The organism is Methanofervidicoccus sp. A16, from assembly GCF_003351865.1.
GTDB lineage: Archaea > AGJL01 > Methanococci > Methanococcales > Methanococcaceae > Methanofervidicoccus.
Genome location: NZ_CP022242.1, coordinates 806,561 through 864,231, shown reverse-complemented (window position 1 = coordinate 864,231; position 57,671 = coordinate 806,561). Strand labels below are relative to the sequence as shown.

The 57,671-nt window shown below is 34.5% G+C and carries 50 protein-coding genes, 1 other RNA gene and 1 pseudogene (1 of these 52 cut by a window edge); 27 read left to right on the top strand and 25 right to left on the bottom strand.

All coding sequences use genetic code 11. The features are described 5' to 3' along the window. From hisG to CFE53_RS04070, 4 genes are all read right to left on the bottom strand, one after another. Window positions 1-666 carry the 5' portion of an ATP phosphoribosyltransferase gene (hisG, locus tag CFE53_RS04085; RefSeq protein ID WP_148120607.1) on the bottom strand. The gene continues 201 nt to the left of window position 1, outside the view, so only the first 666 of its 867 coding nucleotides appear in the window; its start codon is at window positions 664-666; the stop codon falls past the left edge of the window. A 174-nt stretch (window positions 667-840) separates the two neighbouring features. Then, window positions 841-1,479, bottom strand: coding sequence for a DDE-type integrase/transposase/recombinase (locus tag CFE53_RS04080; RefSeq protein WP_148119920.1), 639 nt, complete (start codon window positions 1,477-1,479; stop codon window positions 841-843). A 296-nt stretch (window positions 1,480-1,775) separates the two neighbouring features. Further along, a complete protein-coding gene (locus CFE53_RS04075; RefSeq protein WP_148120606.1) occupies window positions 1,776-2,387 on the bottom strand; it encodes a fumarylacetoacetate hydrolase family protein in 612 nt (203 codons plus the stop codon). 11 nt (window positions 2,388-2,398) lie between these two features. Then, a complete protein-coding gene (locus tag CFE53_RS04070; RefSeq protein ID WP_148120605.1) occupies window positions 2,399-3,622 on the bottom strand; it encodes a DUF2226 domain-containing protein in 1,224 nt (407 codons plus the stop codon). Window positions 3,623-5,742: 2,120 nt separating this feature from the next. On the opposite strand from CFE53_RS04070, the gene CFE53_RS04065 reads away from it, so the two are divergent. The 3 genes from CFE53_RS04065 (at window position 5,743) to engB (ending at window position 8,877) form a co-directional block, all read left to right on the top strand. Then, on the top strand, window positions 5,743-6,912 hold the full coding sequence (locus CFE53_RS04065) for an RNA ligase (RefSeq protein WP_148120604.1): 1,170 nt from the start codon (window positions 5,743-5,745) through the stop codon (window positions 6,910-6,912). A 199-nt stretch (window positions 6,913-7,111) separates the two neighbouring features. After that, the gene (locus tag CFE53_RS04060; protein WP_148120603.1) at window positions 7,112-7,948 is read left to right on the top strand and encodes a UbiA family prenyltransferase; all 837 of its coding nucleotides are present in this window, start codon (window positions 7,112-7,114) and stop codon (window positions 7,946-7,948) included. A 278-nt stretch (window positions 7,949-8,226) separates the two neighbouring features. Next, window positions 8,227-8,877, top strand: coding sequence for a GTP-binding protein EngB (gene engB, locus CFE53_RS04055; protein ID WP_148120602.1), 651 nt, complete (start codon window positions 8,227-8,229; stop codon window positions 8,875-8,877). Between the two features lie 595 nt (window positions 8,878-9,472). On the opposite strand, the gene CFE53_RS04050 is transcribed toward engB, so the two are convergent. The 4 genes from CFE53_RS04050 to CFE53_RS04035 all read right to left on the bottom strand — a co-directional run bounded on the left by CFE53_RS04050 (window position 9,473) and on the right by CFE53_RS04035 (window position 16,152). Continuing rightward, window positions 9,473-12,145, bottom strand: coding sequence for a DNA-directed RNA polymerase subunit A' (locus tag CFE53_RS04050; protein ID WP_148120601.1), 2,673 nt, complete (start codon window positions 12,143-12,145; stop codon window positions 9,473-9,475). Between the two features lie 262 nt (window positions 12,146-12,407). Next, window positions 12,408-14,243: a DNA-directed RNA polymerase subunit B gene (gene rpoB, locus CFE53_RS04045; protein WP_148120600.1), complete on the bottom strand. Its 1,836-nt coding sequence runs from the start codon at window positions 14,241-14,243 to the stop codon at window positions 12,408-12,410. A gap of 50 nt (window positions 14,244-14,293) precedes the next feature. Continuing rightward, window positions 14,294-15,826 carry a DNA-directed RNA polymerase subunit B'' gene (locus CFE53_RS04040; RefSeq protein ID WP_148120599.1) on the bottom strand — a complete coding sequence of 511 codons (1,533 nt, stop codon included), beginning with the start codon at window positions 15,824-15,826 and terminating at the stop codon, window positions 14,294-14,296. 89 nt (window positions 15,827-15,915) lie between these two features. Then, entirely contained in the window at window positions 15,916-16,152 is a 237-nt protein-coding gene (locus CFE53_RS04035; RefSeq protein ID WP_148120598.1) for a DNA-directed RNA polymerase subunit H, read from the bottom strand. A 184-nt stretch (window positions 16,153-16,336) separates the two neighbouring features. Between CFE53_RS04035 and CFE53_RS04030 the strand changes: the two genes are divergently transcribed. Further along, window positions 16,337-16,885 (top strand): methanogenesis marker 17 protein, encoded by a 549-nt coding sequence (locus CFE53_RS04030; protein WP_148120597.1) that lies wholly within the window; start codon window positions 16,337-16,339, stop codon window positions 16,883-16,885. 135 nt (window positions 16,886-17,020) lie between these two features. Here the strand turns inward: CFE53_RS04030 and comC are convergent, their stop codons facing one another. Genes comC through CFE53_RS04010 form a run of 4 tightly spaced genes read right to left on the bottom strand, consistent with a single transcriptional unit; the run spans window position 17,021 to window position 19,830 of the window. Next, window positions 17,021-18,061, bottom strand: a complete 1,041-nt coding sequence (comC, locus tag CFE53_RS04025; protein WP_148120596.1) for an L-sulfolactate dehydrogenase — start codon at window positions 18,059-18,061, stop codon at window positions 17,021-17,023. A 9-nt stretch (window positions 18,062-18,070) separates the two neighbouring features. After that, window positions 18,071-18,592: a tRNA-intron lyase gene (gene endA, locus CFE53_RS04020; protein ID WP_148120595.1), complete on the bottom strand. Its 522-nt coding sequence runs from the start codon at window positions 18,590-18,592 to the stop codon at window positions 18,071-18,073. Between the two features lie 10 nt (window positions 18,593-18,602). Further along, the gene (locus tag CFE53_RS04015; protein ID WP_371678284.1) at window positions 18,603-19,199 is read right to left on the bottom strand and encodes an EMC3/TMCO1 family protein; all 597 of its coding nucleotides are present in this window, start codon (window positions 19,197-19,199) and stop codon (window positions 18,603-18,605) included. Window positions 19,200-19,251: 52 nt separating this feature from the next. After that, on the bottom strand, window positions 19,252-19,830 hold the full coding sequence (locus CFE53_RS04010; protein ID WP_148120593.1) for an adenylate kinase: 579 nt from the start codon (window positions 19,828-19,830) through the stop codon (window positions 19,252-19,254). 243 nt (window positions 19,831-20,073) lie between these two features. Between CFE53_RS04010 and CFE53_RS04005 the strand changes: the two genes are divergently transcribed. Further along, window positions 20,074-20,544: a deoxyuridine 5'-triphosphate nucleotidohydrolase gene (locus CFE53_RS04005; protein ID WP_148120592.1), complete on the top strand. Its 471-nt coding sequence runs from the start codon at window positions 20,074-20,076 to the stop codon at window positions 20,542-20,544. Between the two features lie 235 nt (window positions 20,545-20,779). Here the strand turns inward: CFE53_RS04005 and CFE53_RS04000 are convergent, their stop codons facing one another. From CFE53_RS04000 to CFE53_RS03980, 5 genes are all read right to left on the bottom strand, one after another. Next, window positions 20,780-22,255 (bottom strand): 2-isopropylmalate synthase, encoded by a 1,476-nt coding sequence (locus CFE53_RS04000; RefSeq protein ID WP_148120591.1) that lies wholly within the window; start codon window positions 22,253-22,255, stop codon window positions 20,780-20,782. Between the two features lie 286 nt (window positions 22,256-22,541). After that, window positions 22,542-22,856: signal recognition particle sRNA (ffs, locus tag CFE53_RS03995), an RNA gene on the bottom strand. 412 nt (window positions 22,857-23,268) lie between these two features. Further along, on the bottom strand, window positions 23,269-24,126 hold the full coding sequence (gene speE, locus CFE53_RS03990; RefSeq protein WP_148120590.1) for a spermidine synthase: 858 nt from the start codon (window positions 24,124-24,126) through the stop codon (window positions 23,269-23,271). Between the two features lie 37 nt (window positions 24,127-24,163). Next, window positions 24,164-24,517, bottom strand: coding sequence for an adenosylmethionine decarboxylase (gene speD, locus CFE53_RS03985; protein ID WP_148120589.1), 354 nt, complete (start codon window positions 24,515-24,517; stop codon window positions 24,164-24,166). Window positions 24,518-24,624: 107 nt separating this feature from the next. Beyond that, on the bottom strand, window positions 24,625-25,095 hold the full coding sequence (locus CFE53_RS03980; protein WP_148121154.1) for a pyruvoyl-dependent arginine decarboxylase: 471 nt from the start codon (window positions 25,093-25,095) through the stop codon (window positions 24,625-24,627). Between the two features lie 198 nt (window positions 25,096-25,293). Here CFE53_RS03980 and CFE53_RS03975 point away from each other — a divergent pair, with 198 nt between their 5' ends. The 3 genes from CFE53_RS03975 to tmk all read left to right on the top strand — a co-directional run bounded on the left by CFE53_RS03975 (window position 25,294) and on the right by tmk (window position 29,220). Continuing rightward, the gene (locus CFE53_RS03975; RefSeq protein WP_148120588.1) at window positions 25,294-26,865 is read left to right on the top strand and encodes a dihydropteroate synthase-like protein; all 1,572 of its coding nucleotides are present in this window, start codon (window positions 25,294-25,296) and stop codon (window positions 26,863-26,865) included. Between the two features lie 613 nt (window positions 26,866-27,478). Beyond that, entirely contained in the window at window positions 27,479-28,612 is a 1,134-nt protein-coding gene (gene aroC / locus CFE53_RS03970) for a chorismate synthase (protein WP_148120587.1), read from the top strand. Window positions 28,613-28,620: 8 nt separating this feature from the next. Continuing rightward, window positions 28,621-29,220, top strand: coding sequence for a dTMP kinase (gene tmk / locus CFE53_RS03965; RefSeq protein ID WP_148120586.1), 600 nt, complete (start codon window positions 28,621-28,623; stop codon window positions 29,218-29,220). 571 nt (window positions 29,221-29,791) lie between these two features. Here the strand turns inward: tmk and CFE53_RS03960 are convergent. Next, window positions 29,792-31,183: an aspartate kinase gene (locus CFE53_RS03960; RefSeq protein WP_148120585.1), complete on the bottom strand. Its 1,392-nt coding sequence runs from the start codon at window positions 31,181-31,183 to the stop codon at window positions 29,792-29,794. A gap of 97 nt (window positions 31,184-31,280) precedes the next feature. Between CFE53_RS03960 and cutA the strand changes: the two genes are divergently transcribed. The 4 genes from cutA to CFE53_RS03935 all read left to right on the top strand — a co-directional run bounded on the left by cutA (window position 31,281) and on the right by CFE53_RS03935 (window position 35,249). Beyond that, window positions 31,281-31,598 carry a divalent-cation tolerance protein CutA gene (gene cutA, locus CFE53_RS03955; RefSeq protein WP_148120584.1) on the top strand — a complete coding sequence of 106 codons (318 nt, stop codon included), beginning with the start codon at window positions 31,281-31,283 and terminating at the stop codon, window positions 31,596-31,598. Between the two features lie 1,107 nt (window positions 31,599-32,705). Beyond that, window positions 32,706-33,203, top strand: a complete 498-nt coding sequence (locus CFE53_RS03945; RefSeq protein WP_148120582.1) for a YfcE family phosphodiesterase — start codon at window positions 32,706-32,708, stop codon at window positions 33,201-33,203. Between the two features lie 15 nt (window positions 33,204-33,218). Beyond that, a complete protein-coding gene (locus CFE53_RS03940; RefSeq protein WP_148120581.1) occupies window positions 33,219-34,220 on the top strand; it encodes a sn-glycerol-1-phosphate dehydrogenase in 1,002 nt (333 codons plus the stop codon). Window positions 34,221-34,856: 636 nt separating this feature from the next. After that, the gene (locus tag CFE53_RS03935; RefSeq protein ID WP_148121153.1) at window positions 34,857-35,249 is read left to right on the top strand and encodes a DUF126 domain-containing protein; all 393 of its coding nucleotides are present in this window, start codon (window positions 34,857-34,859) and stop codon (window positions 35,247-35,249) included. On the opposite strand, the gene CFE53_RS03930 is transcribed toward CFE53_RS03935, so the two are convergent. Both CFE53_RS03930 and hisA read right to left on the bottom strand, forming a co-directional pair. Continuing rightward, window positions 35,246-36,178 (bottom strand): carbohydrate kinase family protein, encoded by a 933-nt coding sequence (locus CFE53_RS03930; protein ID WP_148120580.1) that lies wholly within the window; start codon window positions 36,176-36,178, stop codon window positions 35,246-35,248. The genes CFE53_RS03935 and CFE53_RS03930 overlap by 4 nt on opposite strands. Next, complete coding sequence (gene hisA, locus CFE53_RS03925) at window positions 36,179-36,901, bottom strand: 1-(5-phosphoribosyl)-5-[(5-phosphoribosylamino)methylideneamino]imidazole-4-carboxamide isomerase (RefSeq protein ID WP_148120579.1); 723 nt, start codon at window positions 36,899-36,901, stop codon at window positions 36,179-36,181. Between the two features lie 1,386 nt (window positions 36,902-38,287). On the opposite strand from hisA, the gene ilvD reads away from it, so the two are divergent. Next, window positions 38,288-39,943 carry a dihydroxy-acid dehydratase gene (gene ilvD, locus CFE53_RS03920; RefSeq protein ID WP_148120578.1) on the top strand — a complete coding sequence of 552 codons (1,656 nt, stop codon included), beginning with the start codon at window positions 38,288-38,290 and terminating at the stop codon, window positions 39,941-39,943. 555 nt (window positions 39,944-40,498) lie between these two features. Here ilvD and CFE53_RS03915 read toward each other — a convergent pair. Both CFE53_RS03915 and CFE53_RS03910 read right to left on the bottom strand, forming a co-directional pair. Continuing rightward, window positions 40,499-40,987: a MogA/MoaB family molybdenum cofactor biosynthesis protein gene (locus CFE53_RS03915; protein WP_148120577.1), complete on the bottom strand. Its 489-nt coding sequence runs from the start codon at window positions 40,985-40,987 to the stop codon at window positions 40,499-40,501. Window positions 40,988-40,989: 2 nt separating this feature from the next. Beyond that, a complete protein-coding gene (locus tag CFE53_RS03910) occupies window positions 40,990-42,639 on the bottom strand; it encodes a HEAT repeat domain-containing protein (protein WP_148120576.1) in 1,650 nt (549 codons plus the stop codon). Window positions 42,640-42,872: 233 nt separating this feature from the next. On the opposite strand from CFE53_RS03910, the pseudogene CFE53_RS06905 reads away from it, so the two are divergent. The 14 genes and pseudogenes from CFE53_RS06905 to CFE53_RS03845 form a co-directional block, all read left to right on the top strand. Continuing rightward, window positions 42,873-43,247, top strand: a pseudogene (locus CFE53_RS06905) (archaellin/type IV pilin N-terminal domain-containing protein); the annotation flags it as partial. Between the two features lie 132 nt (window positions 43,248-43,379). Then, a complete protein-coding gene (locus CFE53_RS06900; RefSeq protein ID WP_253254787.1) occupies window positions 43,380-43,847 on the top strand; it encodes a hypothetical protein in 468 nt (155 codons plus the stop codon). Between the two features lie 62 nt (window positions 43,848-43,909). Next, window positions 43,910-44,560: a flagellin gene (locus tag CFE53_RS03900; protein WP_148120574.1), complete on the top strand. Its 651-nt coding sequence runs from the start codon at window positions 43,910-43,912 to the stop codon at window positions 44,558-44,560. 57 nt (window positions 44,561-44,617) lie between these two features. After that, window positions 44,618-45,256 carry a flagellin gene (locus CFE53_RS03895; RefSeq protein ID WP_148120573.1) on the top strand — a complete coding sequence of 213 codons (639 nt, stop codon included), beginning with the start codon at window positions 44,618-44,620 and terminating at the stop codon, window positions 45,254-45,256. A 56-nt stretch (window positions 45,257-45,312) separates the two neighbouring features. Next, window positions 45,313-45,984, top strand: a complete 672-nt coding sequence (locus CFE53_RS03890; protein ID WP_148120572.1) for a flagellin — start codon at window positions 45,313-45,315, stop codon at window positions 45,982-45,984. A 122-nt stretch (window positions 45,985-46,106) separates the two neighbouring features. Further along, the gene (locus CFE53_RS03885; RefSeq protein WP_253254737.1) at window positions 46,107-46,550 is read left to right on the top strand and encodes a flagella accessory protein C; all 444 of its coding nucleotides are present in this window, start codon (window positions 46,107-46,109) and stop codon (window positions 46,548-46,550) included. Continuing rightward, window positions 46,543-47,541, top strand: a complete 999-nt coding sequence (locus CFE53_RS03880; RefSeq protein WP_148120571.1) for a FlaD/FlaE family flagellar protein — start codon at window positions 46,543-46,545, stop codon at window positions 47,539-47,541. The genes CFE53_RS03885 and CFE53_RS03880 overlap by 8 nt, the downstream gene beginning before the upstream one ends. A gap of 22 nt (window positions 47,542-47,563) precedes the next feature. After that, window positions 47,564-47,971, top strand: coding sequence for a FlaD/FlaE family flagellar protein (locus CFE53_RS03875; RefSeq protein ID WP_148120570.1), 408 nt, complete (start codon window positions 47,564-47,566; stop codon window positions 47,969-47,971). Next, the gene (locus tag CFE53_RS03870; RefSeq protein ID WP_148120569.1) at window positions 47,961-48,368 is read left to right on the top strand and encodes a flagellar protein F; all 408 of its coding nucleotides are present in this window, start codon (window positions 47,961-47,963) and stop codon (window positions 48,366-48,368) included. The genes CFE53_RS03875 and CFE53_RS03870 overlap by 11 nt, the downstream gene beginning before the upstream one ends. Window positions 48,369-48,479: 111 nt before the next feature. Continuing rightward, window positions 48,480-48,935 carry a flagellar protein G gene (locus tag CFE53_RS03865; RefSeq protein WP_148120568.1) on the top strand — a complete coding sequence of 152 codons (456 nt, stop codon included), beginning with the start codon at window positions 48,480-48,482 and terminating at the stop codon, window positions 48,933-48,935. A gap of 9 nt (window positions 48,936-48,944) precedes the next feature. Then, a complete protein-coding gene (locus CFE53_RS03860; protein WP_148120567.1) occupies window positions 48,945-49,637 on the top strand; it encodes an ATPase domain-containing protein in 693 nt (230 codons plus the stop codon). Window positions 49,638-49,654: 17 nt separating this feature from the next. Continuing rightward, window positions 49,655-51,289 carry a type II/IV secretion system ATPase subunit gene (locus CFE53_RS03855; protein ID WP_148120566.1) on the top strand — a complete coding sequence of 545 codons (1,635 nt, stop codon included), beginning with the start codon at window positions 49,655-49,657 and terminating at the stop codon, window positions 51,287-51,289. 9 nt (window positions 51,290-51,298) lie between these two features. After that, a complete protein-coding gene (gene flaJ / locus CFE53_RS03850; protein ID WP_148120565.1) occupies window positions 51,299-52,978 on the top strand; it encodes an archaellar assembly protein FlaJ in 1,680 nt (559 codons plus the stop codon). An 893-nt stretch (window positions 52,979-53,871) separates the two neighbouring features. Next, window positions 53,872-55,089: an aspartate aminotransferase family protein gene (locus CFE53_RS03845; RefSeq protein ID WP_148120564.1), complete on the top strand. Its 1,218-nt coding sequence runs from the start codon at window positions 53,872-53,874 to the stop codon at window positions 55,087-55,089. Between the two features lie 3 nt (window positions 55,090-55,092). On the opposite strand, the gene CFE53_RS03840 is transcribed toward CFE53_RS03845, so the two are convergent. The 3 genes from CFE53_RS03840 to CFE53_RS03830 form a co-directional block, all read right to left on the bottom strand. Next, complete coding sequence (locus tag CFE53_RS03840) at window positions 55,093-55,674, bottom strand: DUF655 domain-containing protein (RefSeq protein ID WP_148120563.1); 582 nt, start codon at window positions 55,672-55,674, stop codon at window positions 55,093-55,095. Window positions 55,675-55,753: 79 nt separating this feature from the next. After that, window positions 55,754-56,083 (bottom strand): RNA polymerase Rpb4 family protein, encoded by a 330-nt coding sequence (locus CFE53_RS03835; RefSeq protein ID WP_148120562.1) that lies wholly within the window; start codon window positions 56,081-56,083, stop codon window positions 55,754-55,756. 25 nt (window positions 56,084-56,108) lie between these two features. Then, the gene (locus CFE53_RS03830; RefSeq protein ID WP_148120561.1) at window positions 56,109-56,405 is read right to left on the bottom strand and encodes a 50S ribosomal protein L21e; all 297 of its coding nucleotides are present in this window, start codon (window positions 56,403-56,405) and stop codon (window positions 56,109-56,111) included. Window positions 56,406-57,671 lie beyond the last annotated feature (1,266 nt).

Here is a 57,671-nt window from a genome sequence, read left to right as displayed (position 1 = left end):
GTTCATCATAATAAGTCTCTTTGTCTGGGCATGGAGAACACTTTTTATTCCAGTAACTATCTGATTTATTTTTGTTAGTTTCTTAGGATCTTTTATACTCTCTTTATTTCCTATCAACCTTGTGGTAGAGGATACTATCGTTGCAATAGGCCTCAATCTATTTAATCGTAAAGTGGTACCTGTAGAGGTTAGATCGCTTATAAGATCTGCAACCCCTATGAAGGGCGCTATCTCAGTGGCTCCACTAAGTTCCACAATCTCCAACTTTAAATTTCTGCTCTCTAGGAACTTCCTTGTAATATTTGGAAACTCTGTAGCTATCCTCATGCCATCCTTTAAGTCCTCGATAGAGGAGATATTAGAGTCCTCTGGAGCAGCAATTACTAAATCTGCCTTTCCAAGATTAAGATCTAGGAGGAACTCTACCTTATCCTCCACTTCCCTTTCAAGTACTAAGTCGTACCCTGTAATACCTAAATCTGCCACACCATCAGCAACAAATTCTGGAATATCCCTAGCCCTGGCAAACATTACATTTATCTCCTCATCTACAGTTTTTGCAAATAGACTCCTTCCCTTGACAGACATCTTTAACCCAGCCTTTTCCAGTATCTTAATAACAGGCTCAGAGATCCTCCCTTTATTAGGCACTGCTAAAAGTATCAAAATACATCACCTTTTTTATGACAGTTATTTATCTTACTTCTTTTCTTTAGAGGTAGTGTTAATTATTCTTTATATTTATGATATTTATAATAATGATTAGATTAAAAATTAATAAAGAGAAAAAGATTACAGTCGAGATTTTACTTTTTATAATAAAAAATGGGACCTGTCCACTTAACATAAACACCACCTCAGTTTATTATAATACAGAACAAATAACCTACAAAAGAAGTTCCAGTTTCTAACAGGATTTTTAGCATTAATAGAGCAGAAAAAGATCTTTACCCTCTGCTTCAGAGAAGAAAACACCGATTCTATCAAACTCCCCCGCCCAAAAGTCTGATGTTCAAAGTTTAAATTAAGACTTTTTAGAGCACTAATTAGCCATGGGGCTTTATCTATAAGGAATTTAGGCTCACCCCTACAGTACTTCAGTACTTTCTTTACAAAGGACCTCGTAATTAGATGATTCCTTATTGTATAGACTCTCATTAAAATTAATTCATTCCTCTCAACATCTACAGCTGAATAAACGTAATAGTGCTTCCCGCCACCTTTAACAACAGTTTCATCCACCGCTATTAGATCTCTTTCTCTTTCCTCTGTTGTAATGGATAATTCTTCTTTAAACTTATTTATCCAGTTCCAAACTGATGTTTTTGAGACTGGATAAATCTCTGAAAGAATTCTGGCAGTTCTTCTTACTGAAGATGTCTGAATGTAGGTTGCAATGGCGAGTGTTTTAATTTCTATAGGTATTTTGTTCCTCTTAAAGATTTTTAATTCCTTTATAATATCTTTTACTCTTAGCATAATAGTATCTTATGTACATTGTTATATATGATGTTTGTTTTATGTGGACAGGACCAAATTGTTATGTCCATAATTATATAAAGGATTATATTGAATAAAAAAGTCTTCTCTCCCTATTATCTTAAGGTCTAGGAAAAAGAAAAAACTCTAATCATTGATAGGACCCATACCTTTAATAAAAAGTTTATAAACTTCATTCTGCTCCCCTAATGCCCACAAATATTCCGAGAGGGAAAATAACTTATATTCCTACACTCTTTTTTACTATACTATATTAAAATAAACCAAATGAAAAATTATACTACATAGTTCCTCAGGATCCCTATTCCCTCGATCTCACACTCTACAACATCTCCTCTCCTTAACATGCCCACTCCTGGCGGAGTTCCAGTAGATATAATATCATGAGGATATAGAGTCATAACCTCTGATATAAACTCTATCAACTCCTCTACACTGAATATCATATTCTTGGTATTGGACTTCTGTCTAACTTCTCCGTTAACCCTCAACTGAATATCTAAATTCCCTGGATCTATATCCTTTACTATCCTTGGACCTATGGGACAGAAGGTATCGAAGGATTTAGCCCTTGTCCACTGGCCGTCCTTCTTTTGAATATCTCGAGCGGTAACGTCGTTTAGTATAGTGTATCCCATGATGTAGTCCAGAGCATCCTCTTTTTTTACATCTTTACATTTCCTACCTATTACAACAGCCAACTCAACCTCATGATCTACCCTTTTAGACTGCTTAGGTAGTACTATTTTATCTTCGTGGTAGATAATGGAGGATGTAGGTTTTAGGAATATTATAGGCTCCTCTGGTATTTCCATGTTAAGTTCCTCTGCATGATCCCTGTAGTTTAGACCTACACAGACAACCTTCGTTGGATTTATATTCAACATGTTTTTCCCTTTTATAGAATATTTATAGATATATTCAAAGAGTAATCTGTGGGAATACGTCTCTTTATAACGTTGTCTATTTCTCTCCTTATAGATCTAGGGTTTATGCCTCCAATTATACCTAATACCTTTTTCGTTACCACTATTACATCCCCTTCTATAATATAAGTTTCATCTTTCCAAGATACCTCCAGCGATACGTTGATCTTTTTAATCCCCTTTATCTTACTACATATTTTAACGATCTCATTCTCTAATTCCTTTTTTAGAATAAGTAATTCATCAAAGGATGGAGCATAATATTCTTTCAATATACTCTCAACCCATTCTTCATCTGGATCCTTTAATCCAAATTTTTTCAATAATTCCTCTCTAGAGAGTGCAAGATCATCTTCTGATAATGTCTCTTCTATTTTTACATCCTCTATGCTAATATCGTAGTTAATATCGAATATATTTCCTCCATCTTCTTCTATTTCAATAGAGATATCTTCACTCTCATTATATGCCCTTTTCTCTTCACAGATGACCCTCATTCCTGGACAACTATCTAATAATGATTTTACAAAGTCCTCCCTATACTCATAAATATCAATGATAGAGATATTCTTTTCTAGCAGTCTTTTTATCTTTCTATATGCTATATCACCATATAGAATACCGTAATTGTCCTCATAGGCAGCTGCCACAGGTTTCTTACCTCTATATACCAAGTATCCGTTTCTATGGACATTTAGAACAGAGAGATTGATATGCACAAGATAGTATTTATTCTCTTTTAAATAACTTTCAAAATCCCTTACTTTGTTTTTATCTACACGTTGAATATATTTAATATAAGGTGTGTTGAAATAGATATCGCTACAACACCTTATTAGTATATTTCTATTTTTATTCAGAACCTCTCCAATTTCTTTCGAATCTCCCTTTACCCTTATAGTCTCCCTACTTATGAACAACTGTCCTATAACATTTTCATCCTCTACAATATATAGGAGTACCTTCTTGTTAATATCATGAAGTATTTCATAGGCTAACTCAGTATTTCCATAGACGTTCCACAGTTCTCCGTTTGTATATACGTTACTTACAATCTCTCCATCATTAACAGTGAATATATGGACGTCATCGATTCCTTCCTTATTTTTGAAGATAAAATAGATACATCCCCTATTTAACTCTTTTAAAGCATTTTTTAAATTAATATCGGAGATATCACTAATAATTTTTGACATGTTAACACCAAATTTAAAGAGGAGGGTTGTTCTCTTTAATCAATAATTATTTCATATTTAGATAATAATATTTAATTACTATTTATACATTTTTGGACTTTTATTTTAATAGAATTTACAGAAGAAGAATGATATAAATATGTATTCAAGGAACACTATCTTTTTAGAAGATCTAAGCACTTAGAAAATAATATAGGACTCCTTAATACCTCCTTAAAGGTGGTTGAAATTGGAATCTCATTTTTTACAGGATCTTAGGGACATTTTTAGGGAGAATACTATAGGTAGGTGGATTTTTACCACTCTATTTATTATTTTATTATATCTTTTTTATTATATTTTTTAAACCTTAGTTCCCATCAGTAGTGATTAAAAGAATAATAAATCAATATAAAAATCATTAAATATATCCTTAGGATCTTTTTGAACACTTAGGTAAGATTAAGGAATCATATTCTGAATTCCTGTATTAAAAGATATACAGGAGATCATTCCCCTCCAATCTTCATTTTAAAATTTTGTATCTAGGATAATAGAAGTTTTTATTTTAAATTCTTTTTATTATTTTTATAATATATTTACCCCAATTTCCATCAAAAAATTCTGATAAGAATAATAATTATAATAAAAGTATAAAAAGATGGTATTAAAATCAAAATAAGAGATAAATAATCACCTCCTGGGACGCTCTAAGACACTATGGAGAAGTGGAGCAGATCCTTCTTAGCAGGTTGCTATTATTAATTTTGTTAAAAGTATTATATTTTAATAATATTTTAATACCTTAATTCCCACTAAAGTAACGATTTAAATAATAAAAATAATAAAAAAGACTATAAAAAACTTAGTTCCCACTAAGTAGTGATTAAAAGAAGAATGAAAATAACCAATATAAAAATATTAGATATCCTTAGGATCTTTCTGAACCCTTGGATAATATAGGAGATCTTATTCTGAATCCCTGTATTAAAAGGTATTCAGAGGATCATTCTCCTCCAATCTTTTTTTTTAAAATTTTCTGTTTTTTAAACATTTTCTTTATTTTTATTATTTTTATAATTATTTTTATTATTCTCTAAATTATCCTTTTGATGAGAACTAGGGTATAAAATTATAACTTAATCAATCTTAAGGAATTTTTTGGTTTTAATAAATTTTATCATATAGTTCCTTCTAATGTTCTCTAACTGAGTAGAATAATAAGATTTTTAAAATATAACATATATCAACTTAGTTCCTATTAAAAAGATAACTAAAAAAATCATTAAAATACTAATAAAATTATTACAAAAATAAAAATCTCAATAAAATAAACTAATTTATAAATGAGAAGTGAAACCATTTAAACTTCTGTATTTTTCTATTTCTGGGTATTTCTATACATTAAAAGAAAATGAGAAATTTGTAGTTATAATTATTAAAACTCCAATTCCCATCAAAAAATTCTGATAAAAACAATAATAATTATAAAAAATAAACGTATAAAAAGAAGGTATTAAAATCCAGAACAAAAGATAATTTCCTGGAATGCTCTAAGATGCTATGGAAGTGAAATAGATTCTTCTTAATAGATAGCATTAATTTTAATCATTTTTTTCAGTCTTTTTTATTATTTAAATCGTTACTTTGATGGATTTAAGGTTATTTAACTTTTTTATTCTTATCCCTTCAGAATTATTTTATTGTTATTCCTCTTAAGATTTTTATTATTTTTATCATAATAATTATTTTTATTATTATTCTTCTAATTACAATCTTGATGGGAACTAAGGTTTATTAAAATAAATGAAAAAACCTTAGATCAGCGTAATTATTGATATACCTCTTATGAATTTTCTTCTTATCCAGCCAGTAGTAGATGGATCTAGATGTCTATATTTTTTCAGTGTTTTAAGTTTTGAAGATATATATTCCAGGAAGAGATAGTTTTTTATTATCATGTTTTCCAGTTATTATTTTTTTATGGGAACTAAGATCTATCAATAAATAATTTAAATTACTAAAAGAGCCTTATCATATCTTCATGATAGATTGTCAGTTTCAGTTTAGTACTTTAATTGGCGTTAAAATGACCCTCTAAAATTCCAACAATAACAAAATTTATCCAGTTGGTGATCTATATGGATATAGATATCTCTAAAGTGTCTGAAAAACTGAATTTAGATGAAGAAGTTGTAAAGAATGCTATTGAGAGGAGAGTAATTTCCTTCTGTAAATATAGGGATAAGAGATACATTATATTTAAAAAGAAAGTTAGACATATTGAAAGGGGGACTATTCTATTTTTAAATGAGGAGATGGATGTTGTAATGGGATATCCAAAAATAAGGAGGGCCCTAGTATTGGATCCAACAGTTAAAAAACACTTCATCGATAAAGTGATAGTTGAGGAGAAGTTAAATGGATACAATGTAAGGATTGTAAATATAGATGGAGAAGTACTGGGAATTACTAGAGGAGGTAGGATCTGTCCCTTTACTACCAAGAAGATATCAAAGTTGTTAAATACTGATATTTTAGAGGATCACCCAGAGATAACACTATGTGGGGAGGTAATAGGATTGAATAACCCTTACGTTCCTCACTACTACCCTGAAGTGGATAGAGAGATCTACAAGGATGGGGATATGGTTATTAAAGAAAATTTAGGTCTCTATGTATTTGATATAAGGGAAGGAAATATATCCTTACCTGTAGAGAAAAGAAATAAACTGTTAGAGGAATACAATGTTCCCTATGTAAAACCCTTAGGTGTATTTAAGAAAGAGGATATAGAGGAGATAAAGAATATTGTATTGAAGTTAAACAGTGAAGGTAGAGAAGGGATAATACTAAAGGACCCTGATATGATGGTAGGCCCTATAAAGTACACTACCCATTATACCCATTGCGAGGATCTCTCTGTAGCCTTCAGATACACATTCGACTTAGGTATCCACTTTATGTTCAGTAGATTGATAAGGGAAGGGTACCAGTCCTACGAGTTCAACGAAGGAGAGGAGGAGTTGGAGAGAAGGGCTGTATCTATAGGAAAATCTATAATCTACCCTATGGTAGAGTCTATAAGAAAAGTCTCTAAAGGAGAGTTGATTACAGAGGATTTTGAGTTATACTTCGAGAGTGAGGAGGATATTGAGGAGTTCCTTAGGTATCTAAGGGAGGTCCATATATCCTACGTTGTAAAGGAGAGGGAGGTATTGAAAGACAATATCTACAGAATAGTTATAGGTAAGGTGTATCCATCTACTAAAGATAAGATTAAGAGTTATTTAGAAGGTAGTTTATGGTAAAAAACAGAAAAAAATTTCTATTATTATATCGGGATTTTATCAAATCAGAGATTAAGGAGTCTCATCTCAAGTACTAAGATGCTTTTTTATCATTTTTTAAACTATTGCCTTTTAATAGAAACAAGATTTATTAATACTCTTCCCTATTTAGTTAATACAGAGGAATAACAAATAGGTAAGATTAATCTATGGGATATCTATGGGTATAAAGGACTACATGGATCTTATAAGGGTGAAGAACTGTTTAATTGCTTCTTTTGGGACAGTTATCGCTGGATTAATAGCCTCTAATTTCAACATCCATCTGTTAGATAGGGTACTTCTCGCCGCCCTTGTTGTCTTCCTCATCTGTGGTTTTGGAAATGTTATAAATGATATATACGACATAGACATAGATAGGATAAACAAACCTCACCGTCCTCTTCCCTCTGGCAGAATATCTTTAAAAAGTGCCAAAATACTAGTTTGGATAATGGCTATATCTGGGCTACTTATTTCTCTCTTCAACTGGATATGTTTTATTATAGCCTTGGTGAATACTCTTATTCTATATCTCTACGCCAAAAGATTCAAAAGGGATAAAAGAATAGGTAATCTCCTAGTTGCATACCTTACAGGTTCTGTGTTTCTCTTCGGTGGTGCTTCAGTTGGTAATATTTTTATCACATTTATACTCTTCCTCTGTGCCATGCTAACAACTTGGGCAAGGGAAATAGTAAAAGACTTTGAAGATATAGAAGGAGATAGGAGCAGAGGTGTTCTATCACTTCCAATAAAATACGGTAAGAGGTCTCTCTACCTTGCACTTGGGCTACTGATTTTAGCGATAATCTTAAGTCCACTACCCTACTTGATAGGTATTTTCAATTCCCTATATCTTCTAGGAATACTATTTTGTGATACATTACTCCTTTACTCCATTGTAAAACTGCTCAAGAATCCTACCAAGGAAGAGGCACATAGGTGTGCTAAGGAAATAAAGATGATTATAAGTTTTATATTGGTATCTTTTATAGTAGGAGCTGTATATGGCTAGTGTATAATAATGGTCATGGGAAAATTTATTCCAATATTAATACTACCATATCATAAGATTTAAAATTATAAACAAAAGAATAATACAAGTTAAAAATAATTCTCATTAAGAGATTAAAAATAATTATATTTATTCCTTGGAATATCTGGACACTGAAGAAACAGAGTGGAGTTCTGTTGTTTCTTACTTTTTCTTTCTATTTTTCATCTTTATAACTAATTTTTTAATTTTTATTATTTTTAATTGTTTAAAATATGACACGATTATAAAGGGAAAATATGAGAGAGTTAAAAGATATTGAAAAATTTAAAAGATTTATTAAGGAGGAAGAGCCAGATAAACCTGAGGTTATAGTTACTGGGAGGTCTAACGTAGGAAAATCTACCTTAGTTAGGTTAATCACCAGCAACAAGAACGTTAGGGTTGGAAAGAGACCAGGAGTTACCTTAAAAATAAATAAATACCCCATGAAAAACTATACCTTGGTTGACCTCCCTGGTTTTGGATTTATGAGCGGTTTAGATAAGAAAGTTGAGGAATCTATAAAAGATAAAATAGTGTGGTATATAGAGGATAACTGTGAGAAGATAGCCTGTTCAATTTTAGTAATAGATGGGAAGGCCTTTCCTGAGATTGTGAAAAGATGGGATAGCAGGAATGAGATACCAATTGATATTGAAATGTTCCAGTTTTTAAAAGAGTTGAAGTTAAACCCTATAGTTCTAATAAACAAGATGGATAAGATAAAGAGGAGGGATTGGGATAGTCAGTTGGATAGGATAGTGGAGTTATTTGGATATTCTCCTCCATGGAGCCAGTGGACAGATACCTTCGTAGTAGGTTCTCTAAAGAAAAACTTCGGATGGAATAAAATATTGAGTATGATCAATAAATATGTTGAAGAGTACAGAAGGAAAAAGAGGAAGTAATCTCCGACAGAATTCTATCTATAGATTGGAGTGGAGACGGTAATCAATATTTATAAGGAATAGAACTAATAGTAGTGTTTTTTCCTACTTTCCCAGTGGTAAAACTTTCTAGAAAATACAGCAGATTTGTTTTTCACCAGTATTTTTTCCTTTTTTTATTTCTATTCATTAAAATCCTAAAGAATAAAAATAATAATAAATATTATACCCTAAATAAATATTATACCCTAGTCCCCATCAAGATTGTGATTAAAAAAATAATAATAAAAATGATTATCATAATAAAAAATAATAAAAATCTTAAGAGGAACAATAAAATAAACCTTAATTCCCACCAAAGTAAGATTTAGATAATAAAAAAAATAATAAAGTTAATAATAGCAGACTGTTAGGGAGGATCTGTTTTATCCCTACAGTATCTTAGAGCATTCCAGGAGAGATTATTTATCTCTTATTTTGATTTCAATAATTTTAATACTTCTTTTTATATTTTTATTTTTTATAATTATTGTTATTCTTATTAGAATTTTTTGATGGGAATTAGGGTAAATATTATTTAATGGAAACTAATTAAAATTAAAAATATAATAATATTTTAAGTCATTTCTCCTCTCCTAGACAGTACCTTTGTGAATATCTTGTCTAAATCTACAGCCTTTCCATGGTCTGCCTTAGCGGGATCTACTCCGTCCTCTCCGTAGGTAAACTGAACTATAAGTCCTTTTGCATCCCTAACTGTGCCGTCGTACTCTACCTTTAAATCCTGGAGGGCGTTTATAAGTCTCCTCTGCATATATCCTGACTGGGCAGTTCTAACTGCCTGGTCAACTAAACCTTCCCTTCCTCCCATTGCGTGGAAGAAGAACTCAGTTGGAGATAGACCTTCTTTATAGCAACTTCTAACGAATCCATGGGATCTCGCCGATAGACTACCCTTCTTAAAGTGTGGAAGTGTCCTTCTTCTGTACCCTCTGAATATTCTTCCTCCTCTTACAGATTGCTGACCTACACAGGCCGCCATCATGGTGATGTTTAAGAGAGATCCTCTAGCACCAGTTCTAGCCATCAGTGCAGCGTGGTTGTTCTCACTTAGATATCTCTCTGCAACCTTACCTGCCTCATCCCTTGCCCTACCTAGTATCTGCATAATGTAGGTTTCCCTAGATTCTTCTAGGTTTCTTCCAGGTAAAGGTTCAAGAGTTCCCTCCTCATAAGCCCTAATAATCTCCTCTACCTCTTCCTCAGCCTTATCTAGTATCCTCTGGATCTCCTTTCTAGCCTCCTCTGGTATATCTTCGTCGTCTATACCTGTTGTAAACCCTTTTATCATAAGGGTTTCAATAACCATCTTTGTAGATCTATCTAAGAAGTCTCTTGCAACCTCAGATCCGTATTCCTTCACTATTGTATTCAAGAGGATACCTGCCTCTGCACCATATCCATTTTTGTCTATCACACCTTTTACAAGTTCTCCGTTCTTTATAACTACCTTGGCGTCGTAGGGACACTCATCCTTACATACATCACATTTTTTACAGACCTTTGCCCTGTACTTCAGATTTAGTCCCTCTGGCAGTACCTTACTGAAGAGTCTCTTCCCACTGTACAGTTCTACACCATCCTTTACTATATCAGGTTCTCCTAGATCCTCCTTAATTCCTGCAGCCCTTAGTATAAGAACAGCCTCATCCTTTGTGAAGTAGGAACTTGTCAATATATATGCTCCAGAGATATGGTCGTGGATCGCTCCGATAATAGGTCCTCCAAACCTTGGGGAGACGATATGTTTCTCCACCAACATGAGGACTTCAGCCTCTACCATGGCCTCCTCGTTCTGAGGAACATGGAGGTTCATCTCGTCTCCATCGAAATCTGCGTTATATGGTGGACATACACAGAGGTTATGTCTGAAGGTTCTGTAAGGTAGTACTTTAACCTTATGGGCCATGATGGACATCCTATGGAGGGATGGCTGTCTGTTGTACAGTACTATATCTCCATCCATTAGATGCCTCTCAACTACCATTCCCTCTTCAACCTTTTCAGCCCATAGATCCTTGTTCTTCTCGTTTATTTTTATCTTTACTTCCTCTTCTCTTCCATCTCCCAATTTTATCCTCTTTATTACATAGTTCACTCCAGGGTGTTTCTGTGCACCGTTCTTTATAAGTCTTCTTATCCTCTCGATGTTGTGCTTTGTAACCTTTTCAGGTACTGTCAACTCCATCGCTATCTCTACTGGTACTCCTACCTCGTTTATACTCAGTCTTGGATCTGGTGATATAACAGTCCTTGCAGAGAAGTTTACCCTCTTACCAGCAAGGTTGTGTCTGAACCTACCCTCTTTACCCTTTAATCTCTGGGCCAAGGTTCTAAGGGGCCTTCCACTTCTATGTTTGGCGGGAGGTATACCTGGTGCCTCGTTGTCAAAGTAGGTATTTACATGGTACTGTAGAAGATCCCAGAGATCTTCAATAATTAAATGTGGAGCTCCTCCTTCAATATTCTCCTCCAACCTCTGATTTATCCTTATTATATCAACCAACTTATGGGTTAGATCGTCCTCACTCCTCTCTCCACTTTCAAGTGTAATAGAGGGCCTCACAGTAACGGGAGGTACAGGTAATACAGTTAAAACCATCCACTCTGGCCTTGTAGTCTTTGGATTTATTCCCAACAGTGGACAATCCTCATCTGGTATCTTTTCTAGTATTTCTCTAACCTCTGAAGGTGTCATTTGCCTTTCTGATTTGCCCTCTACCCTGTAATAGGATGTAGGTTTAGAATACTTAATACTGTATTTTGTCTCTCCACAGTAGGGACAGACTTCCTTCCCTGCAGCATCCTTCAGTATCTCATCTACTAAGGTCCACCTATCCCCTCCTTCATCCTCCAATTTTTTCATTTTCTTTAAATATTCCTCCCTCTTCGTTTCAGAGAGTGTCACCCTTCCACAGTGAGGACATACAGCCTTAAGAATCTTGTATATCTCCTTTGCAAATCCAATATGTATTACAGGTTTCGCAAGTTCTATATGTCCAAAGTGTCCTGGACAGGTTCCAATTCTACCTCCACATGTTTTACATATTAACCCAGGGTCTATAACTCCCAACCTTGTATCCATCAATCCTCCTTCTATAGGATAACCGTCATCGTCGTAAGTATCTGCCGTTACTATTCTCGCTACAGATATCTTTCTAATATAATCGGGAGAGAGGAGACCAAATAAAATTTCTCCAATTTCCTTTGGAATGTCATATTTGTCCATAGGACTTCACCTATCTTAACTATTATAAGATGCTTTAGAGGTTGAAGTTTTATTCATGTTTATAAATCAAAGAGTGACAGTACTATCGGAGTGAGATACTACTTTCTTCAGTGCTTATGGACATTATTAGGGGAAAATATAGGGATAATTAAAGGGAAATAATAGACAATAGGACTTCAACCCCTATTTTTAACATCCTTCTTAATTTTTTTTAAATAATTTTTATAATAATAATTATTATTTTTAAGAGAAAATACTACTATTATACCCTATCTCTAACCTTTAACTTTGGATTTATACCCATACTTTTAAGTTCATCCAGGAGCAACTTAAATGCATATGGCATTTTGATTCCAGGAATCTTTTTGTTACTCTGGACGTCCTCAATCTCCCCACATACTTGGCAGTACTTAATACCTTTTCTATGGTCATATATGGCAATCTCTCCACAGTTTGAACAGATATAACACTGGTAAGGATCAGACTCATCAAATAACCTCTCTTTGAGAAGTAGAGCAGCACCATGTCCTATAAGTACGTCTCTCTCCATCTCTCCAAATCTTAAACCACCCTCCCTTGCTCTACCCTCTGTAGGCTGTCTTGTAAGCACCTGAATTGGTCCCCTACTTCTTGCATGTATCTTACCTGCAACGAGGTGGTGCAGTTTCTGGTAGTAGGCTATCCCGATGAATATCTCACACTCTAACTTTTCTCCCGTCTTTCCGCTGTACATTACCTCCTTCCCATGATGTTTAAAGCCGTACATTTCTAGAGCTTTCCTCAGATCCCACTCCTTCTCTCCACAGAATATTGTACCGTTTATCCTCCTACACTCTAAGGCTCCAACCTTTCCTCCTATCATCTCTAAAAGTTGTCCAATTGTCATTCTAGATGGTATAGCGTGAGGGTTTATTATTAGATCTGGTACTATTCCACTTTCAGTAAATGGCATATCCTCCTGGGGAACTATTAACCCAACAACCCCCTTCTGTCCATGCCTGGAGGCGAACTTATCTCCCAACTCAGGTATCCTTAGATCTCTAACCTTCACCTTTACCAGTCTATTTCCTTCCTTGGTCTCCGTCAGTACTACAGTATCTACTATACCTTTCTCCCCATGTCTCACTGTAACGGAGGTGTCCCTTCTCTGGGATTTCGTTCTAAGGGATATATCCTGCTCCTCTAAGAACCTTGGTGGAGATGTCTTTCCAATTATCACATCTCCAGATTCTACCTCTGCCTCAACCTCTGCTATTCCATCCTCTCCCAAGGCTTTATAGGCCTCTTCTGATCTGTATCCCCTAACGCCCCTCTCAGGTATTTCAAATCTGTCCATCTGTCCTCCAGGGTATCTCTTCTCGTAACCCTCGTAGCATCTAAAGAAGGTACTTCTACCCAGTCCCCTCTCAATGGACGCCTTGTTCAATATAAATGCATCCTCCATATTGTATCCTTCATAACTCATAATGGCTACTACGAAGTTCTGTCCAGCAGGTCTTTTATCAAATCCTATTATATCTTGGTGTTTTGTCTTTACTATTGGCACCTGAGGGTAATGAAGAAGATGGCCTTTAGTATCCATTCTCTGCCTAATATTTGACGTTGGGAAACCTATAGACTGCTTTGCCATGGCAGCAGCCATGGTAATTCTTGGTGCAGAGTTGTGTTCAGGATAGGGGGCCACACCTGCACCCACCCCTAATATAGACATGGGATCTATCTCCAAATGGGTATGCTCCTCAGTTAACTCCTCCTCGTACACTGCAATGTAGGCATTTTCCTCCTCTTCAGCGTCTAGATACTCTATAACTCCTTCTTTAACTAGATCTGAGAATGTTATCTCTCCTTTCTTTAACTTCTCAATATGTTCCTCAGTTAGTTTGGGCTTCCCATTTTCTACAACAATAAGAGGTCTTATTATCCTACCTCCATCTGTAGAGATGTGGATATCGTTACTCTCCTCGTTATAGGATATGGAGGTATAGGGTGATAACTCCCCCCTTCTCCTCTTCTCTCTTAAATATTTGACAACCTCTTCGGGATTATCTACTGTACCTACCAACTTTCCGTTGATATAGAGATTTACCTCCTTTTTCAAGGATTTCACCTTTGGAGTATTATTAACACTTTAACAGTTATATTCCCTCCTTAGGAGTTAGGAGGAGTTAGAAACTCTCTAACAGGGTTTATAGAGATATCCTTTAAAATTTCTAATACCTTCTTCTCCCCTTCCTTCTCATCTGTAGTAACCTTACACATTATTGCCAGATTCTTAACGAGACCACAGTTTGGACCCTCAGGTGTTTCAGAGGGACATATCTTACCCCACTGGGTAGCATGAAGATCCCTTGCCTCGAAGTGTGGCTGAGACCTAGATAGTGGAGATACTACCCTTCTCAGTTGAGATAGAGTAGAGAGATAACTTGTTCTATCTAACAACTGACTTACTCCAGTTCTACCTCCTACCCAGTTTCCTGTAGCCATGGCATGCCTTATTCTCTCAGTTAAAACATCACTTCTCACTGCAGACTGTATAGAGGGAGATCTGTTCCTAAGAACCTGCCTCTCTAACTGATACTTTATGTCTTTAACTAACTGGTTGAAGGAGTACCTAAATAGATCCTCCATCAACTCCCCTGCAAGTTTTAATCTCTTATTCCCATAGTGGTCCTTGTCATCCTCAACTCTAAGACCTAGATACAACTCAATGGCATTTCTCGCCATCCTCCCTAAGAAGGCACACTTTTTAATAAAGTCCTCTTTTTTAACGCCCATATGTGGTAGTAGATAGTTACAGAGTATAGTCTCTGCCCTCTTAAGCCTATAATCTTTTGGCTGTCCAGGTGCAACCTTCTTTCCAATATACTCCAAAGCGTCTTGTTGGGTGGCTATGTTGTACTCCTCCCTAATCTCTAGTATATTTGTAATTAACTGCATAACTACTCGTTGATCGTCAGATATCATGTTTATTAAATCACTATCACTTTCTGCTCCAAGGGCCTTCATGAGTATAATAAGAGGAATACTTCCAGCGAGACCTGGAAAGGTTACATTTAACTTACCGTCCTCATGCCTTTCAACGGTACATAGAGCCCTGAACCCATGTCTAGTTGAAAACACCTTAGCAACATAAACCATCTTGTTGTTTCTTTCAGTCTTCTCACATAGAATCCTATTCTGAACTAGATCCTCCTGGGTTACTAGTACCCTCTCTGAACCGTTTATTATAAAGTAACCGAACGGATCCTCAGGATCCTCCCCCATGTCTATTAACTCTTTCCTACTTTTCCCATAAAGATAGCAGGCCTTGGATCCAAGCATTATAGGTAATTCTCCTATATACACCTCTACAGTTTCACCAACGACCTCTTCTTCACCATCCCCTCCAATAATAGGCGTCATCTCTAGATATACCGGGGCAGAATATGATAGATTCCTTATTCGAGCCTCCATAGGAGTTATTCTTCTAATAGAACCATCTGCCTCTTTATTTACTGGTTTTTCCACTCTGATCTTACCAAGTTTTACCTTATATCCTCCTTTAATTTCAGTCTCTATAACTCCTACTTCATCTATTATCTTCTGTAATTTATAATCTAAAAATCTGTTGAAGGACTCTATCTGATGTTTTACTAAACTATTCTCTTTAAAAAAGGAATCTACTATTGTCTGGGTTTCCATATTTCTCCCCATTGGTAGGTATTAATAATAATTATAATACGGATAATAGATAAAAATTGAATATCATAGATAGGTATTAATAAAATTAGTTATACAGTTTTCTTAATTACTAACCTATAATATACACTCTTCCCGGCTGTAGGGCTCTCCCTAGTTATCCTAATAACATCACCTGGTTTTGCCCCTATCTCCTCAACAACAGGATCGGTGTCGAATATCTTAGGTAACTGCTGTATCTTTATATTGTACCTTTTTAACAAGTCTTGTACTTCTTCTTCTGACATAATTTCATGTTTAGGTACCAACCTATGGGAGGTCACCTTCACATTCTTAGCCTCCGTAAAATAGTCTAGTGTGATAATCTTTCGATGTGCATCATGTAGAGTATTTTTTACTCCTATATATCTTTTTCGGTAAGTTGCTTCCCTTGTAATAAAAAGTTTTAAATAATCTTCACCAATAAAGAATAACGGTGATATTAGATTTTAGATAAATTTTTGGGGAAGAAGCATGGCTAAGATATACGTAGATTGTGAGGATAAGGCTGGACAGGAGATATACTATAAAATAATTCAAACTGCCCTGATGGATGTAGTTATTGGAAAATCTTTAACTAAAGTAGTTATGATATGTAGAGAAAAAGACCCCTACTTTATCATTGGTGTTCTCCCAAAATCCACCTCCAAACCTATAAAACTTAGAGATGTTGTAACTGTAGAGGAGAGTAAAAAGGAGGGAGATAGAACGATCACAAAATTAAAAATAGAAGACGAAACCTATGCCCCTCAGTTATTGGAAAAGTTGAATGTAATAGATCAGCCCTCAAGGTTCGAGATTATTACAGATACACCCATAGATCTAGATATGATTATATACGATGCAGAGGAAGAGTTCATATCTAAGGTACTAGACTTTATGAATAGGGTATTTCCAGAGGGTATGAGGATAAGAAAAACGTTCTACGGAAAGAGTATAGTGATGATAGCATCTGAGAGGCCATTTGAAGAGGAGTGGATAAAGAGAGCCCTTGAATTGAAGGAGGAGTTAGAGAGTGGATAATGATTTTTTAATAATAATTTTAATGTTATAAATAATAAAAAATTATAATTATCTTCTAAACTATTTTTTAATATACTAATAAAAGATTTTCGTACCTGTTGGTAGGGTTTTGTTTAAATAATTACAATGAATATTTTAAAAGTATTTCTCTATCTTTAACCCTCTCTTTTCACATATCTCCTTTAATCTGTTGTAAAGTACCTCATCAATTTCAATACCCTCTTTTCTATACTTCTCCATATTCATCCTCTCTATCTCTCCAGGTATAAGTATCTTAGAACCCTTGGCAGGTTTGGAGTTTTTTATCTCCTCTATAAGGGCATCAACCTTTTCCATAAACTCCTCCTTATCTCCAAAGAATCCTGGATCCATGGCTATAAAGAGATCCCCTTTAGTGCATCTCTCAGTTGGAGTTGCAGTCCCTCTAACCTTACTACCCATCTCCGCCCCTCCTATAGCCGCAATTATCTCAATTGCTAAGGCTAAGGCGTACCCCTTTGGACCTCCAAATGGCAAAATACAACCTTCTAAGGCTTTCTTAGGATCTGTAGTAGGATTACCTTCCTTATCTATGGCACAATTTTCAGGGATCTTCTTTCCAGTCCTTGCAGCCTCCATTATCTTTCCCCTTGCAATGGAGGAGGTTGCCATATCTAAGGAGTATATATGTTTCTTCCCCTTGATGGCTATCGCTATTGGGTTTGTCCCAAGTATCTTCTCCATACCTCCAAAAGGTGCCATTGCAGGTTCTGTATTTGTAATCACTATACCGATGAGATCCTCCCTAAGTGCCATCTCTGCGTAGTGCCCTGCTATACCGAAGTGGTTGGAATTCACAGTTGCAACTGCACCTATACCTACATTCTTCGCCTTCTCCATAGCCAACTCCATAGCCCTCTCTCCCACCACATAACCTAACCCCATGTCTCCGTCGATGGTAGCCACTGCAGGACTCTCCCTTATAACCTTAATATCTGGGTTGACGTTGATATTCCCTACTTCAATACTTGTAACTGTCTGGGGAAACCTGCCTATACCATGGGATCGGAACCCCTTAAGATCAGCCTCTACGTATATATTTGCAGTGATCTCTGCATCCTCCTCACTTACTCCATAACTCTTCAATATATCCATAATAAGTTCCTTCTCCTTCTCAGGTGAGATCCTTAAAACCATCTTATCACCTTAAGGTCTTATATATTCCATGTTGTAGTAGACGATATCCCCGTCATTATCTACGATGGCGATTATTAACTTCTTTCTAACAGAGTGGGCGACCCTTACAAACCCTGTAAGTTCTGATATGGAACAAGGTCTATCCTCGGAGAACACCTTTACAAGGTATTCAGAGTGTACCTCATCGATGTTCTCCCTACTGTAGAGCCTAAAATCAGCCCCGTACTTAAGTCCAGTTTTTACTGTATAACCTCTATTTTTCAGATCCCTATACACCAGATACTTTATACACAGTCTTTCATCTATTTCTTTAGCGTAGTTGTAAAGTTCCTCAAAGGATAGAAACCTATCCTTAAATTTAACCTTTATCCAGTTCTTCGACAGTAGATAGAGCCCCTCTATTAGAGATAGTGATAGAAAGTTCTCGTTTAACTCTCCGTACCTCTTGGCACTTAACCGGGACATACCCTCTTTACTAAATACCACTATCCTATCTCCAGAGAGTACCCCTACTACAGGTTTCTTTGCCATACTATCCCTTTTACTTTACACCCATCACCTTCCTCAAAACAGTGGATGTAGCCATTGAACATACTATATACCATCCAAGCCATCCAAGGGCATAGTCTGAGACTATACCAAATCCACCCTTATAGAACAAACCCCCTAACCAGTGGAAGAAGGGCACTAGTAATAACTTAGAGAGGATAGGAGGGAGATAAACTACCACTCCGTTCCAGGTAGGATCTAAGGTATGCAACACCCCGTTGTAATCGTAGACATGTTTCAAATAGGCGAAAATAGCTATAATAGGTATCCAGGTGTATATCATAGGTTTAAAACTCATCCTCATCATTTCCATCTGAATCTTCATTATTTCTTCCTGTTCCTTCTCTATCTCTTTCATAAGTTCTGGATCCTTAGAAGCCTTCCTTATCTTCACCTGAAACTCTTTAATTTTCTCTCTAATCTCTTCCATCCTCTTCTGATCAACCAATAACTTAGTAGCCAGTGTAATAATAAAAGATACTATAAAGGATATTATAAGTATAGCGAGGGCAGGATGGGTGTTTATTATAATGGGCATAAACAACATATCCATAGTTTTATAGTAGGCACCTACGATAACATGTAATATCTCAAACATCTTTACCTCCTCAGTATTTATAAGAAAAAAGAGTAAAAAAGAATTACTTTAAAACAGATACTAACTCCTCAACAGCATCATCTAATAGTTTGTCCCTGTTTTTAATAATCTTTACAGTGGCTCCAGTTAGTACCCCGTAAGTCATAGCAGCACATCTGTTCATAAACTGATGTTCCTCTATACTTTTAGTGGTTTCCAAATCCCTGTTTCTACTGGCGTCTCCCAACCTTCTCATAAGTATTTCGTCTCCAGTAGTTTCCACAAGTACTATAATATCTGGGTTAAGTTCATCAAGTACCCACTTAGGCAGTCCTGCCAAATAACCCTTAGGAGTCCTAACTGTACTGTGAGTATCTACAATAACAGGACTCTTCATAGCCATCTCGGCGATTTTCCTTGCAGCCATCTTTTGGATTCTCTTCTGAGTATCTGGATCTAACTTTCTCAACTGATCTCTGTCTTCAACCAAGTTCTCCGATTTTGCAACTTCAAACATTAAAGTACCAAAATTTACCAACTGGTAGTGAATTCCCTCCTTTTCTAACCTCTCTATAGCCTTTTGGGTTAAGGTTGTACCTCCTACCCCTGGTACTCCAGTGACAACTACTACCTTATTTTTCATATTTATCACCCTTTTTTCCTTTATAAGTGTCTCATATATAATTTTATAATTTTTATACTTTTATTTTTTATTAAATGTTGTAAAATCTCAAAAACATTTAAGATAAGAAATAATAACAGAAATTTTGCTTTTTTTATTTTTCTTATATATATAAAGTTCTATAACTTTTAATTATTATTCGTTATATAAGTTATAATTCTATAAAATTACAATAAAAACTATTTAAACTACAAGGGATAAATGATGATCCTAGGACCTAAGATATCTAGAAAATTTGTAGAAATATTGGACGATACACAGGTACAACAGTGTGGTATAGATCTAAGGGTTGGAAGTATATATAAGATTGAGGGAGAGGGAGTTCTCGACTACAGTAATAATAAGAGAAAACTTCCAAATTACAGGAGGATATTTTCCTCAGAAGACGATATCAAGATTTCCCTAGATAAAGGGATTTATCTTATAAAAGTGGCAGATAAGGTAAAGGTGCCTGAAGATATGGCCGCCCTAGTCTATCCAAGGAGTAGTCTCTTAAGGATGGGATGTACCTTATATACTGCAGTTCATGACCCTGGATATGAAGGATATCCTGAGTATCTTTTAAATGTGATGAATCCAATTACACTCTACAGATATGCAAGGATTGCCCAGATCCTCTTTATTAAGTGTAGTGGTGTAGTTGGTACCTACTCTGGTATCTATCAGAAAAGATAATTTAAAAATGAATATACTTATTATAATAATTATTATAAAAAAGAGAGTAAATTATAAAATAGTCCTAAACTTATAAAGATCTAATCAGATAAAAAAATAAAATAAACTCTTATTTCTTAGCCTATATTTGCACTGAAGAGATGGGATAGAGCCTTTCTGTTAATCTTTCTTTCTAGAAGTTTTTTTATCTTTTTTTTTAAAACGTTTTATTCCCGACAACTATTTTTAAAATTTTTTAAATAAGGAGATTTATACCTTCCATCATTGCATCCACTGAAGCCCTTATTATATCCTCCTGTTGGCTCTTGACCTCTACTACCTCATGTCCTCTCCTAAGTTTAACTGTTACCTCTACGAAGGCATCTGTTCCACTACCTATGGATCTAACGTGATACTCCTCAAGGGTTATATCTGCAACACTACTTAAAGCCTTCCTGATGGCATTTATCGCCGCATCCACTGGACCTACACCAAAGGATGTCTCTATAAGTTGTTCCTCTTTCCTATCTCCAGAGAACTTCAATCTAATAGATGCAACAGGTGTTATCTTATTACCTGATACCACTGTAAGTTCATCTAATTGTATCTTTCTTTCAGGGGACTCTCCTCTAACCTCGTTTATTATAGTTTTAAGATCTACATCAGATATATATTTACCAAGATCTCCAAGGTTCTTTATCCTCTCATACACCTTCTCAAACTCCTCCTTACTTAGTGATATGCCCATAAGATCCAACTTGTACTTAAGTGCAGCCTTACCACTGTGTTTCCCAAGTATGATTCTCCTCCTGTTTCCAACCATCTCAGGAGGTATAGGCTCGTAAGTCTGACTGTTCTTTATAAGTCCATCTACATGTATCCCTGCCTCATGGGCAAAGGCGTTGTCCCCCACTATCGCCTTATTTGGAGGAACAGGTATCTTCATAATTCTAGATACTAACCTTGATACCTCGTAAAGTTTCTCAGTCTTTATATTCGTCTTGATGTTGTAAAGTATATGGAGTGCCATTACAACCTCCTCTAAGGAGGTATTTCCAGCCCTCTCTCCTATACCGTTGATAGTTAGATGACACTCCTGGGCACCTCCTCTTATTGCAGATATGGTGTTTGCAGTTGCCATACCGAAGTCGTTATGACAGTGGGCAGATACAGGTACAGGTATCTCCTCACTTATCCTCTTAAAGAGGTCGTAGGATCTCTCTGGAGTAAGTACCCCCACAGTATCACATATACAGACCCTGTCTGCACCAACCTCTACTCCCTTCTTAAACAACTCTATTAGAAAGTCAACATCGCTCCTGGTAGCATCCTCTCCCGATAGCTCTACAATTAGACCATGATCCTTGGCATACTCTACAGCATCCAGTGCACATTTAAGGGTTTCCTCTCTTGTTTTTCTCAGTTTGTACTTAATATGTATATCTGATACAGGGACTACGAGGTGGACACTATCTACATCACACTCTAAGGCGTAGTCTATATCCACAGTCATGGCCCTGGCAAAGGAACATATTTCAGCATTTAACCCCTGGGAGGTTATAGCCTTTATTCCTTCCCTCTCTCCTTTAGAGGTTATAGCACTTCCAGCCTCTATTATATCTACTCCTAAGTCGTCAAGTTTTATGGCTATCTCTAACTTCTCATGGGGACTTAGAGATACCCCTGGAGTTTGTTCTCCATCTCTCAAAGTAGTGTCTAAGATCTTTACCATAGAGATCACTTTTTAATAGGTTTTTATAAACAGTGTTTAAGATAGTTTATAGATTATTATATATAATTTTTCTAACGTTAGAAAATATTTTGAGAAATTTCCCCCTCCACAATCTTCAATAATAACTTAGGAAAATCCATCTGTTTATTTTATAGTCCTATAATTAATTATCAATATTTATTAAATACTTTTGATGAAATTAGGATTGTATTTTAATTTATTGGTTAAAATACTAAAAATAAAAATTATTTATTTAAATATATAAATCTTTGTTAACAATAAAAAATGTGTGGCTTCCTTGGGGTGGACATGGGCCTCCTCTACCCATTGTCCCCCAAGTCCTACTCCATTCCGCTCCCCTGTGAGCGTCGACGTCCTACCTACCGCTGCTCCCTTCCGGGCCTGACGGGGTTCGGTAGGTAAAGGAGGTTACCTACTTCCTCCGAAGTAGGCCCCTCCACCGTCTTACCCCACAGGACGAAATGTCATCGTAGGACTTAGGGATGGGTAGAGAAGACCCATGCCGCCCCCAAGTTTTCGGCCCCCGCATAAGGCGATTTCGGGTTACAGGGGACGCCTAACCCCCCGGCCTAGCCACAGATAATTATTTGTATAAGGTGATATATAAATTTTACTCTTTTACATAAAAAATTTTTTAATAAATATAAGAAAAATATGAGAAAGTAGTAATCAGAAAAGAATAAGAAAACGACAGAAGAGAGATCATTGGAGGGCATAAAGAAGGCTACAAGGAGATAAGAAAAGAAAAAAAGGAGTTTTTAACGCCCCGTGGTATATCTCCTTGCAAATACTGTAATGATGATCTATACCCTATTTTGCTCCTAGTGTCTTGATTTATCTAACTGTCGATAGTTCTAAGATCTAGGATTAGTATTAGGATTAGTATATTATTACTCAGATATTTTATATATTTCTTAGAGAGGGAACTTAAAGAAAAATAATATTGGTAAAGATAAGGTAGAGAGAGGGGAAATAAATATATTAATCTTTTTTTAAAACACAGGAATATTTTCCTTCAAAAACTTAGGTACCGCCAAAAATACACCTCGATGGACATCCTCATCGTAGTACTTAGTCTCCATCTTCTTAAGTCTCTCCTTAATCTTTTCAGGAGGCACCTCTAAAGGATCGTATCTCTTCGAGGCCAATGTGAAACTCCAGAACCCACTTGGATAGGTTGGTATTGCATAAACCATAAGTTTCACAATGTTGAACCCTGCATCTTCTAAGTACTTTTTAATGTTGAAGATGAGATCCCTGTTGAATATAGGGCTCTCTGTCTGCTGTACCATTACCCCATCTTCCCCTAAACACTTGTATAAATTCTTGTAGAAGTCCTTCTCAAAGAGGCCCTTTGCAGGACCCACTGGATCTGGACAATCGACGATGATAACGTCGTACTTCTCCTTACATTTAGCAACGTACTCTATCCCATCTGTAAATATAGTATTTACCTTTTCGTTGTCTATCTGGCAACTGAGGGTAGGGAGATACTTCTTACAGACCTCTACAACCATCTCATCTAACTCTACAAAATCCACCCTCTCAACGGTATCGTGTTTAAGGACCTCCCTTACAGTACCTCCATCTCCCCCTCCAATAACTAAAACCTTCTTAGGATCTGGATGGGTAAACATGGCAGGATGGGTTATAAGTTCATGGTATATGAACTCATCCTTTTCTGTGGTTTGAAATGTGTTATCCAGTATAAGTGCCCTACCAAATGTAACAGTATCCAATATCTGTATCTCCTGATACTTAGATCTTCCCGTAAATAGGACATCCTTTACCTTAGCAGATAACTTGAGATCCTTCGTCTGATACTCTGAGAACCATAACTCACAGGGCAAAGTATCCCTCCGATCTGTTCCTGTGGATAATTGATAGTCAATCCACTATATTGCCCCTCTTTATATCTATTACCTCAAAGTTAGTTGGTTTCAGGAAGGACTTTATAGTAGGTATAGCATCCTCTGGATTCACATGCTCGCCACAGGTGAATACATCCATTGCAGCGTATCCCAATTCAGGCCAGGTATGGATAGATATATGACTCTCCGCTAAAACTGCAACTCCTGTAACTCCCTGGGGGGAGAATTTATGTGTTTTCACACATATCAAAGTAGCCCCACAGGCCTTTACAGCATCTACTAACATCCTCTCAATACCCTCCTGATCGTCGAGAGCCCTACTGTCACAACCCCAAAGTTCCAATATTAGGTGTTTTCCTAAGTGTTTCAATAGTCTCACCCCCTTAAAATTTTATAATTTTTATCTTAATAATAATCTTCTTATAATAAATTTTTAACTATTATTTTTAATTTTATTTTAAAAACTTACTCCTTATTTTACTTATACCATAGAACTGCCCCTGCAAAGGCACATCCTACCTTTTCTACAGTATGCTCTGAAGATATGGAGATTATTTTGTCGATTTCCCAACCTCTCATCTCAAATCCTTCTTTCGCCATTTCAACAACCTTATTTTCTGCCTCCCTTTTACTACAGACGCCTTCGTACTCCATTATAAGACCACATAACTCCTTATCCTTTGGAAGGGCAACGCTAACTGCTGCCGCTATTGTCTCTCCTTTTATATCACTTGTGTGATATCCATAGGCTATTGGTACCAGGGAACCCATAGGTATCTTAGGCAGTGGGATGATATCCACCTTAGGTGGTACGATACTACTAATCCTGATTAAATTTAGATTACCTACTCCTGCATTAAGAAGTGCCCTATCGAAGGCATTCAATGGATTACTCCCCTCACCGCTCCCAGCAACTAAGGAGAGAGTATTTGGTAGAGAAGGATGTATAAAACCACTACTTACTTTCCCCTTTTCCACAGAGACACCTCCTAAGGCTATAAAAATGGATAAAAAATATAATTAATTAAAAATTAATTATTATTATAATAATAAAAATAGTTTTTGTTAAAATATCCTACAATAGTAAAACTTACTAATATATAAAATATTCGGTTAAGGTAAAAAATGATTTAAACGGTTTAAACTATGAGGATACTTATAATTACTGGAAAACAGGCCTATCAAAGGGTAAAGGAAACTGTAAAAAAGTATAACTACGTAGATGTACATATGGCTGACATCTCCATCGCCGCATTTTTAACACCGAGGATGATAATAAGGGAGATAAGATCCCTGGAGAAAAGGTTCAATAAACCACTTTCAGAGATATACGATTTTGTACTGGTTACTGGACTAATTAGGCATGACTTAAAGGTAGTTGAGGAGGAGACTGGGATAAGGTGCTATAAATCAACGAGGGAGGCTTCGGATATTCCGTTACTGTTAGATAACTTGGAGAGTATAGAACTATCTACTAAGGATTATGCAGATGCCCAGATATTGAAGTACCTAAGGGAGGAGGCAGAGAATCTAATAAGGGAGTACGAGGAAAAGCCCCTATCTTCTGGAGATATTAAGATAGGTTCTCTGAAGGTTGGAGATAACTACCCTATGAGGGTACTTGGAGAGATAGTCCATGTACCATGGTTGAAGGATAAGGAGTTGGAAAAGAGGATTATTTACTACATAGAGAGTGGGGCGGATATGATAGATCTGGGGATGGTGTCCAACGAAGATCACTCCCAGGATTTAAGAAGGATCTTAAAGATAGTCAGGGATATCACAGATAAACCTGTCAGTATAGACACCATGAACATTAAGGAGTTGATTCAGGGTATAAAGTTAGACGTAGATATGATACTTAGCGTAGATGGAGGGAATTTGGAGGAACTACTACCTTATCTGAAGGATGGTAATACCGTCCCAGTGGTGCTTCCTACAAACTATAAGTTGAATATAGTACCTAAAGGTGCAATGGAGAGGGTGGAGATGTTGGAGAGGAATATAAGTAGGTTGATAGAGGAGGGTATAAAAGTTGTTGGAGATCTAATATTAGAGCCTATAAATAACAACTTCGTAGAGAGTGTAATTGCCTATAAGATCTTCAAGGAGAGGAATAAAATACCAACGTTCTTCGGTGTAGGTAACGTAAGTGAGTTGTTTGATGCTGACAGTAACGGGGTTAATGCCCTCCTTACTGCCATAGGATCTGAGGTTGGTGCCAATATACTGTTTACTCCAGAGGCGTCCTCTAAGTGTAGGTTTTCCATAAGGGAGTTGAAGATAGCCTCGAAGATGATGTTCTTAGCAAAGATAAGGAACTCCATACCGAAGGATGTAGGATTTCACCTGATAAACTACAAGGATAAGAAGTTCGATGAGATTACAACATATAAAAACTACGATGTGCCTGTTATATTTGCCGAGGAGAATTCAAAAGTAGTGTTAGATAGGGTTAGTTTTAAGATAGAGTTAGACAGGGAGAATAAGTATATAGTAGTGATCGTCTTTGATAGGAGGAAGAAACCTATATGTATTGTTAAAGGGAGAAGGGCCAAGGAGATATACGATACCCTTATAAGGGAGAACTTTATTGGAATGATGGATCATGCTGCTTATATAGGTAGGGAACTTCAGAAGGCTGAGATCGCCCTAAGGATAGGTAAGAAGTATGTTCAAGATTTTGAACTCTTTTACAACGAGTTTTGGGAGAGTTGAAGAAAAGGTATTATTCTCTATTGTTATATGGTAATTACTAAAATTCTCCAAATTACGCTCCTCATTTTGTTCTATTATAATATAAAATAACTTACTCTATTTTCTTATAATATAAAATTCCATTTTTCCAGCGAAATTCGTATCTCCAAAAAATTAGTCCCGAGATTTTTTCTCTCAAAATTCTAAAATTTGACGAAATCTGTACTTTTGATGCAATTATATTGGGAGTAAAACTATTAATTTTCCGAAATTATTACTACCTATTTTGTTTTATTATAAGGTACATCGTAAAAACCGGATAAAATTCGTACTTTTGATGTAATTATTCCCAGGATAAAATTCCCAATATTTCTGGAATCCTTACCCTTTGGAGAATCCAGCCTATAGGCTTGATTCCTGAACCTTCCGAGATTCGTACCATCTATTTTATTTCGTTATATTGTAAAATCCAACACACTAGTTATGAACAAAACTTTTTAAAAACTAAACAATAACTATCCATCACTGATAAAAAATAATAATTATAAAAATAATAAAAAAATTTTTAGTCCTTATCTCCTACCTTATACTGAGTACTAGAGAGATTTAGAAAGAGTTAAAAATATGTGGTAATATGAACACCTTAGGGAAAACTTTTAGGGTTACAACCTGGGGGGAGAGTCATGGGAAAGCACTTGGGGCTGTGATAGATGGCTGTCCAAGTAACCTCCCTCTCTCGGAGGAGGATATTCAGAGGGAGTTGAACAGGAGAAGGCCGGGATACAGTATATTCTCTACACCTAGAAGGGAACCTGATAAGGTGGAGATACTCTCAGGTGTCTTTGAAGGTAGAACTACAGGTACCCCTATATCTGCATTAGTGTATAACAGAGATCAGAGATCTAAGGATTACAGTAAGTTGAGATATACACCGAGACCTGGACATGGAGACTATACGTACTATAAGAAGTACGGTAACTACGACTACAGGGGAGGGGGGAGGGCAAGTGGTAGAACTACAGTGGGACTTGTAATTGGGGGGAGTGTTGCAAAGAAACTGTTAGAATATACCTACAACATCAGGATAGTTGGGTACACTGTGAAGGTTGGGAAGATCGAGGGGGATTTTAACTACTACTCTAATCCAGAGGTGTTTAACATCGAGGATATAGATAAGGTTGTTGAGAGAATAGAAGGTGATCCCCTTAGATGTCCATCCTCAAATGCCCAGGAGATGGTAGAGTACGTTAAGGAGGCTATGGAGAGAGGAGACAGTGTAGGAGGTGTGGTGGAGTTAGTTGCGTTGAATGTCCCTGTAGGTGTGGGAAATCCTCTGTTCTCCAAGTTAAGTGGAGAGTTAGCAGGAGGAATTATGAGTGTAAATGCCATTAAAGGTGTGGAGATAGGAAGGGGATTTCAATCATCTGAACTCTACGGCAGTGAGATGAACGACCAGTATATCTACTACAACAAGGAGATACATCTGAAGACCAACAACTGTGGAGGAATACTGGCAGGTATCAGTTGTGGCACTCCTCTAGTTCTAAGGGTTGCAGTTAAACCTACTCCATCTATATCTAAACCTCAGAGGACTGTAAATTTAAAGACTGGAGAGGAAGTAGATATTGAGATAGAGGGAAGGCATGATCCTATTATTCTACCAAGAGTAATACCTGTATTGGAGTCTGTAGTTGCCATAGTTTTGGCAGATCTTATGATAAGGGGAGGCTTTATACATCCCTGTAATTTAGAGTGTAATCTGCAGTAGGTGGAAAGGTGGGAAAGTATAAGTTTATAGTATTTGAGGGTATAGATGGCAGTGGTAAGACGGTGCAATCTAAGAAACTCTCAGAGAGTATCAATGGATACTATACCTATGAACCAACAGATGGTGAGATTGGAAAACTTATAAGAAGGGTTCTTAGGGGAGAGATAGACTACAGTAGTGAAACACTGGCTTTACTCTTTGCCGCAGATAGGAGGGAACATGTATCTACTATAAGTAGGGAGTTAGAGAATAGACATGTAGTCTCAGATAGATATATTTATTCCTCTATAGTGTATCAAACTATTCAGGGAGTTGATTTAGATTTTATACTAAGTATTAACAGATTCGCCATAAAACCGGACATCCTTGTGTATTTAGATGTAGATGTTGAAGAGGCCCTTAGAAGGTTGGGGAAATATAGAAAGGAGATATTTGAGAATCGAGATACACTAAGGTTAGTGAGGGAGAGGTATTGGGATATTGTAAAGAACAAGATATTTAAGCCAAGATATGGCTACATTGTTATAGATACTACTAAAAAATCTATTGAAGAAACCCACAGGGAGATATTGAGAGTTTTGAAGGAGAGGGGAATAATAGAACAATAAATTAAAAAACCAATAAACAAAAAAATAAAAAGAGACGTTCCTAAAAACATGAAAAGATAAGATCTTTCGTTGGTGGAGTTTTACACTTAGAAAACTCCCTTTTAGAGTAAGAAGGTACAAATTGGAAAGTTTAAGAGATTGAAATATACTTAGAGTCCTTACTATTAGAATCAAACACATAAATATTTAACATTTAATTATTACTTTAAAATAAATATAATAAAAGTAAATAATAAAATTTAAAAATTAAAAAAGAGTAAGAAACATCTTAAGAAGAGGATTAACAGAGAAATCCCACACAGTTTCTTAGCGCTCGGTAAAGTCTAGGGAGTAAGAGTCTTTATTTTTATTTTATATTTTAGGTACCAACAGTTTCAAGATTTTTCATTATTTTTTAATTAATTAATAATTATAAAAATTATTATTTTTTATTGAAGATTCTTAATGGTCGTATTAATTTAAAGAATTCTCCTATTGCTATAAAAATAACCTAAAAATTTTGTATTCTTATAAAAAATATTATTATCCTAAATATCTGAGACTATATGTAGGAAAAAGCCTTTCATCTCCATCACTTTATAAAGGTATCATGTAGTGTCTGGAGACATCTCTTTAACTCACTCTCTCCTATTACAAAGGAGATATTAACCTCTGAGGATCCCTGGGCTATCATCTTTATATTTGCTCCACTCTCTGCAACTGCTGTAAATAGTTTCCCTGCGATTCCTCGGGATCCCTTCATTCCAGCCCCAACTGCAGAGACCACGGCTACATCCCAATCTATAGATATGTCCCTTATAAGATTACTATTTTTGAACTCCTCCCTAAGTTCCCTTAAACATCTCTCAGCCTCTTCACCATCTCCATACACTACAATAGATACATTAGTTTCAGAGGATCCCTGACTTATTAGTATTACGTTGGCATCTGCCCTACCTAAAGCAGAGAATATTCTCGCTGCAGTCCCACTTACTCCTACCATCCCTGCCCCAAATATGTTTATCAAAAATACGTCCTTTATTGCAGTTATAGCCTTTATAATGTTGTTACTCTCCTCTTTATCGTTTGTAATCAGTGTTCCCTCGTTCTCTGGATCAAATGTATTCTTAATTCTTAGAGGTATGTTCTTCTCCATAAGGGGTTCTATGGTTCTTGGGTGGAGGACCTTGGCTCCAAAGTACGCCAACTCCATCGCCTCTATGTAGGACATCCTAGGAATTCTCTTAACGTTTTTAACTATCCTTGGGTCGGAGGTCAATATTCCACTTACATCTGTCCATATCTCAACTATATCTGCATCTAAACCTGCTCCAACTAACGCTGCAGAGTAATCACTACCTCCCCTTCCAAAGGTGGTAATATTCCCCTTTTCAGTACTACCTATAAATCCTGTTATCACTGGGATAATTCCCTCCCTCAAGAGAGGTCCTACCCTCTCTTTAACCTCCAACCTAATAGGTCTAGCACAGCCGTAGTTCTCGTCGGTTATTATACCTGCCTCTCCCCCTGTAAGGTAGGTAGATGGGTATCCAAGGTCCTTTATAGCTCCACTGAGTATAGGTGCAGATAACCTCTCCCCAAAAGATAGAATATAGTCTCTAGATTTTGGTGTAAGTTCTCCAAGGTAGGCGACTCCAATGAGTACCTTCTCCAACTCATCTATTAAGTTGTATATTGTTTCTCTCACATCCCTCTTTATGTCTTCACTTTTAATGGCGTCCTCGATTGCCTCTTCATGTTTTTTCTTTATATCCTCTATGAAGTTGTTTATCCTTTTGATGTCCCTTACATCTAACGCCTCCTTGGATATGTCTATAAGGGAGTTTGTTATCTGGGTCATTGCAGAGGTTACAACAACCACATCTTTATCCACCTTCTTTTTATCTGTCACTATCTTCGCCACATGTCTCATCCTTTTACCGTCTCCTATAGATGTTCCACCAAATTTCATCACAGTAACCATTCCACCACCTAAGGAAATATTATAAAAATAATTAAGTAAAAAATAAAATTATAAAAATATTTAAAAACTTTATCGTTGTTGATAAAAGAGGGATAGTATGGAGTATATTGTTGTCTTTATAACTGTCCCAAACTTGGAAGTTGGAGAGAAGATAGGAAATACACTTGTTGAGGAAAAACTTGCCGCCTGTGTAAATATCACATCTGAGATCAAATCTGTGTATTTTTGGAAGGGAAGGATAGAAGAGGATAAGGAGCATCTACTCATTATCAAAACAAGGAAGGATAAATTTGAAAGTTTAGAAAAGAGGGTAAAGGAGATCCATCCCTATGAGGTGCCAGAGATTATTGCTATGCCTATTGTATTAGGTTCTAAGGATTACTTAAGTTGGATAGATGAGAGTCTGGAGAGGTAGGGAGTTTTATTATATCTTCCTATAAAAGTGATAATTAAAAAATAATTAATAAAAAAACCCTAATTCCCACCAAAAGAATAATTTAAAAAATAATAATTATAATCATAATACAATTCCCAGATAAAATTTTATTACATTTTGTTGTTATTATCATTATTATTCTTATTATTCTTCTAATTAATCTCACTCTTAATGGGAACTAGGGTTTTAATTACTATTTTGATAGAAATTAGGATTTTTATTGGGATTCTCGATAGTTATTTGTTAAATATTCCAAACTGATAAATATTGTCATTATTGAAGATAATATTACTTGAGGAATAGACACAGGTACTTTAACTGTAGTAGAGGGATTACATATAATAGAGGTTTTTATTTAAAACATAATATCTTCTTTTATCTAAATTTTTCCCCTCTACCATTAGGGTATTACTCCCATTTTCTAAATAACTTGTAATATCTATACCAACATTCTTTTTATATCTAGAAGAACCGTCGTTGGAATCATCAATGATATATATTAAGTTCTCATTAGATAGATCTCAACTTTCATACTCTCGTTTATATTTCCATAGTGTTCAAATGTAAGTATGTAGATACAGTTCTCCATCTTATCAATAAAAAAATTGCAAATCTCAGTGGTTTTTGTACGGTTAATCTTTATATATCCAAAATTATATTCAACATTTTCAGCAAATACTCCATTTAGTAGTAAAAGAAACAAACATAAAATTACAATATTTTTATTTAGTAAAGGCATACTACCTGCTCCTTTTATCATTGTAAATAATTTTACTACCTCAGACATTTAATAATTATCAACCCCAATTTATTTATTATTTATTTTTTATGTTTATATTATCTAGATAGTATAAGGTAAAAATTACTGTAAACTTATACATATTACAACCGTTGGATGCCCTTAATTCCCCGGGAACTCTCTCATCCTCTCCCAGGATTTAGGGAACTTCTTAAGGAGTAGATAGAGTTAAATGGTTTAATATTTTTTATCTATTTTTATTAATAATTTTTAACTATTATTTTAATTTATTATTATTTTAATTTAAAGAGTTTAAAACATTTTAAAGTAAAAAATAGGTGATGAAGTTGATCTTAGGGATCATCTCTGATACCCATGTATATGACAGGGCAGATAAGGTGCCTGAAGAGGTATTTCAACATTTTTCAGATGTAGATCTCATTATTCACTGTGGGGATATAACATCGGAGTGTGTATTGGAGGATTTAAGGGATATCTGTAAAACTGTCGCTGTAAGAGGTAATATGGATTATCTCGATCTTCCAAGGGAAATAACTTTAAACATTGGAGGTTTCAATATAGGGGTTATACATGGAGACATTATATATCCAAGGGGAGATATATTGAAAATGAAGTACTACTCCTTAGAGAAAAATTTAGATGTTCTAATTTCTGGACATACCCATGTACCTCTTATTAAAAAGATCGACATTGAAGAGTTAAATAAAAAAATTCTCCTATTAAATCCTGGAAGCCCTACAGTGCCAAGAGGGTTTGGAAAGAGTATAATGAAGGTTGAAATTGAGGATAATATTATAAAACCTACTTTAATACCTTTAAAATAACGACGATGTGAAAAGATGATCACAATACCAAGGTATATAGCAGTAGATGAAGGTAGGGATGCCCTATATAAAATTCTTTCGAAACTTAATCTAAAAAACCCCTTAGTTGTTGCAGGTAAAAGAACTAAAAAATACGCCCCAGATTTCGATTATATCTACTACAGTGATATAGATCTGGAAGATAAGAATATCGAGAATATCACAAAGGGATACGACTCTATAATAGGAGTAGGTGGTGGAAAATCCATAGATATAGGTAAATATATGGCATACTGTTCAGGAATTCCATTTATATCTATGCCTACTACAGCATCAAATGATGGTATAGCATCACCTGTGGTTTCTCTAGAACAACCCTCTATTTTGGTGGATCCTCCAATAGCTGTAGTTGTAGATTTGGATATCATAAGAAAATCTCCCAAGAGACTATTAAGTGCAGGCTTTGGAGATATGATATCTAATATAACTGCGGTGTTAGATTGGAAACTTGCCCATAGAGAGATAGGGGAGAACTACAGTGAGAGTTCTGCCATCTTTTCAAAAACTATTGCAGAGGAGTTGATGGATTACGTATTGAGAGATACTGATCTATCTCAGTATCCAGAGAAACTTGTAAAGGCACTTATAGGTAGTGGAATTACCATATCTATAGCAGGCTCCACTAGGCCAGCCTCTGGAAGCGAACACCTATTTTCTCATGCCTTAGATTATTTAAAGAAAAAATACGATTTGGATATAGATAGCCTCCACGGAGAACAGTGTGGAGTAGGTACTATTATTTCCTCCTATCTACACTACAAAGAGGGCAATCTCAACTATGAAGATATGGAGAATATCAAACTATCTTTAAAAAAAGTTGGAGCACCTACTACTGGGAAGGAGTTAGGTTTTGAAGAGGAGATTCTTATTGAGGCGCTAACGATAGCCCACAATATTAGGAAAAGGTATACAATATTAAGGGAGGGCATTTCCAAGGAGAGGGCTGAGGAGATATTAAAAGAGTGTGAGGTTATATAACATTTGGATTTTATATTATTGGAATAAAAATAATAAAAATTTTTTAAATTTATTATATACCTTAGTTCCCATCAAAAGAATAGTTTAAAGAATAATAAGAATTATAAAAATAATAAGATAAAAAAAATAAGAAAAAATTAAAAATAAAAAACTTCTATTATCCCAGATACAAAAAATTTTAAAAAGAAGATTGATGATCCTCTGAATACCTTCTAATATAGTGGATATCAGAATATGATCCCTTATCTTACCTATGTGTTCAGAAAGATCTTAAGAGTATTTAATAATTTATATATAGATTATTTTCACTGTTCTTTTAATCACTACTGATGGGAACTAAGGTTTTTTATTATCTATCGAGACCCTTCATAGTTGTTGTGTAGTATAAAACAAATTTTGTTTACCTCATATAATAGTATTATTATTAAAATCTTTAAATCAGGATTTCTCTAATAGAAACTATAGGTGTATATCTTAATACCTGTAGTTAAAAATAAAGAAATTAACATAATTCTCATTAAATATATTAAACTATTTTATGAGGATTTAATAGGAGTTTTTATGAAATTGGAACTCTCAATAGTTATCGTTTAGTAGATATGGACATCAAATAAAAAATGTGAGACTATGGAATACATTGAGATAAAGGGAAGATCCATATCAAAGGGTATAGTTGAAGGTGAGGCGTTGGTATCCCATAAACCTATATCTTTCCTAGGGGGGGTAAATAAAGAGGGTATAGTAGTTGATAGGGAGAGTGATATATACGGCAAAAGTATAAAAGATAGAATACTTGTTTTTCCAACAGGTAAAGGGAGTACTGTAGGGTCCTACGTTATATACGCCCTTGGAAGGAAAGGTATATTGAAGGGAATAGTAAATAGGGAGTGTGAACCTATAGTAGCCACTGGAGCAATACTAGGGAGGATTCCATTAGTGGATAATATAGATATCTCTAAGATAGAGACTGGAGACTGGGTAGTTTTAGATGGAGATAAAGGGATAGTTAAGATATACAAAAGAGATTAACTCTTAACCTCTTCAATAGTGTATCCTCTCCCTTTCAACCTCTTTATAACATCCTCCCAGGTAGGTAGATTTGTCTGACATCCTCTTTTCTCAACTACAAAGGAGGCCACTGCAGAGGCTATAAGTCCACAATCCTTGAGATCGTAGCCCTTTAGATAGGCAGTTAGAAATCCAGCCCTGTAGCCATCTCCTGCACCAGTGGGATCCTCAACCTTTGTAGGTATGGAAGGTATCTTTATCTCTTTATCCTTGATGTATATAACACTTCCTTTCTCTCCAAAGGTTACCACCAAGATAGGTACCCTCTTTCTGAAGTCCTCCTCATCTATTTTCAACAGTTTAAGGGCTCTCCTGTATTCATGGACGTTCATAAATACAAAGTCCCCATTATCTATGATATACTCCATGTTCTCCTTGGAATAAAGAGGTAGATCCTGTCCAGGATCGAAGGATACTATCTTATCTTCCTTCTTTGCAGCATCGACACATTTTACATTGAAATCTGGATCACCAGTGGCTAAATGTACTATATCTCCGTCAAATGTTGGAGGTTTCAACTCCTTGTAGTGTTTAGCTGCACCCCAGAGGAAAAAAGTTATCTGGTTGTTCTTTGGATCTGTAAATATCCAAGCCTTTGGAGTCTCCTCCTCATCTGAGTGGTATATATTAGAAACGTCTATATTGAGATTTTTTAGATAGGAACTATAGTTACTGTTTATAAAGTCGTATCCTACACAGGAGACTATACCAGAACGAAGTCCCAACTTAGCAACTGCCACAGCCACGTTACAGGCAGCACCTCCGTAGTATCTCTTAACAGAGGGTATTTGAATAGATGTATTAGGTTCAGGGAATTTTTCAACGTTGAAGATATAGTCAAGGGCTATATGCCCAACTGCAATTATCTTTTTATTATCCTCAGAGTTCATTTAATCACCTTTAGATATCTCAATACACTTCCTAAGATCCAGTAAATTTTTATAGAGTGCAGATCCTATAACTACCCCCTCAACCCCAGTTTCCTTCAGTTTAAGGATATCCTCATAGGTACTAACACCACCAGACGCCACAACTGGAATATTTAATTCCTTTACCAAGATCTTAACAGTGTCGATTTCTACCCCTCTAAGTAATCCCTCCACATCTACATTTGTAAATAGAATACTTCCTGCCCCCTTCTCCTCCAGAGTCTTACCAATATCTACTGGAGAGTGCTCAGTTCTCTCTCTCCATCCCCTTATAACTACTTTTCCCCCCTTGGAATCCAGAGCAACCATCACTCTCTCCTTACCTACCTCCTTAGAGAGTTTCTCCACGATCCCTGGATCCTTAACTGCAGAAGTGCCTAAGATAACCCTATAAGCCCCAGCATCTATAAGATCTATCCCATCTTCTACAGTCCTTATACCACCTCCTACCTGCACAGGTACCTCTAAGGTACTTACTATATTTTTAACTATATCTACGTTGGTATTCTTTTGATATATAGCCCTATCTAAATCCACCACATGAAGCATCTCTGCCCCTTCATCTACCCATCTCTCCGCCACCTTCAAGGGATCTTCCAGTTCTACAAGTTTCCTCTCTGGATCGCCCTGTACAAGTTGAACACATTTCCTATCTTTAATATCTACCGCTGGAATAACTATCATCTTTTCACCATAGTTATTGATAATAATAGAAATAAATAATAATCATTATATAATAACCCTAATTTTTATTAAAAAATCCCAATAAAAAAATAAATAATTATAATAAATATAGTTAAACCCTTTAAAACTAAAAAATAAATCTCTTATTTTCTAACAACTTCTAAATATAGAAAAGAGAAAAAATAGATTCTTATTCTAGTGGCTTAGGAAATACTTCAAGGGATATAAAGTTAATAGTTAATATAAGATCTCTGTCTCTCCTATTGGTTGTTTTTTGGAATATATCTTTTTTATTTTTTATTATATTACCTTAATTCCCATTAAAAAATTCTAATAAAAATAACAATAATTATAATAAACGTATAAAAAGAAGGTATTAATAAGAGAGATAAATAGTCTCTTCTGGAATGCTCTAAGATACTATAGAAGTGGAGTGGATCCTTTCTAACAGGCTAACTATTATTAATTTTTATTAAAAGTAACCCTAATTCCCATCAAAAGAGTAGTTTAAAGAATAATAAAAATAATTATAAAAAATAATAGATTAATAAAAATAAAAAATAAAGAAAATGTTTAAAAAACAGAAACTTCTATTATCTCAGATATAGTATTTTAAAAAGAAGATTGAAGGAGAATAACCCTCCGAATACTATCTAATACAGGGATTCAGAGTAAGATCTCATAATATTATCTAAAGATTCGGAAAGATCCTAAGGGTATTTAATAGTTTTTATTTTTATATAGATTTTATACTGATTATTTTAATCATGATTTTTATTATAACAATTATTATTATTTTTTCATTTTTTCATAGTTCTTTTAATCACTACTGATGGGAACTAAGGTTTTTTCCAGTCTTTTTTATTATTTTTATTATTTAAATCATTACTTTAATGAGAATTAAGGTTTAAATAAAAATAAAAAATAATAAAGAACATTTAAAATCGTAATAAAGGACAAACTATAGGTGAAATAATAAAAATTGATCCTAATATCTTAAACTACACTAAACACTGGGAAAGTAGGGCTGGATTTTACCGATCTCTCTTTTTAAGAAGTTATCTGTCTCCCTTTTTATTTATTAATTTTTATAAATATCGTTATTTTTATTATTTTTCTAATCATGATCTTGATAGGAAGTGAGGTAAAATAAATATTTTCAGAAATATTTCTCAACAACGATAAATAATTAAATTTCTTCTTAATTTTAATACAGCCTATTAAATGAAGATTCTCTGTAGAAATACCATAAACACTAGAAAAAAGAAAATAGATTTTCACATGTTTTTTATTACAAGTTTTGAAATTGTTTTATAACCTAACTATATAAGATATTTATAATATTAAACCTCTATTTTAAGAATAAGATTATTTCAGGTGATGGTATTGATAAGCAATAGTGTGAAAAAGGGAATAAACAGAGCACCTCATAGAAGTTTACTAAAGGCTTGTGGCTATACAGATGAGGAGATAAACAGACCCTTTATCGGAGTGGTCAACAGTTATACAGAGGTTGTGCCTGGCCATATACACTTGAGAACTCTTGCAGATGCTGTTAAGAAAGGTATATATGCAAATGGAGGTACTGCCTTTGAGTTCAACACCATGGCTATCTGTGACGGTATTGCCATGGGACATGAGGGTATGAGATACTCTCTACCTTCAAGGGAGATTATAGCAGATACTGTAGAGAGTATGGCTAAAGCCCATGGTTTCGATGGGTTGGTGCTCCTTCCATCCTGTGATAAGATAGTGCCTGGTATGATAATGGGAGCATTGAGGTTGAATATTCCTTTTGTAGTTGTTACTGGAGGTCCTATGCTCCCTGGAGAGATCCATGGAAAGAGATACGATTTAATAAGTGTATTTGAAGGTGTAGGGGCTTATAAAGCTGGAAAGATAGATGAAAAGGAGTTAAAAGAGATAGAAGATCATGCCTGCCCTGGACCTGGGAGTTGTGCAGGATTATTTACTGCCAATACTATGGCATGTATAACTGAGGCGTTGGGGTTATCTCTGCCCATGTGTGCCACAACCCATGCGGTAGATGCCCAGAAAGTAAGGATATGTAAGAGAAGTGGAGAAGTGGTGGTAGATTTAGTGAGGAAAAATATAAAACCTACAGATATCCTAACAAAGGAATCCTTTGAGAACGCCATACTTGTAGATCTGGCACTGGGAGGTTCCACAAATACAACTCTACATATCCCTGCAATTGCAAGTGAGATGGAGAGAGGTCTTATAACCTTAGATGACTTCGACAGGCTAAGTGAGGAAGTGCCTCATATAGCCTCTATTAGGCCCAATGGAGAGCATTTTATGTTGGATCTACACAGGGCTGGAGGTATTCCTGCAGTCTTGAAGGTACTTGAGGATAAGATAAGGGATGCTAAAACTGTAAGTGGGAAGACTATAAAGGAGATCATAAGGGAGGTTAAGTATATAGATCATAGGGTAATAAGACCTATTGATAAACCTGTGCATAAGGAGGCAGGTTTAAGGATATTACGGGGAAATCTCGCCCCAAGGGGTGCTGTAGTTAAGATCAGTGCAGTGGATCCAAAGATGTATCAACATGAGGGACCTGCAAGGGTATTTAACTCTGAGGAGGAGGCCTTAGAGGCTATACTTGGAGGGGAGATTGAGGCAGGTGATATAATAGTTATAAGATACGAGGGCCCTGCAGGGGGTCCTGGGATGAAGGAGATGTTGGCTCCAACATCTGCAATATGTGGTATGGGGCTAGATGATAAAGTTGCCCTTATTACAGACGGTAGGTTCAGTGGAGGTAGTAGAGGCCCTTGTATAGGTCATGTATCTCCAGAGGCAATGGCTGGAGGTCCTATTGCTATTGTAGAGGATGGAGATATTATATCCATAGATATGATAGGGAAGAGTCTCCAGTTGAAGTTATCTGAGGAGGAGATAAGGGAGAGATTCTCAAAGTGGAAGAGGCCGGAACCTAAGGTTAAAAAAGGATACTTGGCAAGGTATTCCAGATTAGTTACCTCGGCAGATGAAGGGGCAATATTGAAGTTTTAGCTTTGATTATTCTTCTATTCTATTTTTTTATCTAGAAAATTTCGAATAAAAAGTTAAATAGACGAAGATTTTTTATTAAAACAATATTTAATTTGACTGTTTTTTAATATGTTTAGTAGATTAAAAGAGAGAGTGTTCAGGATAAATATTTACCTATTTTTATGGTTCTTTATAATATGTTCCTTATTTCATATATTCTTCATTTATAATTCTAAATTATTTATAATTATTTTTATGAATTTTCTCAAAGGGAAATTAAATTTTAGTTTATATTTTATCAAAATTATATACAAAAATAAGAACTAGGAAGATCTTTATAAAAACTTTATAAAAAATAATTAGAATATTGATAATGAAAAATTAATTTAAAATTAAAAAATAAAAAACCTAAAAAAAATATCAAATTACTTACAAAATAATATATACAGTTTGAAAAAGTAAAAGATTTCTGTCAAACTCTTATCCTATTCTTTTTATTTAATTTTTATTTTAGCATTCTCATTATTTAATGTATAAGTAATATTATAAATTATATCATAATTTCTTAAAAAAGTGTCACTCTCTTATATGCTTTAAAATATGTCCAGTCTCCTCTTTAATAATTGGTAATGCAGTTTTACAGGCATTTAGAGATCCTGGTAATGCGTATATTACTCTCCCTCTATATATCCCTGCAGTAGCCCTTGAAAGTAATGTAGCGTATTTTACCTCTTTATAACTTAAATTATGGAATAGTACTGAAAACCCTGTTAACTCTTTATGAAACATCTCCCTTAAAACCTCTGGAGTGTTATCCCTTGGAGAAATACCTGTACCACCTGTTATTACTATACAATCTACATCTGTGAAGTCTATAAGGTGATCTATGACTCCCTTTAACATATCTCTGTTGTCAGGTATTAATACGTGATATTTAGCCTTTAACTCCTCTCTTAGAAAACTTCCAGATCTATCTTCAACATCTTCTCCAGCGATCAGTTTGTTAAATCTACTATCACTTACAGTTACTACTCCATAGACGACATTTTCTATTTTTTCATGCATCCTTATCCCTGTTTTCTATCATTTTGATCCATACTATAATCTAAAAGTACGTCCTCTATAAGAGATTTTACCATAATCTCATGGACTAACTTATACATCTCCATCTCATTTTTACTGTATTTTTCAAGGACTTTTAACAGTTCATTAGATAGTGGTGTTTTTACACAGGTATTCTCTGGTATAATGTATACTTTTTTACCATCTTCCAATTCTACCTTCGCACATTCAGACTCTAAGGCTACCACTATCTTAGGTATATTTTTTTCAGCCTCCTCCTCTATTACTGTATTTATGTCCTCTGTTGATATTTTATCTTTCTCTTCTAATCGTTCTTTTATTATATTTAAAAGTTTCTTGAAGTTGTTATTTCTATTTAGATAGGGCTCTAACTTTTTTATCTCATTGTAGAGGGCATCTAATAGATTTAATGGATAGTGAGCGATGATCTCCTCTAAAAATTTCATGTTTTCTTCATTGTCCAAATTACGAAATCCGTGGAGTATGGTACGAAGGACGTTCTTATCAATATAGTTACCTTTTACTAATGTTAATACTACATCTTGTTTTAACTTTCGGATCTTTAGTTTTTTCTGTAGGATGGGTATATACTTATCAATATATCTACGATCGTATAGTCCCATATTGCCAATAATTCGTATAATCATCTTATTTGTATAGACATCTTCCTCGGTGTTGAGTATATCATGTAATATATCGATATATGGGGCTAACAGAGTGTAGTCCAATGTTGATAAATTATAAAGGAGTTCTAAAAGGGGTTTTCTTAGATGCTTGTTGTAGATTAAACTGTTTATATTCAATTTTTTGAATTTTTTGGGGTTTATATGACAGAGTGCATTTAAGGCCAGTATTGAATAAATTATTAACTTCTCATCCTTCTCCACATTTGCAATCTCTATAAGGGGTTCTATGGCATTATCGAAATGTTTCAGGTTCTTTTTACTTAGTTTCCATATTGCATATGCACTATACCTCTTAAGTTCTGGGGGACCTCTTAGATATTTTACAATCTCCTGAGCAACTTCTCTATCTATCTTTATATCTCCAACATTTCCTAAGGTTTTTAATATATTTATTTTTATAATTGGGCTATCCTCATTGAGAAGTTTCAATGTATTTTTTATATACTTTTGTGCAATATGGGGGTAGATTTCACTTATATTTTTAATTATTTCGCTATATAGATGGTTGCTCTTTGGTCTTATCTTTTTCAGTACCTTGTTTATAAGTCTGTGCTTATTTTTACATTTAGGATTTATAGATATCTTAACTACTGCATAGGCTGTTGAATACACTACATCTAGGTTTTTATCATCCAATTTCTTTAGTATTTTGTCTAAATAATTTTCTACCATTTCATAACTTACAAGTCCAATATTTCCTAGAATTTCAACAGTATTTTTTCTTATTTTCCAATCTTTGTCCTCTATTAACTCTATTAAATAGGGTATCACATCCTGGAGTGCCTTTGGATCTGCCACTGAAATAAGAGATATCTTGTTGAGTATAGATAGTTTTGTTTTAACATCTCCCTTTTTAAACGTCTTTAAGAGATCTTTTAGGTTGTGAGAATCTACAGAAATGAGATTATCATCATATAATTCTGAAGTTTTAGATATTCTTTTCACCATAGTCTCGCCATCCAACGTTGTTATAATCAATATTTATATAAATGGATATATTAAGTTTAAAGGGTAGGTATTTATGTAGGTTTTAGTGGTACCTACATAAGAAGATACAAAAACGTATGCAACATGGAATACAAAAAAAGTATTTATTATATAATTATAACAATAGTAATTGCAAATAATACAAAATCAACTACAAATTTAGGTGATATACCATGAAGAAACTTTTGGAGTACATGAAGAATAAAAAAGGTGCCATAGGTATTGGTACCTTGATAGTATTCATAGCTATGGTTCTAGTAGCAGCAGTTGCAGCAAGTGTATTGATAAACACAAGTGGATTCTTGCAGCAGAAGGCATCCTCCACAGGTAGGCAGAGTACAGAGCAGGTTGCAAGTGGATTGTACTGTAGCGGAGTTACTGGTCATGTCTTCAGATTTAATGGAAAATATTACGACTTAGATAGAATGGTAATGTACGTAACTCCTAACGCAGGAAGTGCTCCAATAGACTTAAAAGAGGCAAAGTTGTTCCTTACACATAATGGTAAATCCGTAGTATTGAAGTATAACAATACAATAGAAGCTACTACAGGTACTGAGGATATATTTGAACTGAAGAATTATGGAGTTATAAATTTCACAGAAGATGATTATCCAACAACTGGGATTGTGGCTAAGGATAATGATGGAAATGGAGGTGGTAAAGATATCATAGAAATAACAACTAATAACCACAAATTAATGGCATTATTGAAACAATTTAATGGTATAAGTGTTACTATTAAATCTAACAATTCTAATATAAATGCTAATGGTGGTACAGGAACATTATATATAACATCATACGATGATAACAACATGATAGTTCAAATTATTGATGAGAGTAATAGCTCAGTAACTGCTGATAATAATTTTGGATCCTCTGACTGGCTATACATTAAAAGCAATGAAGCAACATGGGGAGGCGCTGACGATAAGCAGTTCCTCGTAGTTCCACTGCAGGACAACGATAAATCAGTTATAGAGAGTGCTGTAATAAACAAAGGGGATATTGTAGCAATACTGATAAACGTTGAAGCAGCATTTGGAAATGATATTCCTGAAAGAGCTGAAATAACAGGTAAATTACAGCCAGAATTTGGTGCTCCAGCAATATTGGATGTAACTACTCCAGCAGCATATACAAGTGAGATTATAGAACTACAGTAAGGCACCTAGGCTCTTCTTACTAAATTTTTAACTTTTATTATAAAAGATAGGGGTGAGAATCTATGAAATCTGAAATCTGGAAGTTCATCAAAAGTAAAAAAGGAGCAATAGGTATTGGTACCTTAATAGTATTCATAGCTATGGTTCTAGTAGCAGCAGTTGCAGCAAGTGTATTGATAAACACAAGTGGATTCTTGCAGCAGAAGGCATCCTCCACAGGTAGGCAGAGTACAGAGCAGGTTGCAAGTGGTATTAACATTTTAGAAGTCCAAGGAATGCATAATACAACTAACATAAACAGAACTGCTATATTCATAACACCAAACGCTGGAAGTGCTCCAATAGACTTAAGTCAGGCAGTTGTAATGATAACTGATGGTAAGAAAAAGTTAGTAGCAAAGTATAATGTATCCCAACATTACGATTTAAGAAATGGTGGATCCTTATTCGAAGAAGTTAATTGGAGTGGATTGAAATCAACAGACTTTGGAATAGTAGTTATCCAAGATGCAGATGGTTCCTGTAAGAATATAACACCAGTAATAAACAAAGGAGATATTGTAGCAATCGTATTGAATACAACAACTTTAAATATGGGTCCAAGATCGACCATATCAGGAAATGTACAGCCTGAGTTTGGTGCTCCAGGAGTAATATCCTTCACAACACCAGCAACATACTTGGACGATACACAAGTGGTAAGACTTCAGTAAATGATATTATTTTCTTATCCATCTCTCTTTACAAAAATTTTTAAAGGGGGATTTCTTATGATGAGGTTCATCAAAAGTAAAAAAGGAGCAATAGGTATTGGTACCTTAATAGTATTCATAGCTATGGTTCTAGTAGCAGCAGTTGCAGCAAGTGTATTGATAAACACAAGTGGATTCTTGCAGCAGAAGGCATCCTCCACAGGTAGGCAGAGTACAGAGCAGGTTGCAAGTGGTATTAACATTTTAGAAGTCCAAGGAATGCATAATACAACTAACATAAACAGAACTGCTATATTCATAACACCAAACGCTGGAAGTGCTCCAATAGACTTAAGTCAGGCAGTTGTAATGATAACTGATGGTAAGAAAAAGTTAGTAGCAAAGTATAATGTATCCCAACATTACGATTTAAGAAATGGTGGATCCTTATTCGAAGAAGTTAATTGGAGTGGATTGAAATCAACAGACTTTGGAATAGTAGTTATCCAAGATGCAGATGGTTCCTGTAAGAATATAACACCAGTAATAAACAAAGGAGATATTGTAGCAATCGTATTGAATACAACAACTTTAAATATGGGTCCAAGATCGACCATATCAGGAAATGTACAGCCTGAGTTTGGTGCTCCAGGAGTAATATCCTTCACAACACCAGCAACATACTTGGACGATACACAAGTGGTAAGACTTCAGTAAATGATATTATTTTCTTATCCATCTCTCTTTACAAAAATTTTTAAGGGGGATTTCTTATGATGAGGTTCATCAAAAGTAAAAAAGGAGCAATAGGTATTGGTACTCTGATAATATTCATTGCTCTAGTACTAGTCGCGGCAGTTGCAGCGGCTGTAATAATAAATACAGCAGGACACTTGCAACAGAAGGCATCTCTTGTTGGTAGGGAAAGTACAAAACAGGTTGCAAGTGGAATTCAAGTTATTAGAGTTGTTGGATATGCAGAAAATGATAATATTAAAGGACTAGCGATAATTATAGGACCTAATATTGGAGATAGTATAGATCTTAACTCTACTATAGTAGTATTATCTAATAAAGATAAAAAAATGTCTTTAGTATATTCAGGAGAAATAATGCATACTGAAGAAAGTGGAATAGATAATATATTTAAAGGATTAGTTGAAGGAGGGCAGGAGAATACAAAAGATGGTTGGATATTAAAGAACGAGTCTAAGTTCGGAGTAATTGTACTTCAGGATGAAGATAATTCTACAGGTAGTAAAGAACACCCAACTATCAACTACGGAGACAAAGTGGTCCTTACGGTAAACGTAGGACAAATAATAGGAGGAATCTCACCAAGAGAACGAATATCTGGAGAAGTTATTCCTGAATACGGTGCCTCAGGGATAATAGAGTTCATAACACCATCTACTTACACTAGAAAAGTTGTATATCTCCAATAAAATGGTGAAACTATGCCTAGTATAGCAGAAATAATTGAAGAGATAAAAAAAAAATAGCGTTTGGTAAAAAGAAGGAAGAGGAAAAAGAAGAATTAGGAGAGGAATTTATAATTGAAGAGGAAGTGGTAGAAACTGGAGGTGATGAATTAGCGGCTGCAAATGAAGAACTTCTAGCTAAAATCGAAGAATTAGAATCTAAATTTCCAAAAATAGAGATGATGATTACCAACCTTAGAAAAGAAAATGAGACTTTACGAGAGAGTATAGATAAGATCAATGAGAATTTTCAAGATATAATGGCACTTTACGAAGTTGTCTCTAATCAAATAAATCCATTTATCGGAATCTCAAAAATTACTGCTGCAAGTATGGAAAAATTGGAAAAATTAGAACATGAAACCAAAATCCTTCGAAAAAAAATTGATGAATTACAGAAGGATATAATAATCTTAGCGGAGATTTATTTAAAACAGCATGATATAGATATAAACGATATTATAGAAGATGTACTTGCTGAGGAGGAGATCTCCAGAGTAATGCCAGAGGAGGAGGATATTTATGATTAGCGGAACAGAAGTACTCTCATCCACATCCTCCTTAGAGGAAGAGTACTTAACTGATGACGAATTGGAAGAATATCTAGAAAATTTAAAAACTAAGATCCCATCATTTATTGTCGAACTTTTGAAAAACAATTTGAAAAATAGAAGATTGACTAAAAGTCAGTTAGATAGGATAGTTACCAGAATAACAGATTTGTACCTAGGTAAAAGGCCTGATGATAAAAAAACCCAGGAATTGATGGAAAAAATTAATGAATTAAGTAAAAAATTAGATGCATTAATGAAAGTTGCTGCAATCTCTTCCGCGACAAAAATCTCAGAGGACATAAAAAAAGAAATATCTAAGTTAGAAGAAGAGAAAGAAGAAATTAAAGAAGAAGAGATCAAAGAAGAGGAAGAGATTAAAAAGGATGAAGAAGTTAAAGAAGAAGTAGAAGTTAAAGAAGAGGATCTAGAAAGTGAGGAACTAGTATCTCAAGAGATAGAAGAAGAAAAAGAAAAAGAGAAACCTGTAGAAGAAGAAAGTGCTCTAGAACCTTTAGAAAAACAAATTTCTGAAGTAACTCCTATCTCTAAGAAGAAGGAGGGAGGTATTGACATGGCATCTGAAATACAGAAATTAAGTGATAGGAAGTATAGGCTAGAAGATATACCTGAAGATACGTTGTCTACAATGTTGGTTTTTAAGTGGTTAGAATTTCTAATAAGTAGAGTTGGTCTAAACAACTTAATCGACATCCTTGACTACTACTACAACTTAGGGTGGATATCAGAAAAAGTGGTAAATAGGTTGATAAAAATATCAAAGAATATGAAATATCTAAATGAGGAACTTAGAAAGCCCGTAGATAAAATGATTCCAGAGGACCATATTGTTTCTCTCCTTTATATAGAGAAGTTGGCAGGTAGGCCAATCCCTATAGATGAACTGGAGAATATTGAGAGAGAAGTTACTAGAATAAGAAAATGGGCTGAAGAGTTACAATTTATCTAAAAAATTTAAGGAGGGATCTGCTATGGATACTACATCACTATCATCCATATTACTTGAAACCCATAGACCAGCTAAATTGGAGAAGATACCTGACGATCCAATATCCATAATCTTTGCCTTCAAATGGATAGAGTACCTCTCAGAAAAGGTAGGGTATTCAAACATTCCAGATGTGTTGGAGTTCTACTACAACTTAGGGTGGCTCTCTGATAGAGCAGTATTGGATCTATTGAAACTTTTAAAGGGTATTAGAACTGGGATAGAGGAAGAGGAAGAATTGCCTCCAAGATTGACCATTACTGACCATCTAGTTTCCTTACTCTTCATAGAGAGATTAAATGGTAAAAAGATATCCAGTGATATATTGGACAGGATAGAGTGGGAAATAAGGAGAATTAGAAAGGGGGTTGAAGAGTACTATGGGATTTAGTTCTACTGTAGGTGTAATTATAATCCTATCAACCTTGCTAGTTTGCACTATTTATCTATACTCCTCATTGGACCTGAATTTGGGAAAGATATCTAAAGCCTACTCAGACCATATTGAACTAGAAAATAAAAAGTTACGGGAAAAGTTGGTTATAATTTCGGTAGCAAGTTCATCTGACAACATAAATATAACTATTAAGAACGACGGTCCCATAGTCCATGAGCCCTCAAAATGGACAGTACTATACAACGGAGTTCCAATAAACTTCAGTGTACACCCCAATGTAAAATACGTCTTTCCCTTGAACAGTGTAAATATTAGCATAAACGCCACTACACCGGCAAGATTGTGTATAGTATCAGAGTACGGTAATAAGTACTACTGCGATATTCCCTAATTTCTTTAATATTTTAATGTTTATTATGTTTACATTATTAGTAAAAATTTATACTTTAATTAATTTATTATTTTTATTATTTGCCTGCAGGATATCATTTAAGGTGATTTAATGGCATCTAATATATTTTCAGAGATGATCCTATTTGTCAGTGTTTTAATAATCGCCGCCGCTGTCTCAGGAATCTTAGCTACTACCACCCATGAAATATCCCTTGGAATTGATAATAAAGGGGACATCCTATCTTCAAGGTTATCCCAAGATTTTGAAATAATCAACGATCCAGAGAATATTCCCAGAGACACTTCAACAGGTACTATACTCATATACATAAAAAATACTGGAAAATCGCCAATAACTTTCACTAAGGACGTACTTACTGTAATGATAGATGGAGATGTTGTTCCTATAGTATCTACAAAGGTTATTAACGATGAATCATTGGAAGTGCTTTATCCCTCAATGGTAGGTAGTATAAATGTTAGTTATAATAACACAGGATATCATGTAGTAAAGGTGATCACTGAAGGTGGTATAATAAGGTCATTGAAGGTGTATATTCAATAAGGTGATTTTATGAAACTTGCAAAAATTGAACTTAGTAGAGACGATATCCACAAAAGGTTGGGAGGGGGTATTCCTTATGGTAGTATAATACTTATTGAGGGGGAAGAATCTACAGGAAAATCTGTAATAGCCCAGAGGCTGACCTACGGTTTTTTACAGAATGCCCATTCAGTTACCTATATATCAACTCAACTTACTACCTTAGAATTTGTAAAACAGATGATGTCGTTAAATTACAATATAAACAAGAAGTTGTTAAGTGGTATTTTACTCTATATACCTGTATATCCTCTAATAGCTGATAATCTTCATAGGGAAGATTTTTTAAGGAAAATTATGGAAACACGTGAATTTTACGAAAAAGACGTGATTATATACGATAGTTTATCATCCCTAATAATAAACGATGCTAGTGAAGTAAAGGTAAACGACCTAGTCGCTTTTTTTAAAAGAATAGCAGCAATGGATAAAATTATAATTTACACAGTAAATCCAAAAGAGTTACCTGAGTCTATTTTAACTATGCTTAGAACAGCTGCGACAATGGTATTGAAGACAGAAACCTATACTTTTGGTGGAAATATAAAGAATATTTTAAAAGTAGAAAAGTACAACTTGGCAAGGGGCCCATATCAAAAAACTATGGTATTCAGAGTTGAACCTAAGTTAGGTATCGCAGTTGAGATATCCTCGGTAGCATAATTTACATTGGTGGTAGAATGGCAGATGAATTTAAAAATAGTATGAAAAGAAACCCTCATTTACGTAAGTACGTTGAAAATTTCAAAAAAACTTATTTGAAAATACCTGAATTTATGATATCTCTCTCTAGGGAATTAAAAGAGATAAAATACCCCAATATTATATACCCTATTGGCGATCCTATTTTTATCCATATATTTGGTTCTCCCGAGGTAAAAACTAAATATATTGTCATAGAGCCCAGGTTGGAAACCCACGAAGAGAAGTTACTGTATAAAAAAATCATGGATAAACTGTTGGAATATGCTCCTTATGAAGATTCTCCAGAAGATGACGAGGAATTTGAAAGAGTATTAACTAACCTATTTAATAAGGTTACAAAAGTAGTGGAGAATAAAAAAAAGAAAAATATACTATCTAGATTATTCAGTACTGGAAAAATAGAACTTACAAAATTTGAGAGAGACAAATTCCTATACTTATTAAAAAGAGACTTAATAGGGTTGGGAGAACTTGAACCTATTAAGAGAGATCCTTATATAGAGGATATACATGTAATAGGCGCCCATGCCTGTCATATAGTCCATAAGATATTTGACATGCTTCCCACCAATATCACATGGGATAGCGATAGGGAACTTGCCGACTATCTAAAAAACCTATGTGAAAGGATGGGGAGGCCTGTATCAGATGCAAATCCTATTGTCGACGGATCCCTCCCAGATGGTTCAAGAATAAACATAATTTACTCTACAGATGTGTCCCTAAAGGGTCCATCATTTACTATTAGGAAATTTACAGAGGTTCCAATCAGTATTACCCAGATCATCAGTTGGGGAACAATGTCTGCACAAACTGCAGCCTATCTATGGCTCTGTTTGGAGTATGGGATGAGTATATTTATCTGTGGAGAGACTGCCTCTGGTAAAACTACAACGTTAAACGCTATACTACCTTTCATTAAACCAAGATCTAAGATATTCTCATGTGAGGATACTGCAGAGGTAAAGGCCCCCCATCCTGTATGGCAGCAGTTACTAACTAGAGAGAGAGGGCCTGAAGAGAGTAGAGTTACACTCTTCGATCTTTTAAGGGCGGCATTGAGGTCTAGACCTAACTATATTATCGTTGGAGAGATAAGGAGTGTAGAGGGGGCTGTAGCATTCCAGGCTATGCAGACTGGGCACCCTGTCCTTTCCACCTTCCACGCTGCAAATATTAAGAAGATGATCCAAAGGTTGAATGGAGAACCTATCAACATTCCACTAACCTTTATGGATAACCTAAATGTAGCCCTATTCCAACTTGCAGTATATACTAGAGGTAAACTGTTGAGAAGAGTTGTTGGTGTTGAAGAGATTGAAGGATACTACAAAGAGGTAGATGGTGTAATTACCAGAAGGGTTTTCGAATGGGATCCACACGATGATAAACATGTCTTTACTGGAATTAACAACAGTTATATCCTTGAAGATAAGATTGCAAAAGTTGCAGGTTACGAAGACCCTAGAGAGATATATAACGAGTTGGAATTGAGAAAACGAATACTTGAAGAGATGATTGCAAGAAAGATCTTTGGATACTACGAAGTTTTAGATATTATTTGGAACTTCTACGAAAGAGGATTGGAAGGATTACCATTCCCAATTTAAGGTGAGACTATGTTTTTTGATATCCTGTATAAAGTAGGGCTTACTCCAAAAAAATACCTGCTAAGGTATGTCCTCCCTGCACTTATAGTTTCAATAGTCCTTACTGTAATAGGCTTAACATACTTTACAGGATATGTAAGAGTGTTAGTATTACTTATCCCACTGTTAATATTGGTCAGTGCCATAGGATACCCTCTCATAGAGTTAGACTCTCAAAAAAACAAGATAAATGAAAAATTACACATATTCATTACAAAGTTTGGAGTACTTTCAATTACAGATCTCGATAGAAAAGAACTACTTAAAATGTTAGCATCTGAAAAGGAGGAACTTGGACAGTTGGCGGAGGAGTCTAGAAAAATTTACGTACTGGTAAAAAGATGGAATCAATCCCTTGCCGAGGCTTGTAGATTTTTAGCCCAGAAAACTCCCAGTAGTGAATTTGCAGATTTCTTAGATAGGATGGCCTACTCTCTAGATAGTGGTGAGGATCTTAAAGATTTCTTAATGAAGGAACAGAGCATAGTAATGAACGATTACGCCGCATTCTACAGAAGGGCACTTTACACCTTAGATATGTTTAAAGAGATATACATCAGTGCTATCACATCCCTGGCATTCTTCGTAACCTTTGCAGTGATCGCTCCTTTTATAGTCCATTACAATTTTGTAACTGCAGTAACCTTGGCTATTTTTGGATTTATAGTATTTGAAATATGTTTAGTCTATATTATAAAAAATAAGATGCCCTCAGATAGGTTGTGGCACACTGCAGACATACTCACTGCAGTAGATAAAAAACTTAGAAAGTATCTAATAATATCTATAATTTTAACTCTAATAGCTATGGGTGTATTATTGGGAGGTAAATATATAGCAAAGATACCTGAACTTCAGAATATCCCCTATCAAATACTAGTTGCATTGGGATTTACCCCTCTCTTTATTGCTGGATATGTTGCTAAAAAAGAGGAAAATTTAGTTATAAGAAAAGAATTCCACTTTCCAGGATTTCTAAGATCTTTGGGAGAATCTGTTAGTGCAAAAGGAGGAGGAATGACAGATTCTTTGAAATATCTCTCCTCTCATGATTTTGGTCCCCTTACTAAGGATTTAGAGAGACTATATAAAAGAGTAGCTGTAAGGATAGATAACCAGAAAGCCTGGAAACTCTTCGGTGTAGAGACCTGTAGTTATCTTATACAGTTATTTTCAGAGATGTTTGAGAGGTGTGTTTTTCTAGGAGGAGATGCTGGAAAAGCTGCAGAAATTATTGGCGATAACTTTCGTAAGATAATTAATTTAAGAAAATCTAAATATCAAAGTGTTGAACAGTTTACCGCTATAGTTTATGGACTTGCAGGAGGACTGGCCTTGGCACTCTTTGCCTCCTATGGTGTAGCATACATGGTAAATAAACTTTATAACTCCCTTGAAATTCCTGAGGCTATGATATCTATTATAAATATTATGACACCAGGAGATCTTTCCATTATCTCCTATCTCATGTACGGATGTTTATTAGTTTATTCCTTAGTTTCAGCGTACTTGATCAAAGTAACAGATGGGGGACATCCTCAAGTTCTACTCTATCACTTTGTTATAATGGTATGGATATCTTCCTTGGTGTCTATCGGTGCAGAATTGTTGATAAATAAGATACTTGGAGTAAATATACCTATTTACTAAAATAATAGTGGGTAATCGATATTTCTTTATTATTTTATTATTTTTTAAGATTTTTAATTAAAAAATTACAAAAAATAATCATTATGCTAATTTTCATCAAAGATAAATAAAACCCTAGTTCCCATCAAAAGGATAGTTTAAAAAATAATAAGAATTATAAAAAAATAATTATGATAAAAAAGAAAATTTAAAAATAAATAATAAAATAAAAATGTTTAAAAAATAAAAAAACTTCTAACTTCTATCATTATCAAATATAAAATTTAAAAAGGAGATTGGAGGAGAATGATCCTTTGAAGATTTTCTAATATAGGAATTCAGAATAAGATCATAAGATCTTCTATCTTAACTAAGGGTTCCGGAAAGATCTTAGGATATTTAATGATTTTTATATTGGTTATTTTCATTATGATTTTTATTATAACAATTTATTATCTTTTTATTATTCTTTTAATCACACTTGGTGGGAACTAAGGTATAAATAAAAAACTAATGTAAACAGGATAATGTTAATTAAAAATTTCAAAATATACTTAAAAAATAAAAATTACATATTTTCAAGATTTATTTTCAGTTAAGAAGTCTTAGATGGAAAGGAATTATTCTATCAATATTAAAAATCTTATGGGATAAAAATAATAAATAAAATAATGTTAATAATAAAAAACAGATTAATATTTTTTAAACCACCTTTAAACATTAAAAAAGTAATAAATTCCTTTAAATAAGGTTGGTATTGTGGATATTAGGTAATTATGATATTATGTAAGTAATATCTTAAGATATTACTATTTTTTCTTAAATTTTATAATTTTTATATATTTAATAAATTTTTATAATTACTATTTTTAAATCCAGAATATACTTTAGATAATAGTAATTTGGTGAAACCTATGGATATCTTTCAAGAGATATACAAAGATGTAGATGAAAATACCATAATAGAAGAGGAGAAAAAATATATAATGAGCACCTATGGAAGACTCCCTGTAGTACTTATAAGAGGTAACGGTGTCTATGTAGAAGATGTTAAAGGTAGAAGATATGTAGACTTTATCTCAGGGATCGGTGTAAACAATATAGGTCACTGCAACCCAAAGTTGGTAGAAAATGTAAAAAAACAACTTGAAACCCTCATCCACGTATCTAACCTATACTACACCATTCCCCAAGTGAAGTTGGCAAAAAAACTTGCATATCTTTCAGGGCTGGATAAAGTCTTCTTCTCAAACAGTGGTGCAGAGGCAAATGAGTGTGCAATAAAACTTGCAAGAAGATACGGTAAAAAGATGGGAATAGGAGAGGGAGAGATAATAACTATGGAGAGAGGATTCCATGGAAGGACCTTAGCAACTATAACTGCAACTCCAAAGGTAGAGTATCAGAAAGGTTTTGAACCTCTTCCAGAGGGATTTAAGTACGTGCCCTTTAACAACTTGGATAAACTGATGGAGAGTATATCTAATAAAACTACAGGGATAATGATAGAGCCTGTTCAGGGAGAGGGTGGAATACATGTTGCAGATAAGGAATACCTAAAGGGTGTCAGAGATATATGTGATGATAAGGGTATTCTTCTCATATTCGACGAAGTACAGTGTGGTATAGGGAGAACAGGAAAGATGTTTGCCTATCAACACTACGATGTTAAACCTGATATACTAACGTTGGCAAAGGCCCTTGGTGGCGGAATTCCTATAGGAGCTACCTTGGCTAAAGAGGAGGTTGCTGAAACTTTCACACCTGGAAGTCATGGATCTACCTTCGGTGGCAACCCATTAGCCTGTGTAAGTGCCTATGTTACCTTAAGTATTGTGGAGGATCTTCTAACACATGTAGAGGAGATGGGAGAGTACTTCATAAAAAAGTTGAGGGATCTACAGAGTAAGTACTCATTTATAAAAGAGGTTAGAGGTATGGGTCTTATGTTAGGTATGGAGTTGTCCTTCGAAGGTAGAGATATTGTTAAAAAGATCCTTGAAAAAGGTTATCTAATAAACTGTACAGCGGAAAGAGTGTTAAGGTTCCTCCCACCTCTTATTATAGAGAGGGAGCATATAGATGCCCTTGTAGATGCCTTGGATGAGGTATTCTCCGAGATAGAGAGATAAATATTACTCCTTTTCTTTCCACTTAACGAATAGGTAGTACTTCTGTGGTTCTTTTAACTCCTCCTCAATCCTCTTCGCTATGGCATTTAGTAGGTTCCTATGGATTCTCTTCTCTATATCCTCAAAACTTTCAAAGGGTTTCTTCTCCCTCTCCTCCAGTATCTTCCACATAAGTGTTTTACCGACTCCAGGTAAAAGTTGGAGTGTATGTAACCTTGTTGTTATAGGTTGACATGTGTTGATAAAATTTACAAACCTCTTCTCGTTACGTTTAACTGCCTCCATTATAACGTACAGTAATTCAGTTTTTGCAGTAGGTGTTAGATCTTCATAGTTTAGAGTTCTTGAGATATATTCCACCTTATCCCTCTTACCTCTACCAATATATACCCTCTCAGCCAGATCTACAGTTTGATCCTTTTTTATAATCATCTCCATGAGTACAAACTGTTTTTCACCAAATCCCTGGGCTATAGGTTTTCTCTGATGTAGGGGAATATTCTCCTCTGGATACCCATAGGGTAAAAAATCCAATACATAAGCGTAATTCTCAAAGACTCTCTTCTTACCTCTATATTTTTTCATACAATACACCCTCTGAAATTTAAAGATAAAAATAGAAAAAAAGATCAATTAAGAAATTTAATAGATATCAGAAAAATAATTATTCGATATATTTACGGACTGTGTTTAGTATTTCCTCAGTATTCTCTGGAAGATCGGACTTGTAGAATATTACCTTTAAATCCTCCTCGTCCTTTGGAAGTAGATCCACTATTTTAACACTAGTTCTTTCATCCAATCCTAAACTTCTTAGTTCATTCAATAACTTTTCAGCCTCTTCAGCACTTAACTTTGCAAATTTTTCTAAGTAATTAAGTGCACAACTTAATTCGTAGGGCATTTCCTCGTAATTTCTCCTACTGTTAATAAATATCTCCTTCGACTGGGATATGGTAACGTATCTCTCAGAGATCAACTTCTTCCCTATCATAGTAATCCAAATTTATTTTTTTAATTTACCCTCTATACTCTCTTAGATGTTGAGGTCTAACTATAATATCTTTGTATTTTCCTCCATCTCTAACTCTAACAATAAACGCCCTTCCTCTCTGTCCAACTACAGTACCAGTCCTTCCATGAAACTTTGGATGGGGCATACCCTTATGTACTGAAGGATCTATTACAATGTGAACAATATCTCCTACTTTGTACTCCTTTAACGCCCTTGTAATAGGATATATTCCCTTCTCTCTTGGGTGTTTCTTAAGTTTTTTTCTTGTTTTACTCCTAAAACCTTCACTCCTCTGTACCATACTCACTCCTCCTTATTTCTATATTGATAATGAAAATTATAATTTACCAATCAACTATAAAAAGATTATTATTGTATATTTTAGTTTTTGTTAAAATTAATTAAATAGTATTGAATAAAGAGGAAAATGAAACTCTATCTATATTGTGTGTGGAAGTTATTATTTTATTAATTTTAGGGTATTTTTAAATACTAAAAAATAAGGTAAGAGAATCTGTTATAATAAAAAATTATTTAGTAGATATAACCAAAAGAGAAGAGAAAAGGTTTCACGTTTTCCAATGTTTAGGGTAGAAAAGATATTTTATATCTCTTTCACTTTCAAAATTTGCACCTAAAATAATAATAAGAGGTTTTTTATTTTTTAAATATTTTTATTTTTATTCTATAGTTATGGATAAGAATTAATTAAGGATCTTAAAAAAATATAATAATTAAAATTAAATAAAAATTTAAAACCCTAGTTCCCATCAAAATGATAATTTAAAAAATAATAAGGATAATTATAAAAATAATAAAAATAAGAAAATAAGAAAAAACTTTTAAAATAAAAACTTCTATTATCCTAGATACAAAATTTTAAAAATAATATTGAAGGAGAATGATCCTCTGTAAACCTTCTAGTATAGTGAATACCAGAATAGGATTTTCTATCTTATCTAAGTGATCAGAAAGATCCTAGAATGTTTAATAGTTTTTATATAGTTCTATACTGATCATTTTAATCATGATTTTTATTATTATAACAATTATTATTATTTTTCATTTTTTCATTGTCCTTTAATCACTACTTGGTGGGAACTAAGGTTAATAAATTCTTATTTTTTTATTTAGATATGATATTTATGATATTTTTAAAATAGTGTTCTGTTTATAACTGTAATTTATGATAAAAATAAATAAAATCCCAATTCCCATCAAGATTGTGATTAAAAATATAATAATTATTATTATGATAAAAATTATAAAAGTTTTAAGAGGGATAATAAAAGGAATAAAATTCCGATAGAGGTAAAAAATAAAATATAACCTTTTTTGGACACTGAAGAACAAGTAGGGTTACTTTTTAATTTTTTAGTTTTATCCTTATTTCGTATTTTATTATTAATTTCTTATTTTATTATTATTTTATATTATCACTGGTGGGGACTAGGGTTATTTAAATTATTATAATAATAAAAAAAGAGTAATAAAATTAAATATTATAAAAAATAAAATGTTTTAAAAAGTGTTAATACCTAAAAAAGACAAAATATGGTAAAAAAAT

Excerpts from the sequence above, each read along its gene's own strand:
- CFE53_RS04065 (WP_148120604.1), top strand. The coding sequence starts at position 5,743 with ATGGATATAGATATCTCTAAAGTGTCTGAAAAACTGAATTTAGATGAA.
- CFE53_RS04005 (WP_148120592.1), top strand. The coding sequence starts at position 20,074 with ATGATCCTAGGACCTAAGATATCTAGAAAATTTGTAGAAATATTGGAC.
- CFE53_RS04060 (WP_148120603.1), top strand. The coding sequence starts at position 7,112 with ATGGGTATAAAGGACTACATGGATCTTATAAGGGTGAAGAACTGTTTA.
- CFE53_RS03940 (WP_148120581.1), top strand. The coding sequence starts at position 33,219 with ATGATCACAATACCAAGGTATATAGCAGTAGATGAAGGTAGGGATGCC.
- CFE53_RS03835 (WP_148120562.1), bottom strand. The coding sequence starts at position 56,083 with ATGATAGGGAAGAAGTTGATCTCTGAGAGATACGTTACCATATCCCAG.
- CFE53_RS03840 (WP_148120563.1), bottom strand. The coding sequence starts at position 55,674 with ATGAAAAAATATAGAGGTAAGAAGAGAGTCTTTGAGAATTACGCTTAT.
- CFE53_RS06900 (WP_253254787.1), top strand. The coding sequence starts at position 43,380 with ATGGCATTATTGAAACAATTTAATGGTATAAGTGTTACTATTAAATCT.
- engB (WP_148120602.1), top strand. The coding sequence starts at position 8,227 with ATGAGAGAGTTAAAAGATATTGAAAAATTTAAAAGATTTATTAAGGAG.
- CFE53_RS03895 (WP_148120573.1), top strand. The coding sequence starts at position 44,618 with ATGATGAGGTTCATCAAAAGTAAAAAAGGAGCAATAGGTATTGGTACC.
- CFE53_RS03890 (WP_148120572.1), top strand. The coding sequence starts at position 45,313 with ATGATGAGGTTCATCAAAAGTAAAAAAGGAGCAATAGGTATTGGTACT.
- hisA (WP_148120579.1), bottom strand. The coding sequence starts at position 36,901 with ATGATAGTTATTCCAGCGGTAGATATTAAAGATAGGAAATGTGTTCAA.
- CFE53_RS03870 (WP_148120569.1), top strand. The coding sequence starts at position 47,961 with ATGGGATTTAGTTCTACTGTAGGTGTAATTATAATCCTATCAACCTTG.
- CFE53_RS03830 (WP_148120561.1), bottom strand. The coding sequence starts at position 56,405 with ATGGTACAGAGGAGTGAAGGTTTTAGGAGTAAAACAAGAAAAAAACTT.
- CFE53_RS03880 (WP_148120571.1), top strand. The coding sequence starts at position 46,543 with ATGATTAGCGGAACAGAAGTACTCTCATCCACATCCTCCTTAGAGGAA.
- CFE53_RS03975 (WP_148120588.1), top strand. The coding sequence starts at position 25,294 with ATGAGGATACTTATAATTACTGGAAAACAGGCCTATCAAAGGGTAAAG.
- CFE53_RS04010 (WP_148120593.1), bottom strand. The coding sequence starts at position 19,830 with ATGAAAAATAAGGTAGTAGTTGTCACTGGAGTACCAGGGGTAGGAGGT.
- aroC (WP_148120587.1), top strand. The coding sequence starts at position 27,479 with ATGAACACCTTAGGGAAAACTTTTAGGGTTACAACCTGGGGGGAGAGT.
- CFE53_RS03910 (WP_148120576.1), bottom strand. The coding sequence starts at position 42,639 with ATGGTGAAAAGAATATCTAAAACTTCAGAATTATATGATGATAATCTC.
- CFE53_RS03855 (WP_148120566.1), top strand. The coding sequence starts at position 49,655 with ATGGCAGATGAATTTAAAAATAGTATGAAAAGAAACCCTCATTTACGT.
- CFE53_RS03915 (WP_148120577.1), bottom strand. The coding sequence starts at position 40,987 with ATGCATGAAAAAATAGAAAATGTCGTCTATGGAGTAGTAACTGTAAGT.
- CFE53_RS03845 (WP_148120564.1), top strand. The coding sequence starts at position 53,872 with ATGGATATCTTTCAAGAGATATACAAAGATGTAGATGAAAATACCATA.
- cutA (WP_148120584.1), top strand. The coding sequence starts at position 31,281 with ATGGAGTATATTGTTGTCTTTATAACTGTCCCAAACTTGGAAGTTGGA.
- CFE53_RS03875 (WP_148120570.1), top strand. The coding sequence starts at position 47,564 with ATGGATACTACATCACTATCATCCATATTACTTGAAACCCATAGACCA.
- comC (WP_148120596.1), bottom strand. The coding sequence starts at position 18,061 with ATGGTTTTAAGGATCTCACCTGAGAAGGAGAAGGAACTTATTATGGAT.
- CFE53_RS04030 (WP_148120597.1), top strand. The coding sequence starts at position 16,337 with ATGGCTAAGATATACGTAGATTGTGAGGATAAGGCTGGACAGGAGATA.
- CFE53_RS04040 (WP_148120599.1), bottom strand. The coding sequence starts at position 15,826 with ATGGAAACCCAGACAATAGTAGATTCCTTTTTTAAAGAGAATAGTTTA.
- CFE53_RS03900 (WP_148120574.1), top strand. The coding sequence starts at position 43,910 with ATGAAATCTGAAATCTGGAAGTTCATCAAAAGTAAAAAAGGAGCAATA.
- CFE53_RS04080 (WP_148119920.1), bottom strand. The coding sequence starts at position 1,479 with ATGCTAAGAGTAAAAGATATTATAAAGGAATTAAAAATCTTTAAGAGG.
- CFE53_RS04070 (WP_148120605.1), bottom strand. The coding sequence starts at position 3,622 with ATGTCAAAAATTATTAGTGATATCTCCGATATTAATTTAAAAAATGCT.
- CFE53_RS03865 (WP_148120568.1), top strand. The coding sequence starts at position 48,480 with ATGGCATCTAATATATTTTCAGAGATGATCCTATTTGTCAGTGTTTTA.
- endA (WP_148120595.1), bottom strand. The coding sequence starts at position 18,592 with ATGGCAAAGAAACCTGTAGTAGGGGTACTCTCTGGAGATAGGATAGTG.
- CFE53_RS03960 (WP_148120585.1), bottom strand. The coding sequence starts at position 31,183 with ATGGTTACTGTGATGAAATTTGGTGGAACATCTATAGGAGACGGTAAA.
- CFE53_RS03860 (WP_148120567.1), top strand. The coding sequence starts at position 48,945 with ATGAAACTTGCAAAAATTGAACTTAGTAGAGACGATATCCACAAAAGG.
- flaJ (WP_148120565.1), top strand. The coding sequence starts at position 51,299 with ATGTTTTTTGATATCCTGTATAAAGTAGGGCTTACTCCAAAAAAATAC.
- CFE53_RS03930 (WP_148120580.1), bottom strand. The coding sequence starts at position 36,178 with ATGAACTCTGAGGATAATAAAAAGATAATTGCAGTTGGGCATATAGCC.
- CFE53_RS04050 (WP_148120601.1), bottom strand. The coding sequence starts at position 12,145 with ATGGACAAATATGACATTCCAAAGGAAATTGGAGAAATTTTATTTGGT.
- CFE53_RS04075 (WP_148120606.1), bottom strand. The coding sequence starts at position 2,387 with ATGTTGAATATAAATCCAACGAAGGTTGTCTGTGTAGGTCTAAACTAC.
- CFE53_RS04000 (WP_148120591.1), bottom strand. The coding sequence starts at position 22,255 with ATGGTAAAGATCTTAGACACTACTTTGAGAGATGGAGAACAAACTCCA.